Raw genomic sequence first — 55,255 nt, forward strand, 5'->3', positions numbered from 1 at the left:
GCGGCTCCAGCGCGATGCCGCCATACGCGGGCCAGCGCGGCGAGCAGCCCGCCGTGCCCGCGGCGAGGAACTCGCCCGTGTAGACCTGCACCGCCGGCAGCGAGGTGCTGAGGTCCATCGCCAGCAGGCCGTCCGCGGACTTCAGCGTCGCGGCATGCCGCGGCGCGTCCGCGCTGGCGTGGCCCTCGGGCAGCAGGAAGGCGTGATCGAGCGCCTCGCCAATCACCCGGCCCTCGCGGTAATCGAATCGCGTGCCCTCCACCGCCATCGGCGCGCCGGTGGGCAGTCCCGACGCATCCACCGGCAGCATGCGGTTCGCCGCGACGCGAAGACGCTGACGGCGCACATCCACGCAGCCATCGCCATCGAGCTGGAAATAGGCGTGATTGGTCAGCCCCACCGGGGACGGATCGTCGCCCTGCAGGACCGCGATGAGCTCGATGTCCACGGTCATCGCATCAGGCAGCGTGTACCGGACCTCGACATCGAGCGCGCCCGGGAAGCCCTGATCGCCGTCCGGCGAGTGCAGCGCCAGCCGCAGCCGATCGCGCGCCTGCGACACCAGCGTCCACTCGCGCTGATGGAAGCCGCCCGGTCCGCCGTGCAACTGGTGATTCAAGCCCGGCTCGCTGAGCAGCGGCCACACGCGATCCCCGCGCCGCAGCTGCGAGCTCGCGATGCGATTGGCCCATCGGCCGATCGTCGCGCCGACATACGCGCGGTTGCGGCGCTGGCTGTCGAGGTCATCGAAGCCGAGCAGCACCTCGCGGGTGGAGCCATCGCGCAGCGGCACGCGGCAGCCGACCCAGCTCGCGCCATGTCCGAGCACGCGGATCGACACGCCGCCCGGCCGGCTCAGCGTCCATGCGGCGTCGCTCACGACTTCACCCCGCCCGCTGTCAGGCCCGCGACCAGCCAGCGCTGCATCAGCAGGAACATCAGCGTCAGCGGCAGGCCGGCCAGCAGCGCGGTCGCGGCGAAGTCGCCCCAGAGATAGCGCTGGTTGAACAAGAACAGGCGCGAGCCGACGGCCAGTGTCAGCTGCTGCTCGTCGTGCAGCAGCACCGACGCGACCGGGTATTCGATCATCGCGCCGAGGAAGGCCAGCACGAACACCACGGCCAGCACCGGCTTGGCCAGCGGCAGCAGCACCAGCACGAAGGACTGCCAGCGACTGGCGCCGTCCACCGCGGCGGCCTCCTCGAGGTCGGGCGGGATGCTCTCGAAATAGCCCTTCACCAGCCAGATGTGCTGCGCCACCGCGCCCGTGTAGGCCAGCGCCAGGCTCCAGTGGCTGTTCAGTCCGAGCCACGGCACCCAGTCGCCCAGGCGATCGAAGATCGCGTAGATCGCCACCAGCGCGAGCACCGACGGGAACATCTGCAGCAGCAGCATCGCCGTCAGCGTGCCCTCGCGGCCGCGGAAGCGCAGCCGCGCGAACGCATAGGCGCTGGTCACCGACAGCGCCAGGCAGGCCGCCGCGCTCACCAGTGCGACCTTCAGCGAGTTCAGGATCCACTGCAGCACCGGGAACGGCGGCGGCGTCACGTTGCCCTGGGCATCGACGACGGGCAGGCCCACCGCCAGGCGCCAGTGCTCGAAGCTGATCTCCTTGGGAATGAGGCTGCCGCCGGCGAAGTTGCCGGGCCGCAGCGAGATCGACACGATCATCGCCAGCGGCAGCAGGCTCACCACGACGAACGCGATCAGCACCGCATGCAGCGCCCACACGCGCCAGCGCTGCGACGAGGTCATCACCATGGCCATGACGAGGCTCCCGCCCGGCTCAGCGCCGGGCTGCTTTCGCGCCGCCGAAGAAGCGCAGGTTGACGTAGGCCAGCAGCGCCACGATCACGAAGACGATCGAGGAGATGGCGCAGGCGAGCGCGTAGTTCTGACCGCCGTCGTTGAACGCGATGCGGTAGGTGTAGGACGCGAGCAGGTCGGTCGCGCCGACGGGGACCTGCGTGTCGAGGTAGTCCGGCGCGCCCTCGGTCAGCAGCGCGATCAGCGTCAGGTTGTTGAAGTTGGCCGCGAAGGACGCCACCAGCAGCGGCGCCATCGGCCGAGCGATCAGCGGCAGCGTGATCCGGAACAGATTCGTGACCGGTCCCGCGCCCGCGAGTGCCGAGGCCTCGTACAGGTCCTCGGGAATGGCCTTCAGCAGGCCCATCGCGAGGATCATCATGTACGGGTAGCCCAGCCAGGTGTTGACCGTCAGCACCATCGCGCGGGCCAGCGTCGCATCGCTGAACCAGCCCGGGCGCACGCCGAAGAGCAGGTCCAGCACCAGGTTGATCTCGCCCAGGTTCTCGTTGAACAGGCCGCGGAAGACCGGGATCGAGATGAACGCCGGCACCGCGTAGGGCAGGAACAGCGCGAGCCGATAGGCGCCACGGCCCTTGAGCGCCGGCCAGCTCAGCGCGACCGCGAAGAACAGCCCGAGCGAGAAGGTCAGCAGCGTGTTGAGCGACGCGAAGCTCACGGTCCAGATGAACACGCGGACGAAGGGCTCGAAGAAGCTGCTGTCGCCGAAGATGCGCGTGTAGTTGGCCAGGCCGACCGTCGTGCGGAATCCCGGCTCCAGGGCCTGACCGCGCGCGTCGCGCCACACGCCCGCGGCGTGGTCGGCGGTGACGACGCCGCCGTCGCGCAAATCGCTGAGCCGGTCTGCGTCGATGGCCGCGTAGCGCTGCGCCTGGTCGGTGATGCGATGCAGGCTGGACAGCCGCCACTGGCGATCGTCCGGCGTGCGCAGCACCAGCGCACGCAGCTGAGGCAGCAGCTCGACGAGCGCGCGGGGCGCAAGCGCCTCACCGGTGAGCGGCTGTCCGTCCTCGGCCGCGCCGAGGATGACGGCGTTCGCCGCACCGAGCGTGAACGGAACGCTCAGCCAGTCCTTGCCCTCATCGTCGCGCAGCCGGGCCTGGTAGCGCGCGGACGCGCCCTCGCCTTCGCGCACCAGCGTCAGGTCCATGCCCAGGCCGTCGCTCTCGGTGCGTTGCAGCAGCACGTCGGTGGCGCGCTCGAACGACAGCAGGTGCGCCGAGCTGTAGTTGGTGAAGGCGATTCCCAGCGTGAAGACCATCGGCAGCACGATGAACACGAGCACCGCGGACACGCCCGGCATCACGTAGCGCCAGGCCTGCAGCCGCTTGCTGAACTGCAGCAGCACGAGCAGCCCCGCCACGCCGAGCGCGGCCATCGCGGCGATCGGCTCATGCGCGCGCAGCAGTTGCTGGCACAGGAACAGCAGTCCCGCGACCGCGGCGAGGTTCAGGGCGTGCAGCCCGTAGGAGAGCGCGCGCATCACGAGCCCTCCCGCACCGCGGCGCTCGCGGGTTTGACTTCAGCGCCCTGCCCCGCCACGCGCCGCGACGCGCGCGCCAATCCGGCGTCCACGCTCTCGCGGCCTTGGGTGATGCCCTGCACCGCGGCGTTCATCGCGGTCCAGAAGCGCGCCATCTCGGGCACGTTGGGCATGGGCTCGCCGAGCGCCGCGGCCGCGGCCGTGCCCTCGACCAGCGCGTCGCCGCGCAACTCGGCCAGCAGCGCCGTGTTGGCCGGCACGCCCAGCGGCACATGCGCCTGGATCGCGCGCAGCCCCTCGATGCTGAGCAGGTAGCGCTCGATGAACTCCGTGGCCAGCAGCGGCTGCTTGCTGGACGCGCACAGCATCGCGCCAAGCACGCCGGTCATCGGCCGGCCGGCGCGCCCGCGCAAGGACGGCAGCGGCGCGGCCGCGACGCGCAGGCCGCTCTTCTTGAGGTTGTTCCAGCCCCAGGGCCCGTTGATGGTCATGGCCACGCGGCCCTCGTTGATCGCCGCCTCGCTCTCGGCATAGGTGGCGGTGCGCGGAACCAGCCCTTCGTCCACGAGGCGCTTGAGCAGCCCCATGCCCGCGCGCGTGCCGTCGGTGTCGATGCCGTTGTCGGCGGCGTCCCAGCTGCCGTCCTCGCGGCGACGGAAGGCGTAGCCGCCGCCGGCCGACATCAGCGCGTAGGTGTAATAGAACTCGTTGTAGGGCCACATGATCGCGCGCCGGCCCTGCGGGCGCAGGCGGCGGTCGAGCTCGAAGACCTCGTCCCAGGTGCGCGGCACGCGCGGCACCAGGTCGAGGTTGACGATGAGCGCGACCGACTCGATCGCGATCGGATAGCCCCAGGTGCGGCCGCCGATGCGCCACGGCGACCACGCCATCGGCGCGACCGACTCGCGCAGCGCGCGCGACGGCGCCACCGGCCGGATCAGCCCGGACGCGGCCCATCCGCCGGCGCGGTCATGCGGCCAGATCCAGACGTCGGGGCCCTTGCCGGCCGCGGCGGCCTGCTCGAACTTGGACACGCCGTTCTCGGGATGCTCCACGCGCAGCGCGATGCCGGTGTCGCGCGTGAAGCGCTCGCCGATCTTCACGACGCCCTCATAGCCCTTGTCGCCGTTGATCCAGACGCGCAGCGGCTCGTGCCGGTCCAGCAGCGCGGCGAACGCCGAGCCGCTCGCCAGCGACAGGCCACCGAGACCAGCGCCCGCGCGCAGCGCGCGACGGCGCGACGGATTCATCGGGCCGCGCATGTGTCGAGCTCCTCGTGCAGACGGGGCAGCGCCTCGCCGCGCGGGTCGAAGACATGGACCTCGTCGCGCAACGCGGCGACGGGGAAGGACTCGCCGATCGCGGGCGCCGCGTGGCCCTCGGGCAGGCGCGAGACCAGTGCTCCGCCGGGTCCGGCCAGGTAGGCCAGGCTCTGATCGCCGAGGTGCTCCAGCCACTGGACCTGCGTGCGCATCGGCTCGCTCAGGCGCGGGTCGTCGCTCCCGTCGCGGCGGGTCGCGGGTCGCAGGTGTTCCGCGCGCACGCCCAGCGTGACGGCGTCGCCGTCGTTGACGCCGTCGGCGCGCACCGGCAGCGTCAATCGGGTGCCGTCGGCGAGCGCGGCGACGAGGCCATCCTCGCGGCGCTCGATCAGCGTCGCGGGCAGGAAGTTCATTCGCGGCGAGCCCAGGAAGCCGGCGACGAAGAGGTTGCGCGGGCGCCGATACAGCGTCAGCGGGGCGCCGCACTGGGCGACGCTGGGCTGCGGCAGCAGCGCACCGGGCGGCGGCGGTTGCAGCAGCACCATGCGGTCCGCGAGCGTCATCGCCTCGACCTGATCGTGCGTGACGTAGATGGAGCTAGCGCGGCCCTGGCTGCGATGCAGGCGGGCGATCTCGAGCCGGGTCTGCTGGCGCAGCGCGGCATCGAGGTTGGACAGCGGCTCATCGAAGAGGAACACGCCGGGCCGGCGCACGAGCGCGCGTCCGATGGCCACGCGTTGTCGCTGACCGCCGGACAGCTCGCGGGGTTTGCGCCGCAGCAGGTGGTCGATCTGCAGCAGCCTGGCGACCTCGTCAATGCGGCGTTGCGCGTCGGCCTTGGGCACGCGCGCCAGGCGCAGGCCGAAGCCGAGGTTCTCGCCGACGTCCAGGTGCGGGTAGAGCGCGTAGCTCTGGAAGACCATGGCCACGTCGCGCTCGCCGGGCGCCTTCTCGTTGACGCGGCGTCCGCCGATGCGCATCTCGCCGCTGCTGATCGTCTCCAGCCCCGCGATCATGCGCAGCAGCGTGGACTTGCCGCAGCCCGAGGGGCCGACGAACACGCAGAACTCGCCCTCGGCGATGTCCAGCGTGACGTCGTGCACCGTGGGCACGCCGCCATCGACGTAGGTCTTGCCGATCCGGTCCAGTTCCACCGAGGCCATGGTTCAGTCCTTCGCGGTGGAGGTCGTCGACACGCGATGCGAGCGCTCGACAGTGAGCGCCGCGCGTCGCAGCACGGCACCGGAGCCCAACGCGCGGGCTTCAGGCTCGAGGAACACCGGCAGGTCTGCCGCGAGCGGCAGGACAGCGAGCTCGATGGCTGGCCAGGAGCCATCGGCGTTGCGGAAGCGATCGATGGCGATGGTCCAGGCGCTGCCATCGCAGAAGCGGTCATCGACGACGACGCCATCGACGGCCAGCCGCGCGACGTCGCCGACGAGGTCGAGCGTCAACCAGAGTCGACCGACCGGCAACGTGTCCGACAGGGTCAACGCCCAACGCGCGTCTGAGGCATGCGCGGCCTCATCGGGCACGAGCGGCACGGGCCCGTCACGCCAAGGCACATGCGGCCCCCAGCGCAAGGCAGGCGCGTCCCCCGCCTCCTTCACCTGCGTCGCAGTCAACCCAGTGTTGGAGGTCGGCTCGGTCATCCCCTCGCCCGCCCCCGCGGGAGAGGGCACGGGCCAAGAGAGGTGGAAGTACGGATCAGCCTTGGCGATATGCCAGACGGCCCATTCAACGGCGAGTTCTTCGCGCTGCCCGGCGAGTCCTTCGGCGGGGAAGACGCGAAGCCACACGGATGCGCCTTCGGGGGCATCGATTCGCACCTCGTCCCCCTCCCCGACCGTCGCCGGATGGCTCGACCACATGAGCCGATCGCGCCCGCCGAGCCGCACCTTCGCGCTGGCAGCCGCGCTGATCGCCGACATCACGATCACGCGATGCGCGCGCCCATCGGTGTCTCGCATCGAGACCAAGTGGGGCACATCCCGCGAATCCAGTTTGACGACCCACACATCGCCGTCGCGATCGGCGCGTCGATCGACATGACCGCCGCGGACCTCGATCGAGGCGATGCCCGCCGCGTCGAAGATCAACTCCGCCGCGATGCCTTCAATGCTGAAGCCGACCCAGACGACATCGCCGCTGGTCTCGGTCCACCGCGCCATCGGCTGCACCGTCGCCTGCCGCATCCGCGCCGCGCCGATCCGCTGCCCGACGGGCCAGATGAACGCGGCACCTGGCCGCAGCGTGAATCCCCCCTCGCTGGGCAGGCGCAGCGCCCCACCATCCTCGGTGTTCAACGCGATCGCCAGATCGCGCCGCTCCGGCAGCGGGTGATGCCGCACCTGATGGTTGACGAAGACGAAGCCCTCGACGTCCGCCACCGAGCCGCCCGCGGCGCGCAACGCGACGCGCGGCAGCGCCCGATCCGCCGGATCAAACGGCCCGTCCTCGGGCAGCACCGGCGCATGCGGCGCGAGCCTGGCGCCGAAGTCGCGCATGAACTGATGCAGCGCGCGCAGCCGCCCCCACGACGGCCGCACCTGCCCGTACTGCCCGAGCGGCGCGTGGAAGTCATACCCCCACTCCGGCACGTCATTCGGATAACCGCTGGCCTGGGTCTCATTGAGCGGCCCGGTCTCGCACACGGGGTTGGTACCGCCGTGATACATGTAATAGCCGTACAGGTTGGCGCCCGAGCCCAGCTGCACCAGCGTCGTCGCGACCACGTCATCGGCGCTGACCACAGGCCGCCGGTGATAGCTCTGGGCCATCCCGCCGCCCGCCTCGGCCAGGCAGAACGGGTAGTGCGCGGTGTCGATCAGGCCCGCGGCGGGCGTGCCGTCGACATTGCCCATCTCGCCGATCACACGGCGCGTGTTGAACAGGAACACGCCCGACGGCGGCAGCGCCTCGCGCGAGCCTTGCCAGAATCCATCGGCATAAGCGCCCGACACGGGCAGCACCTCACGCGGCGGGATGTCCAGCGTGGGCCACCCGGTGACGGTGTAGACCGGCACCGTGAGCCCGACCTCGATGGCCAGGCGCTTGAGCTCGGCGATGTGCTCGGCGCCACGGCCAGGACCGATGAGGCCGTACTCGTTCTCGAGCTGCAGCCCGATCACCGGGCCGCCATCGCACCAGAGCTGCCCCCTCGCCTGCGCCGCGATCTCCGCGTAGAGCCGCTGCACCAGCGCCAGATAGGCGGGGTCGTTGGTCCGCGGCTCACAGGCCGCGGCGAGCCAGTCCGGGAAGCCGCCCAGGCGCACCTCGGCATGCACCCACGGGCCGGGCCGCAGATAGACGAGCAATCCAGCTTCGGCCGCCAACGCGATGAATCGCGCCAGATCGCGCCGACCCTCCCAACGCCAGCGTCCCTGCACCGCCTCATGGTGGTTCCAGATGACGTAGCTGGCGACGATGTCCACGCCGCCGGCCTTGATCTTGGCCAGCTCCGCGGCCCATTCGGACTCGGGATAGCGGCTGTAGTGGAACTCGCCCATCACCGGCATCCAGGGCGCGCCGTCCAGCGCGAGGTAGCGGCTGTTGACGGTCAGCGTGCGGGTGGGATGCGGGTAATGGCCGAGGTTCAGGAAACCGGTCTCGGGCACCGGCACGGCGGGGGGCACTGGAAGCGCCACCGGCGCCGGTGGGGTTGTCTCGCTCACGTCGTTGTCCTGCCTGGAACGGCAGTTAATCGTTTAATCTCATTCAGTAGACCAAGGTCGACCGCAGGGGGCAATCCGGGTAAGTCCGCAGAAGGACCCCGCATTCTACGCGCAGCGCCCTTGAATCCAATGGATACAGCCCGTCAGCGATGGAATCGCGCCTGGCCGATTCGAGGCCATCGATGCCGATCCGATTGACATCGCCTCGCCGGGTTGCTCCAATTGGATTAATCGCTTAACCGCGTCAACGAGTTCCCGCTCCATGCCCCTGACCCCCTCCCCGTCCGACTCGCCGGCGCTGCTGCGCCTGGGCGTCTGCTACTACCCCGAGCAATGGCCGAAGTCGCGTTGGCGCGAGGACGCCCGCGCCATGCGGGCCCTGGGGCTGGACACGGTGCGCATCGCCGAGTTCGCGTGGTCGCGGATGGAGCCCGCGCCCGGTGAGTTCGACTGGGCCTGGCTGGACGAGGCCATCGAGGTGCTGGCGGCGGAGGGCCTGTCGGTCGTGCTGGGCACGCCGACGGCCGCGCCGCCGCAATGGCTCGTGGACGCGCATCCCGACGTGCTGCCCATCGGCGCCGACGGTCGCGTGAAGCCCTTCGGCGCGCGGCGCCATTACTGCTTCTCCAGCCCGTCGCTGGCCGAGGCCACGCGCCGCATCGTCACGGCGATGGCGCAGCGCTACGGCGGTCACCCCGCCGTCGTCGCCTGGCAGACCGACAACGAGTACGGCTGCCACGACACCACGCTGTCCTACACGCCGACCGCGCTGGCCGCGTTCCAGCGCTGGCTGCGCGCGCGCTACGAGACCGTCGAGCGCATGAACGAGGCCTGGGGCACAGCCTTCTGGGGCCTGCAGTTCCTGAGCTTCGCCCATGTCGGTTTCCCGATCGGCCAACCGACCGCGGCCCTGCCCGCCCACGCGCTGGACTTCCGCCGCTTCGCCTCGGACGAGGTGGTGCGCTTCAACCGGCTGCAGGTCGAGCTGATCCGCGCGCACGCGCCCGGCCGGCCGGTGCTGCACAACTTCATGGGCCTGTTCGCCGAGTTCGACCATCACGACTGCGCCGTCGATCTGGACATCGCCGCGTGGGACAGCTACCCGCTGGGCCACGTCGACACGGCCGCGAGCTTCCTCAGCGAGCCGGAGCGCCAGTTGTGGGGCCGCACCGGACATCCCGACATGACCGCCTTCCACCACGACCTGTACCGCGGCGTCGGCCACGGCCGCATGTGGGTGATGGAGCAGCAGGCCGGGCCGGTGAACTGGGCCGACTGGAACGCGCTGCCGCTGCCCGGCATGGTGCGCGCGTGGACCTGGGAAGCCTTCGCGCACGGCGCGGAACTGGTGTCCTACTTCCGCTGGCGCCAGTTGCCCTTCGGGCAGGAGCAGATGCACTCGGGGCTGAATCGGCCCGATGGCGCGCTGGATGACGGCGGCCTCGAGGCGGCGCAGGTCCGCGCGGAGATCGACCTGCTGCTCGAGCGCGCGAACGCCGAGTCGCTGACCACGCGCCAGGCGCCGGTCGCGCTGGTCGTGGACTACCCGTCGCTGTGGATGGCGCAGATCCAGCCGCAGGGCAAGGACATGGCGGGCTTCGGACCGATGCTCGCGTACTACGGCGCGCTGCGCCGGCTGGGACTGGACGTCGACGTGATCGCGCCGGATGCGCCGCTGGACGGCTACGCGATGGTGGTGCTGCCCGGCACGCTGCATCTGCGTGAGGCGCTCGTCGAGCGGCTTCGCGCGAGCACCGCCATCGTGGTCGCCGGACCGCGCACGGGCAGCAAGACCGAGCGGCTCTCGATCACCGAGCCGCTGCCGCCGGGCCCGCTGCGCGAGTGGCTGCCAGTGCGCGTGCGGGCCGTCGAATCGATGCGCCCGGGACGTACGGTCGCGATCGATGCGGGCGTTCATGGCCAGGGTCAGGGCATGCAATGGCGCGATCTGATCGAGCTGGACCCCGAGGCGGACGCGGTCAAGGAGACGCTGGTCCTCGCGCGTTACGAGGACGGCGCGCCCGCGTGGCTGACGCGCGGCCGCTTCCACCTGCACGCGGGCATCGTCGACGAGGCGCTGCTGCTGCGCTGGATCGGCGTCGCGGCGCGCGATGCGGGCCTGACGCCGCTGGATCCGCAGGCGCTCGCGCCCGGGCTGCGGCTGCGCCGTCGCGGCGAGTTCCTCTTCGCCATCCACCGCGGACCGGCGCCGGCCGTGGTGCCCGTGCCCGACCAGGCGATCCCGCTGCTCGGAAGCGCGACACTGGCGCCGGGCGCCGTCGGCATCTGGCATCTGAAGTCCGGCAGCTGAAGCCCTGCCGCTGAAGCCCCGCCCCTCAAGGATTCATTCAACGATGGACACGTCTTCCCCAGATCCCGCGGACTTCGACCGCAACCGTCACTCGCATCGCCGCTTCAATCCGCTGGCGGGCAAGTGGGTGCTGGTGTCGCCGCAGCGCAGCCTGCGCCCCTGGCAGGGCCAGACCGAGAGCCCCGACCTCGCGCTGCGCCCCGCGCATGACCCGAGCTGCTACCTGTGCGCCGGCAACACCCGCATCAACGGCGAGGTGAACCCGCCCTACCCCGGCACCTTCGTCTTCGAGAACGACTTCCCCGCGCTGATGGCCGAGGTGCCGGCGCCGCCGGCCGAAGCCGTCGCAGGCGCAGGTGACTCTGCAGCGCTGTTCCAGGCCGAACCCGCGCGCGGCACCAGCCGCGTGATCTGCTTCTCGCCGGATCACAGCCGCAGCCTGCCCGAGCTCGACGAGGCCGCGCTGCGCGAGGTCGTCGCGTGCTGGGCCGCGCAGACGCGCGAGCTGGGCGAGCGCTGGCGCTGGGTGCAGGTCTTCGAGAACAAGGGCGCGATGATGGGTTGCTCCAACCCGCATCCGCATGGCCAGGTCTGGGCCAGCGACTTCGTGCCGGACCTGCCCGCGCGCGAGGACCGGCTGCAGCGCGAGTGGCTCGCGTCCCGCGGCGAATCGATGCTGTTGGCCGTCGCCCGCGCCGAGGCCGATGGCGAGCGGGTCGTCGTGCAGAACGAGGACTGGATCGCGCTCGTGCCCTATTGGGCCGAGTGGCCCTTCGAGACGCTGCTGCTGCCGCGCTTCGCCGTGCAGCGGCTGGACCAGCTGAGCGCGTCGCAGCAGGCGAGCCTCGCGTCCATCGTGCAGGCGCTGACCATCCGCTACGACAACCTCTTCCAATGCAGCTTCCCGTACTCGATGGGCTGGCACGGCGCGCCGAGCGGCCCGCAAGCGGACGATGCACCGCACTGGCAGCTGCATGCGCACTTCCATCCGCCGCTGCTGCGCAGCGCGACGGTGCGCAAGTTCATGGTCGGCTTCGAGCTGCTGGCCGAGGCGCAGCGCGACCTCACGCCGGAGCAGGCCGCCGCACGGCTGCGCGAGCAGCCCGCCACCCATTACCGCGTTCGTTGATGAACGCCCGCGTTGAACTGACATGACCACTTCCTCGATCGACTTCCCGTCCTCCGCGCCCACGGCGCTGGCCGTTCAGCGCGCTTATCTGGAACGCCACGGCGTCGCGCCGACGGTGCTCGCGCGCGCGCCGGGCCGCGTCAACCTGATCGGCGAGCACACCGATTACAACGACGGCTTCGTGCTGCCGCTGGCCATCGACCGCGACACCTGGGTCGCCGCCGGACCGCGCGACGACGGCCAGGTCGATGCGCTCGCGCTCGACGAGCAGCAGGCGGAGGACCGGTTCGCGCTGAGCGCCACGCCGCCGCACTTCCCCGGCGGCGGCTGGCGCGATCACGTGCGCGGCACGCTGGCGCAGCTCGTGGAAGAGCTGCCGTCGTTGTCAGGTATGAACCTCGTCATCGCCGGCGATGTGCCGATGGGCGCGGGGCTGAGCAGTTCCGCCTCGCTCGCGCTGGCGCTGCTGCGCGCGGCGCAACGGCTGGGCGGCGACGCGACGCTCGATGGCAAGCGGCTCGCGCGACTGGCGCAGCAGGCCGAGAACCGCTTCGTCGGTTGCCAGTGCGGGATCATGGATCAGCTCGCCAGCGCCGAGGGCCGCGCGGGTCACGCGCTGCTGATCGACTGCCGCTCGCTGGACACCGAGCCGGTGCCGCTGCCCGCGGGCACGGCGCTGCTGATCGCGCATTCGCGGGTGCGTCGCGGCCTGGTCGACAGCGCCTACAACGAGCGCCGCCGCCAGTGCGAAGCCGCGGCCGCGGGTGCCGGTGCGAAGGCCCTGCGCGACGTGACGCTGGCGCAGCTGGAAGCCGCGGGGCTGGACGACAAGACCTTCCGACGCGGCCGTCACATCGTCACCGAGAACGAGCGCGTGATCGCCGCGACGCGCGCGCTGCGCGAGGGGGACGTGCGTCGGCTGGGCGAGTTGATGAAGGCTTCGCATGCGTCGATGCGCGATGACTTCGAGATCACCGTGCCCGCGGTGGATCAGCTCGCGGCGCTGCTGCAGGACGTGATCGGCGAGGCCGGCGGCGCGCGCATGACGGGCGGCGGTTTCGGTGGCTGCGTCGTCGCGCTGCTGCCGCAGGCGCTGGTGCCGGCAGCGGTGAAGGCGCTCGAGGACGGTTATCGCTCGCCCGAGGGCGAACCGGCGCTGGTCTACCTCTGCGAGGCCGGTCCGGGCGCGCGGGCCGAGGCCGCGGCTGCGGCTACAGTCGCGGGATGACCACTCTCGTCGAAGTGGCACGCGCCGCCGGAGTCACCGCGGCGACCGTGTCCAACGTGCTGCGCAACCGGGGCAAGGTCGGCGAGGAGACGCGCCGGCGCGTGCTCGCCGCCGTGGAGCAGCTCGGCTACCGGCCCAACCTGATGGCGCGCGCGCTGGTGGAGGGCAAGCCGCACACGATGGCGCTGGTGGTGAGCAGCATCGCCAACCCGTTCTATCCCGAGTTCGCGCTCGAGGTGGAACGCGCGGCGCGCAAGCTCGGCTACTTCCTGCTGGTGTGCAACACCAACGACGATCCCGCGCAGGAGCGAGCCTACCTGGATGCGATCGGCGGCGCGCTGGCGCAGGGCGTGATCGTCATGAACGCGGACTTCGTCCAGCTCGACGCGCTGCAGGACCTGCGCCGACGCGGCGTGCCGGTGGTGCTGTGCATGTGGGAGCGGCCGCAGGAGCCGCCGCCGTTGCCGTGCGTCGCGGTGGATCTCTATCAGGCGGGCGTGCTCGCAGCGGAACACCTGTTGCGACTGGGGCATCGGCGCATCGGCGCGGTGTGTGGCAGCGAACCCAGCGGCAATCACCGCTGGCGGCTGCGCGGGTTCCTGGACACGGTCGAGCAGGCGGGCGCGGGCGTGCCGGCGAGTTGCCTGCGCTACGGTCACGACACGATCGACGAGGGACGCAATGCCGCGCACAGCCTGCTGGCGAGCGAGCCGGGGCTGACGGCGGTCTTCGCGACGAACGACCTGCCCGCGCTGGGCGTGCTGCAGGCCGCGGCCGAGCTGAGCCTGGAAGTGCCGCGGGACCTGTCGGTGATCGGCGTGACGGACATCCAGCTGGCGCATCAGATGCGGCCGGCGCTGAGCACGGTGGCGATGCCGACGGCGGAGGCGGCGACGCTGGCCGTGCAGTTGCTGCAATCGGAGATCGATGCGTCGCCGGATCACGTGCCGCCGATGGTGGTCACCGATCCGCCGCGGCTGGTGGTGCGGGCGTCGACGGCGAAGCCTCGCGCGAGCTGAGCGCGCGTCGTCGCGCGAACGCGCCCAGCACGCCGATGCCGGCGAGCATCAACGCGTAGGTCGAGGGTTCGGGCACGGCCAGGGCGAGCCAGGTGCCGCCGCCCTGCGAGGTCCCGCCCCCAGCGGCGAATCCATCCATGTTGCCTGCGGAGAAACCTTCCGGCCCGTTGAACGAGGTGTAGATGCGGGTGCGGTCCTCGCGGCCGGTGGGCAGCAGGTAGTAGTTCTCGAGCCAGATGTTCCAGTTGGTCGGGAGACCATTGGCGTCGACGCTGCCGATGCTGAGCGAGCCGCTCAGTTCATGCCAGTAGCTGCAGCATTCGGTGTGGCCGGGGATGAGCGGGGTCTCGACGGAGAAGTGGTGCCCCGGGTCCATGGCGGCCTGGACCGAGAGCCGGAACCAGGTGACGTCGTTGAGGGTCGTGCCGGCGGTGAGCGGCGCGTCGTCGATGAGCTCGAGGACGATGCGGCCGGTGGTGTCGTAGTCGTAATAGGGCGAGTCGGGGGGCAGCCGGTAATGGCTGAAGTGCATGGGGATCTGGTTGCCGAGGTAGACGTAGCGGAACTCCTCGGCGCTGACTGGCGATGCGACGGCCAGCAGCAAGCCGCCGCCGGCCAACGCGCGGGCCAGCGGCCGCAGTAGCGGCGTGTTCATGGTGTTTTCTCCCTGTGCGATCTCATGGGCAGCGGCGCTGCCCGTCCAAGACTAGGCGAGGCCTCGGGACGCAACCATGCGTCCCATCGAGCTTCCGAGGGACGTGAACAAGGGATTCAGGTGACGTGAAGGGTGGGTGTCCGGCATGGAGGTTGCCGTGGCACGCGCTGAATCGGCGTCCGATCGCCATGTCGGCGACACCCAAAGCAAAACGCCCGCGAGACTTGCGTCTTGCGGGCGTTTCTTCTATTCGGTGGGGTGGCTGATGGGACTCGAACCCACGACGACCAGAATCACAATCTAAGCCCACAAGCGAGCATCGGCGCGGGCCGCAGGCCGGATCGCGGGAGGGCCAGCGCCACCATCGGACGCAGCAAGGTCGAGAGTTTGGACACCATCGGAAGCCTCTCATCAGGTTGATGCGTGAGGCCGCGCCCGCGACGCGCCGATCAGCACCTCCGAACCGAGCGGCTCAGACGCACGACGCGACCTCGGGGGAGAGGCTGCCATCCTTGGCACGCAATCAGTCGCAGATGTGGATACCGGTATGACGAAGCATCTGCAGTGAGGTCATGTTGTGCAGGCGGAATTGGCGGAGCCTGTGAGCTTCGCGTGCCAAACCCCGCGCCACTCTTAGGACTTCTGCCTGCGCCATTCCGTAAATCGTGGCAGCACAACAAACAGCATCCCCATGGAACTCATTCTCCAACCGACCGATCGCAGTCGGCAACTCTGGACTAAGTCGACGGACGTTGAGGTCGTCGAATGCAAAGCCCAACATCACCACGCGTTCCGCGTTTGCAATTAGTTCTTTAGCTCGTGAGAAGTGGTTTGGTTCAACGTCGTCCCGATGTTCTGGAATGACTCTGATTTCGCTCGCCGCCGAAGCAACCCATCGAAGATGCTGTCTGTAGCGTTCCCTCTCCGCATGCCCGTTGTCGTCGCCGAATACCCCCACATACGCCGACCGACTGGGAGTGCCGCCACCATACGGAACGAAATTCTTGCTTGACGGGTTCAGCGACCCAAGAGATCCATACACATGAATGATCGGGAATGACTCGACAACCTTTAATGCATCTCCCTCGGAATGATTGAAGTTATGTCGAACGAAATTGAGCAAAGTTAACTCAAGTGATCGGTCGTAGTTGAACGTCACGAAAGAAACTTGATTTTTGAGGAAGTCTTCAATCTTCGGACAACGCATTGAATTGAGGACTGCGCCCAACCAGTCATCGTTGCGTTCGTCTGCGTAGAGCGTTTTAACCCGTTCATAGCTAAGAAGCACTTTCGCGATAGCAATTCGGCCAATTTCCGAGAATTCAGTTCTGTTAGCCAAGAATGCATCGATGGATGGTGACTTTGAATGCTCAAATGCCTGCTTGAACTGCGATGTCAATTCCTCGATTTTTGGAACGATTCCAGCGTTGCTGAATTTAACCTGATGAAGATCTGCGGGCTTCACGTTCAGGATTTCGGTCCGAAGGCCGGCTCCAAGGGGAAAGCCGTAGGGGAAGCTTGCCCCTGCTCCAAGAATGTAGACAGTACGTCGGTCGATCATGGTTCCTCCCTTATTCGAGAGGATTGTGACGGATCGTTAGACCGCCATCGGCGACGTCCCCCGCCGCTTCGACGTAGCACGCCGGCCGGCAGCCGCGACCTGCATCGAGAACTTCTCCCCCGCCTCCAGCACCTGCCCGAACTGCCGGTACGCGTCGCTACCGTGGCTGTCGTCGTTGTGCATCGGCTCGCTTGTGAAGCGGCCGTTCCGTTGGTCCCACTTCTTGCGGTAGTTGGACAGCCGGGACAGCCCGACGCCGCACCCCTGCTCGCTGAACCAGCTGCTGGCGAACGCCGCGCGGGTCGCCTGGATGCCGTTGTCCAGGTTCGTCACCCGCGGCACGACTTCGAAGCGCTGGCCAGGCAGCAGCTCCTGCAGCATCTCCTCGATCGACTAGTTCGTGTCCGCCGTCTTGCCGATGCGCTTGTACGCGGCCTCGTGAGGCAGGAAGTGCTTCGCGCAGGCCAGGCCCTGATCCTGCAACCAGCCGCTGAAGTGGTTCAGCTCCTCGCCGCTGGCCTCGTCGTAGCGGATGAAGCGGTGCTCCGGCCCGATTTTCTGCATCAGCCAGATCGAGCTCATGTCGCCGCGGTCGATGTCCCAGAACACGGGCGCGGACTCGATGGGCAGCGTGCGCAAGATCCGGCCCTGGACGCGCGCCGTGGCCATCTGCTTGGCCTAGTAGCAGCCGTCCGTGCTGACGTGGAAGGCCTCCTCGGGGTAGCTCAGGTACTCCTGCCATCGACGGCGCATCGCCGCTGAAGTCGTTGTCGCGCGTGGTGACGTACCAGGTCCATTGCTCATCGGTGAGCTTCTTGCCTATCCGCGCCTCGACCTGCTTGAAGTAGACCTCGTCCGCCTCGGTGAAGGGGACCGTCGAGTCGTCGAGCACGTAGTTGGGCTCTTCCCACCAGGCGAAGAAGTGGAAGCGGCAGTGCTTCTCCGTGAGCCGCTCCATGGTCCGCGCGCGCAGCTTCTGGGCGTTCTCAATGGCCTTGGTGGTGAGCTTGTAGAACTCGCCCTCCTGGCCCTCGGCCGTCGACTCGATGATCAGCATGCCGCTCTTGGGCATGGCCGGGATCGAGCCCTTGACCACCTCGTCGGCCTTGTACGGGTATTTGGCGCAGATCTTCCCGAACTCGGACACGTGCAGCCGGTGGATGGTGCCGGACCGCACCGAGGTCGCGACGCGGATGCTGGCGCCGTTGTGGCCGAAGAGGATCTCGGCCGTCGTGCACTTCTTGAGCGTGAACTGCTCCCGCAGCGACTCGGGCAGGTTGCCGTACGCGAAGCTCACCTTGTCGCGGAAGATCACCTCGGCGGCGTCCTTGTCCTGGGCCACGATGCCGCAGCGGATCGGGTTCTTGCTGAACAGCGCGGTGTCCAGCCAGAGGAGGCAGACCAACGTCGTGAAGCCGAGCTAGTGGGCCTTCAGGATGATGTTGCGATGCCAGAGCTTGGACATCAGCCGTCGTTGGGCGCGGTTCGGCTTGAACTGCAGTACCGGGCCGTCGTCGTCGTCATCGCCCTTGACGATGATCTTGTAGAGGTTGCACAGCCTCCACATCGGACCATCGAGGTTGCGCGCCAGGGTGGCGGCGTCGAGCTCTTCAGCCATGGATCAGAGGCCCGGCTCTTCCGGCCAGCGTTCCAGGCCGAGTTCCCGCATCAGCGCGGGCGCGAGCTGTCGCGCGATCTCCGTCGCGAGGCGATCGGCGAGATCAGAGCCGCGCATGGACGAGATCGCGGCCGGGCTGATGGCGTAATACAAGTCGGCGCTGGCGAACTGGACGCGCGCGTGGAGGCGCTGCTTCAGGTAGTCGCGGTCGACATCCGTGAGGAGGACGTCGAGCGGCACGCGCTCGAAGGACACCGGCTGCGCGAGCATCGCCGCGTCGAGCTGGTGGTCGGTGTCGGGCGACTCGTCGAAGAACGGGTCGAGGTGGACCTGCGGCACGGGCTCGCCGCCGAACTTCCAGCCCTCAGGCCGCATCAGCGCGGAGCGCCGCGCGAGCATCGCCTTGGCGGCCGCGATCTCGCAGGTCAGCTCGTGCACCGTGTGACCGCGCTCGATCGCCGTCGTCGCGGCAAAAGCCAGCGTGTCGCTGACCTTCTGCAGCTTGGCCGCCAACTGCGCCTGATCCTCGCGCGCCCGCCGGCGCTGGTTGCGCCCGAACCGGCGGCCCATCGCGGGCCCCAGTTGAGCGGCGGGGCCAGCAGGAGCAGCGCGGCGAAGGCGGTGGGCGTCAGCTTGAAGCCAACGCGGGCGGGATCGTGCAGCAGGATGTCGGGCATGGTGCCTCCGGAGGGTGGAGGCGACACCGTGCCATCTTTGGCACGCCCCGGAAGACCCGACTATTTGCCGACCTTGGGTGAACCAAGGGTCGCCGAGACGGAAATGGTCATACCGGTGATATCAAAGTCGCACTCGGCCAAGCGCTTCTTCCGGGCGATCTCCCAACCGAAGAAGAATGTCGTGTACTCGACGATGAACGTTCTGAGCGTGGTCTCTCCGAGGTCGGCCCCCTTCAACAGGATCTTCACGCTCTGCCCAGTCACAAGGCGGCGCCCCTTGAAGAACGGCCTGTCGGAGATCAGCCAGCCATTGGCTTCGCTTGGGAAGCCATCGGGCACAACCTGCAGTCTGTCGATCTTGACCCGGTGCTGGGATCGATTGATGAGGACGATCTCGTAGGGCTGAGCTGCGAACAGCTTCAGGTCCACGTAGACCTCCAGCTGGCTGCGGAAAAGGTCTAAGAGAAACGCGATCACCTTCGCGCACACGCCCAGCACGCCACCTATTGCCACTTCCGCCATCTTTCAGGGCTCACTCCAGCCTTGACGCCTGAACCCAAAGCGGGTCGTTTGAGGTCGTCAACTGACTCATGATTGCGTGAACGCGCCCGGTCATCGAACGGTCAGGTATATAGAGCGAATCCGACCCACCCTTGAACTTGCTGCAAATCTTTTCTCGACAGAGCAGGTGCATAACTTTCTCTGAGATTCGCTTCGAAGTTGAATCCCCATACCCCTTGTACATACTTGCTTCTTTACGCCCGCCCCCTGGTTGAAGGAACAGCTTTCGAAGGCTTGACAGCAGGAAGGTCTGAGCAAAGGTTAGGCCAGCATCCTTAATCGCCGCCAGGGTATTCACCGACTGATAATCATCGACAATGCAATCCTCCAACCAAGCAGGCGAGTGAGCCGCAGACGACACCCCCGCGATCCTTTCTATCACGCAGTCCTTCAAAGAAATCTTCTGCGCATCTGAACAATCGGTGACGTCCAAAAAATCGAACTGGCAATCGACGAACTGAAGATTCGAAATAATGCCTTCACCGATTGCGAGCGCGGTAAATTTACCCTTTTCGATCTGTGCAAACTGGAAATCCAGCCCCCTCACATCTGTACGCAACAATCCGGAGAGGAGATCGGCCAGCAATACCTTATTTGCAGAGTGCATATGCCGCTTCACAAACGCCTGCACACCGAAGGCCTGACCCGTACTCTCCAAATGCGCGCCGATGAAGTACGCGCCTAGCTCTCCCACAGGATTCTTCCACTCCTCCTTCAAGACCTTCGGAGCGCCCTGCGAATACGTATCCAGCACGTCCTCCGCCTTCAATCCATCCAGGATAAATAGATCAGCGAATTGCCGATCCATGCTCTCCGCGCCAATTCTGCTTAGCCCGGGCAGACGCTGCAGGACGATAGCCGATTCGTCAGTAGGAGGTTGCCCGGTCGTTTCTTCAAACGCCTCATTGATATGTTTGATTGAGATCGGACCTAGTGCCGTCGCGGTATTCCGGGTCAGCCTACCGATCCTTGTATACAACGAGCGAATGATATGCGGCTCAAGGATGGAATTAATCCTTGCCTCGCGTTCGCAGAAACTATTAATCAACAGATCCCAGAAATCAGCCTCCCCCGTACTCGATGAGAACATCAAATCCAACATCTCGGGATCGATATCCCTAGCGATGGTTGCAATCAAGGGCTTTTTTGGCATCCAGGCAGGGAACTCAGCACCACGCCTGCCCAACATCTCAGCAAATTGATCATTGTTAAGTTGCTCATTACAGCGCAATACTAATGGGTTCTTGTTAAGCAAACCCAGACAGGTCATGAGCTCTACATCATTATTGAAGTAGTGCTCGCGTCCCGTGATCAACAAGCCGCCCGTCGCGCTGGTCACCAACTCCTTAACACCGACCAGTGATTGCTTACGGATATCCACAAGACGAGCGGGATCATTACTCCACGCTTGAGCGCCAATCTCATCAAATCCGTCTAGAAGATAGATCGAGGCGGGGGAGTAGGCAGACGCAAGGGTTTGATCCAGAACCTCACTGAGGCCCAAATCGGTAAAGTGTCGGGTTAGTATTTCCTTAGCCCTCTTCAAGCCCCAATTTTCCCTCAAGTTGATAGCAAAGGGATATTGAAACTTGACAGAGGTCTTATTGGAGAGTTTGTCAAAAACCTCTTTGATGCACCGACTTTTGCCGGAACCATAATCACCAATCAGCACGACGGTCCGGCGATTAAGTAGCTCTTCTGCAATATCATCAACGCTGAAGTTCTTACCATCCAAGCCGACGTAGGTGACGGGAACAAAGCTATTCATATCGGGTTGCCCCGAATATAAATCAACCGCCGAACCAAATGGCTTATCCTTGCGGGCCGCCTTATATTTTCCGTAGCCAAGAATGAATTCAAAGAACTGACTGACGGAATACACACCAATGTGCTGAGACTTTCCTGCCTCAATCATTGCCGGAGTCGGTCGATCCAGCGTAATAAAGAAACACTTCGGGAAAATATTCTGCGCGAAGAAATGAGGTCGCAGCGTATTAAATTTAGCAATATCGGTACGCACCTTGTCGATGGAGTGCTCTTTACTAATCTCAATGAGCACCACGCTCCCATCGTCAAGGCGAACAACGCAATCGCATTTAACTCCAGCGATATCCTCAGCTCGGGCAAGCTGCCCATACTTTACGCTGGCAACCCCACGAATCAAGTTCTCGAGATCCTGCCAAGTGATTTCCATGGTCTCTTCGGACATCTTTCCTCCCAGTTACGCGCCGCAGTGAAGTTCGACGCTCGACCGACTGTAACGGGAAGTACGCTTAGGCTGCTGTCTCGTCCGTGCATTTATGCCGGGCCGATGACATTGCCCTTCAGCGTGCCCAACAGGTCGGCCAGCGGGTCGGTCTTCTGCTTGTTGTCGAGCTCGTAGAGACCGAGGTGCTTCATCGTCATGTCCAGCGACGCCCGCTTGTCCCAGAACTGGTATTCGATCTTCCCGTACTCGTCGATCTTGAAGCTCTTCACCGCGGCGCGCGTGGCCGGGTCCAGCTCGTTGGGCAGCAGCACGCGGCCGCCCTCCCCGATGATCCCGGCGATATCGCTGTGGGCCAGCATGGCGACCTCGCGCAGCACCTTGGCCTTGTCCAGCACGGCGACCACTGCGGCCTGACCCTGGAGTTCCTTCACCCTTGCCGAGACGTTGGCGAGGGCGGCCATCTTCGCGCCGGCCCGGTGCACCGCCTCCGGCTTCCAGCCCTTGCTGCGCGGGTAGGCGCGCCGGTAAGCCTCAGCCTGGGACAGGCCGGAGGCGACACCACGGGCGAAGGCCTCCTGCGAGGCGGTGAGCTTCTTGGTCACCCTGCCCAACATCCACAAGAACAAGGCCAAGACGGCCCGCGTCTATGACCGCAACACCGAGGTGCCGCGCTCATCGAATAACTGACCTGAGCAGCTCCCGGGGTCGATCATCTGACCTACCCAAGGCCCCATCCCGGGGCCTTTTTCATGCGCCGACGAATGGCGCACTGGGTGCCGATACTCCCAAATTGGGAATATGGCGGAGTCTTGAAGATCCTTCGGACCCGCAATGGAAAACGCCCGCGAGACTTGCGTCTTGCGGGCGTTTCTTCTATTCGGTGGGGTGGCTGATGGGACTCGAACCCACGACAACCAGAATCACAATCTGGGACTCTACCAACTGAGCTACAGCCACCGGCGAAGAAAGAAATTATGGCCTAGATTTCACTCTCGTGGGAGAACTTTCTGCGATTCTCTTCAAAAACTTTTGAACCGCGCGAAAGCCGCCCACTCGGCCTCGATCAGTTCGTCGGCGCCGACGCCGCCGCAGCCTGCAGCGCGGACGGCTTGATCGTCGCCTTGTACTCGGACTTCAGCGCGTTGTAGAAGCTCTGCAGCTCGGCACCGCCCCACTCCCGCGCATAGCGGTCAGCCAGCTGCTTGGCATCGATCAGCGCCGGATCACGCGGCAGGACCTTCTCGATCTTGACCGCCAGATACACGCCATCGCCCGCATCGATGCCGACATACGCCGGCAGCTTCGTCGCGTCCGCGCGCATCACCGCCTGCATCACCTTCGGCGGCACCATGCCCTGCTTGGCACGCGACAGCACGACCGGCTCGCCCAGACCCTTCGCGTCGCCGCCCTTCTGCAGCTCAGCCACGCGCGCCTCGCCCGCCTTCTTGGCAGCCGACGCGGCATGTTCCTGCACCCAGGCCGCGGCCACGGCCGGCTTCACTTCCGACAGCGGCGGCACGCGCGCCGGCTTGTAGTCGACGACCCGCGCCGACACCAGCTGGTTGCCACCGACCTCGATCGCGGCCGTGTTGCGCTTGTTCTTCAGCGTGTCCGACGAGAACACCGCCTCCAGCAGCTTGGCCGACGCCAGCGGACCCGTCGCGTCCGGCGCGGCCTTGCGCTGCACCGTGGCCTTCTGGATCGTCAGCTTGAACTTGTCAGCCGCCGGCTTCAGCGAATCCAGCTGCTCGAACACCGTGTTGCCGAAATCGTCAGCCACCTCGGTGTAGCGCTTCTGCGCGAGCTGCTTGCGCAGGTCCGCCTCGATGCTGGCCTTGACCTCGTCGAACGGACGCACCACGCCGCCGCGCACGTCGGTCAGCATGATCACGTGGTAGCCGAAGTCGGACTGCAGCACGTTGCCGATCTCGCCCTTCTTCAGCGCGTAGACGACTTCCTCGAATGGCTTGCTGATGAAGCCGCCGCGGCCGCTGAACTCCAGGTCGCCGCCCTTGGGCGCCGAGAACTCGTCCTGCGATTCCTTCTTCGCCAGCTCGGCGAAGCCCGCCGGGTTCTTGCGCGCCTCGGCCAGCAGCTCCTCGGCCTTGGCCTTCGCCTTGGCCTTCTCGGCCGCGGGCATGTCCGCCGGCGCCTTGATCAGGATGTGGCTCGCGCGGCGCTCCTCGTCCGAGGTGAACCGGGCCTTGTTGTTCTTGTAGAACTCCTGCACTTCATCGGGATTGACCGTCACGCCGGCCTGCAGCGTGGCGGCGTCCAGCACGACGTACTCGATGTCGGCACGCTCGGCGAGCTGGAACTTCGCCGACACCTTCGGGTCCTTGAAGTAGGTCTCGAGCTCGGCGTCGGTCGGCGTCAGCGTCGCGGCGTAGTCCTTGGCGGCGAAGATCTGGAACTGCACTTCACGCTGCTGCAGCATCGCGTTGTACGCGATGTCCGCGTTGGTCTGCGTGCCCAGCGAGCTCTGCGCGAGCGGTGCCAGCACCGAGCTCGACTGCAGGTCCTGGCGCAGCTTCTGCAGCAGGCCATCGACCGACAGACCCTGCTGCGCCGCGATGCGGCGAGCCAGTTCCTTGTCGCGCAGCGGCGCGAGCTGCGGGTCCGTGCGGATCAGCTCGACGAGCTGGTCATTGCTGATGCTGCGATGTTCATTGGCGGCGACCGCGGCGAGCACGCGCTCGCGCAGCAGGTTCTCCAGCACGCCCTTGCGCATCTCGGGCGAATCGAACAGCTTGGGATCCATCGTCGGCGCCTGCTGGCGCATCTGGTCGACCTGCTGACGTTGCGCCTGGTCCCATTCCGACTGCGTGATCTTGTGGCCGTCGACCGACGCCACCGACGCGTTGCTGCCGTCCATGAAGCGGCTATAGCCCTCCACGCCCAACAACACGAAGGACGGCAGGATGAGGATCAGCAGAATGAACTGGAACAGCCGTGTGTGCTTGCGAACGAAATCGAACATCAACAACCTCGGGTCATCTCGGAAGAGGCGGCGCTGTCTCGCCGGCACCGGGCCGGTCGACGCGCCGCATCACATACGACAAAGGCGAACCGGGGTTCGCCTTTGCGCCGCGGCATTCTAGCCTCGGGAATGGTGGGCGCTGACGGTCTCGAACCGCCGACCTACTCCGTGTAAAGGAGCCGCTCTACCAACTGAGCTAAGCGCCCGAAAACTTTTCGGGGAGGGCAACGCGTCTCGCGTCACCAGGGCCCGTCCTGCCGGCGATGCCGACCCGGCGGGCTGCGGTCTCAGTTCACCGCGTCCTTCAGGGCCTTGCCCGGACGGAATTTCGGCACCTTCGCCGACTTGATCTTGATCGCCTCGTTCGTGCGCGGGTTGCGGCCGGTGCGCGCCGCACGCTTCGTGACGCTGAAGGTGCCGAAGCCCACCAGCGACACCGTCCCGTTCTTCTTCAGCGTCGTCTTCACACCACCGATGACAGCCTCCAGCGCGCGCCCCGCGGCCGCCTTGGAGATGTCCGCCTGCTTGGCGATGTGCTCGATCAATTCGGACTTGTTCACGAAGGTACCCCCTCATTGGTTTGCCAGGCCGCCCGAACGGCGCGGGAAGCGGATTCTAGACGCTTTGCCCTCTCGGCCCGACAAGGGGGAAGTCCCGATACAAGCAGCCCACACGCCAGTCGCCCAGGGGACAGCGCGCCGCGATTCAACGCACTTTCGCGCGGATCTCCGGCAAGGCCTTCTGCAGGTAATAGACCATCGACCAGATGGTCAGCACCGCCGCCAGGTAGATCAGCCACGTGCCCCACAAATGGGTGTCGATGATCCCGAACAATCTGCCGTCGAACAGGAGGAAGGGAATCGCCACCATCTGCACCGTCGTCTTGAGCTTGCCCAGCATGTGCACCGCCACCGATCTCGACGCGCCGATCTGCGCCATCCACTCGCGCAGCGCGGAGATCGCGATCTCGCGCCCCACGATCACCAGCGCCACCAGCGCGTCCACGCGCTGCTGCTCCAGCAGCACCAGCAGCGCCGCGCACACGAGGAACTTGTCGGCCACCGGATCCAGGAACGCGCCGAACGACGAGGTCTGGTTGAGCTTGCGCGCCAGGTAGCCGTCCGCCCAGTCGGTCAGGGCCACCGTGATGAACAGGACCGTGGCCAGCAGGTTTTGATGGGCAGGCGTCATCTGCAGGTGGAACACCCCGACGATCAGCGGGATGGCCACGATGCGGGCCCAGGTCAGCAAGGTTGGCAGCGTCCAGAACATGGGCGGCATTGTGCCCGTTTCGAGCCCCCTCGCCCCTCGGTCTTCGCTTAATCGTCGAGCGTGCGCGGCTTGAAGCGCCGGTCATCGTCGAACAGGAACACCTCGACGAACTTCCACGGCTTGGGCAGCTTGCTCACATCGCCGAACGGCGCGGCCCGGCGCACCGCCGCGATCGCCGTCTCGATCGTGTCCTCGGCCTGTGTCGGCTTGCGCAGCACGCGGATGTGCTTGATCGTGCCGTCCCGGTTGAGCTCGATCTCCAGCACCGGGATCGCCAGCAACTCGGGTGGCACCTCGCCCATGTAGGTGCCATCCGGATTGGCCGCCACCATGCGCTGCGCGGCCTGCAGCCGCAGCGCCTCGTGCGTGCTCACCGGATGCGGCGCGGGCAGCGGCAGGCCGCGGCGCACGGCCGGCGAGGTCGGCACCGGACCGGACGGAGAGCCCGGCGCCGTCGGCGTCATCTGACCCGCAGGCGCGCGCGTGGCGTCCTGCGCCGGTGCACGGTCCGCAGGAGGATTCGCCGGCTGCGGCGACTGCGGCGTTGAAGCACCGCAACCCACGAGCACCACCGCCACCATCACTGCGGCCACCCGCGCGGCGAGATCGCCGCGCCGTGCCGCGACTCGAGAAAGTCTGAAGCTCGACATCATCTGTTTTCCCAACCGAAGCGCGCCGTTCAATGCAGCGCGCGATAGATCTCTTCAGCCAGCTCGCGCGAGATGCCCTTGACGCTGCACAGCTCCTCGACGCTTGCCCCGGCCACCCCGCGCACGCCGCCGAATCGCTGCAGCAGCTGCGCGCGCTTCTTCGGACCGACGCCGGGCACATCCTCCAGCCGTGATCCACCGGTGCGGATCGACGCGCGCTTGGCCCGCATGCCGGTGATGGCGAAGCGGTGCGCCTCGTCCCGGATCTGCGCGACGAGCATCAGCGCCGCCGAATCACGCCCGAGGTACACCTTCTCGCGCCCGTCGGCGAAGACCAGCTCCTCGAGCCCGACCTTGCGGCCCTCGCCCTTCTCGACGCCGGCGATCAGGCTCAGGTCGATGCCGAGCTCGCCGAACACCTCGCGCGCCATCGACACCTGCCCCTTGCCGCCGTCCACCAGCACCAGGTCCGGCAGCCGTCCGGTGCCATTCTGGGCCGCCTCGGCCATCTTGCTGTAACGGCGTGTCAGCACCTGGCGCATCGCCGCGTAGTCGTCCCCGCCGGTGATGCCTTCGATGTTGAAGCGCCGGTACTGGCTGCTCTGCATCTGATGGCCCTCGAAGACCACGCACGAGGCCTGCGTGGCCTCGCCCGCGGTGTGGCTGATGTCGAAGCACTCGATGCGGAACTTGTCGAGCTCGGTGACGCTCAGGTCCAGCGCCTCGATCAGCGCGCGCGTGCGCGCCTGCTGCGAACCCTCCTCCGACAGCAGCCGCGCCAGCGCGATCTCCGCGCCCTTGACGCACATCTCCTGCCAGATGCGGCGCTGGCCGCGCGGCTGCGCCTGCGTGGTCACGCGATATCCGGCCTGCGCGCTGAGCGCCTCGGCCAGCGCCGGATCCACCGCATCGGACAGCACCAGCAGCGACGGCACGGCCATCTCCAGGTAGTGCTGCGCGATGAAGGCCTCCAGGACCTGGCGCTCGGGGCTGGGCGGCTCCACGCGCTTCACGCCTCCAGCGCCACCTTCGCCACCCTCGCCACCGCCCTCCCCGTCCAGCTCGACCAGATCCTCCTCGTCGACCAGCCGCATCGCGGTCGCGTCGTCCACGTGTTTGGGGAAATAGGCGCGGTCGCCCAGGTGGCGGCCGCCGCGCACCATCGCCAGGTTCACGCAGGCGCGACCGCCCTGGAGCTTCACCGCGAGGATGTCCACGTCGCGGTCGCGGCCGGTGGCGCTGTTCTCGTCCACCGCCTGCTGCTGCAGCACCTTGGACAAGGCCGTGATCTGGTTGCGCACGCCCGCCGCCTGCTCGTACTCGAAGCGCTCCGCGTGGCCCATCATCGATGCCTGCAGCGCATCCATGACCTCCTGCGTCTCGCCCAGCAGGAAGCGCTCGGCGTTGCTGACGTTGCGCCGGTAGTCCTCGGTCTGGCCCTCGGGCACGCACGGCCCGGTGCAGCGATGGATCTGGTGCAGCAGGCAGGGCCGGCTGCGGTTGTTGAAGACCGTGTCCTCGCAGGTCCGCAGCTGGAAGACCTTCTGGATCAGCTGGATCGATTCCTTCACCGCCCACGCGCTGGGGAACGGACCGAAGTAGCGATGGCGTCGATCGACCGCGCCGCGGTAGTAGCTGATGCGCGGCCACGCGTGGCCCGACAGTCGCAGGTAGGGATAGCTCTTGTCGTCGCGGAACAGGATGTTGAACCGCGGATTGAGCGCCTTGATGAGGTTGTTCTCGAGCAGCAGCGCCTCGGCCTCGGTGCGCACGACCGTGGTCTCCAGCCGCGCGATGCGCGCCACCATCATCCCGATGCGCGTGCCGCCGTGGTCCTTCTGGAAGTAGCTCGACACGCGCCGCTTCAGGTTCTTGGCCTTGCCCACGTAGAGCACGTGGTCCTGGGCGTCGAAATAGCGGTAGACACCGGGGAGCGCCGGCAGCGCCAGCACCTCGGCCAGCAGACGGTCGCGGACCTCGCGCGCGGCGCGCTCCATGTCGGCGACACGGCCGGACTCGGCGGCCTCGATCGCGTCGGACTGGTCGTTCCAGGTGTCCTCGGGACGGGCGTCAGGGATCGGTTCCGGCACTTCGCTGGCGCCGGCGGGGGGCTTGCTCATGGGGCGCGATTGTGCCGCCGGATAATCCCGCGATGCCGATCTGGGACATCTTCTGCCGCGTCATCGACAACCATGGGGACCTCGGCGTCTGCCTGCGCCTGGCGCGTGACCTCGCCGCGCGCGGCCAGCAGGCGCGGCTCTGGTGCGACGACCTGAGCGCGCTGAACTGGATGCAGCCCGAGGCCGTGCCGGGCCTGAGCTGTCATCACTGGGATCAGGCGATCGAGGCCGCGCCGGGCGACGTCGTCCTCGAGACCTTCGGCTGCGAGCTCCCGTCCGCCTTCGTCGTCGCGATGGCGACCCGGCCGACGCGGTCGGCGTGGATCAATCTCGAGTACCTCAGCGCCGAAAGCTACGTCGAGCGCAGCCATGGGCTGAAGTCGCCGCAGTTCTCCGGACCCGGCGCGGGGCTGGACAAGTGGTTCTTCTATCCCGGCTTCACGGCGCGCACCGGCGGCCTGCTGCGCGAGCCGGGGCTGATCGACGCCGCGATCTCGCATCACGGCGACGCGTGGCTCGCCGCGCGCGGATGGCAACGCCAGCCCGGCGAGCGCGTGCTGAGCCTCTTCGCCTATCCGCAGGCGCCGCTCGATGAATTCCTCGAGGCGCTCGGCCCGGGCTGGCTGCTGCTGCTGTGCCCCGGCGCGCCGCAGACCGCGCTGCCGCCGCTGCTGCGCCCCGGGCAACGCGCCCTCGCCCTGCCCTACCTGAGCCAGCAGGACTACGACCGGCTGCTCTGGTCCTGCGACCTGAACCTGGTGCGCGGCGAGGATTCCTTCGTTCGCGCGCAATGGGCCGGGCAACCGATGCTCTGGCAGATCTACTTCCAGGACGACGGCGCGCACGCGGCCAAGCTCGACGCTTTCCTCGATCTGTCGCTGGACCTGTCGCTGGACGGCGCGGACCCGGCCTGGGCGTCGCGCTGGCGCGCACTGTCGCGCGCCTGGAATGGGCTCTCGGACTGGACGCCGGCCTGCGCCGAGGCCCTGCGCGAGCGCTCCGCCGCCGTGGGCCAGGCCCGGTCCTGGCGTGCCAGATTGGGCATGCAGGAGGACTTGACTTCGCAGCTCATGGCCTTTGCCCGGCACGCGAGTGGCGGCTGAGGGGCCTTTCGGGCTAGAATGCGCGGCTTTTCGCGTTCAGAACGCGCCACGGTTGTGAACAGCCGGTTCGGCACGGAACGCCTCACACCGCCGGAACAGTTCGGATCTCAAGCATCCTGGTGACTGTGCCCGGACCCAATCTCCCGGAATCATCATGAAGATCGCTCAAGAAATTCGCGCCGGCAACGTGATCATGCACGGCAAGGACCCCATGGTCGTGCTGAAGACCGAGTACAGCCGCGGTGGCCGCAATGCCGCCACCGTGCGCATGAAGCTGAAGAGCCTGCTGAACAACTCGGGCACCGAAGTCGTCTTCAAGGCCGACGACAAGATGGACCAGATCATCCTGGACAAGAAGGAGTGCACCTACACGTACTTCGCTGATCCGATGTACGTGTTCATGGACACCGAGTACAACCAGTTCGAGGTGGAAGCCGAGAACATGGGCGACGCGATCAACTACCTGCAAGACAGCATGGAAGTTGAAGTGGTGTTCTACGACGGCAAGGCCATCTCCGTCGAAATGCCCACCAGCGTCGTGCGCGAAGTGACCTGGACCGAGCCGGCCGTCAAGGGCGACACCTCGGGCAAGGTCCTGAAGCCCGCCAAGATCGCCACCGGTTTCGAGATCCCCGTGCCCATCTTCGTGGCGCAAGGCGACAACATCGAAATCGACACGCGTACCCACGAGTACCGCAAGCGCGTCTGAACCCCACCCGGTTCAGCACCCAATGAAAAAGCAGCCCTCGGGCTGCTTTTTTGTTGCCCGGCGGATCCAGGGCTCGATGGACCGGGCGCGAGGAACCGGGCGAGAGGATCCGCGCCCTGCCCCGCGAATCAGGCCGTCGCGCGGTGCGACTTGGCCTTCTTGGGCTTGGCCGAAGCCACCTTCTTCGCGCCCGACTTCTTGGCGCCCGACTTCGCCGCGCCCGCCTTCTTGGCGCCGGACTTCTTGGCCGCGGCGTGCTGGCCCGACTTCTTGGAGGTCTTGCCGGCGGCCTTGTGCTTGGCGCCGGACTTGGCAGGCTTGGCGGCCGGGGCGGCCATGTCCGACTGCGTTGCCGCGATCGGCGCCGTGGCCGGGGGCACCGGCTGACCTTGGGCCTGCACGAGGGTGGCCAGCAACGCGGTGCTCAGGGCAACGATCAACGACTTCATGTGAGCTTCCTTCTTCGGGGATCAACGATGGGCGCCGAGTCTAACGACCCGGCAGTGAAGCCCGCGTCAAACGAACTCGCCCTGACGTAACCATTTGGTGGCGACCCACTTCTCGCCCTCGACGACGGGCGCCCCGCCGTGCAAGGTGAGCGTCGAGGGATCAGGCCGGTCGTAGCTGAAGAAGACCGCGTTGCCCTTCTGCGCCATCACGTCGAGCTTGATGTCCGGGAACACCGTCGCCCCGCCACGCGCGGGCGTGTTCAGGTACATGACCAGCGTGGCCACGCGCTGCCCGCCGCGCTCCAGGATGGCCTTGGAGCTGGCATGACGCGGATCGAAGTAGTCGTAATGCGGCTGGTACTCGGCGCCGACGCGGTAGCGCAGCACCTGCAGGCCCTCGCCGTTGCGCAGCGGCCAGTTGAGCAACGAGGCGATGCGGCGTTCCACACGCGCCACGACCTCGTTCTCGCCGCGCTCAAAGAACATGCCCTCGCTGGTGCGGGCGGAGTTCACCTCACTGCCTTCGCGCTTGGCGGCGACGGTCTCGGACCGCGCCAGCCGCGCGCCGGCGGCGACCATGACGGCGTCGCACTCGGCCTCCGACAGCAGGCCGCCGAACACGATCACCCGCGGGCGTTGCAGCGCCATCAGGATCTCGACACGATGCCCATCGGGCAGCAGCACGCTGCGCTGATCGGACAGATCGGGCTCGGGCAGGCTGCCCGGTTCGACGACGGGTTCGGGGATCTCGGGCAGCGTCAGCGGCGGCTCCACCGCCTGATGCTCGGCCAGGGCCTCCTGGGCCATGTCCGGCACCCAGCCGCTGCTCAACATCGCCTGATACAGCGCCTCGCGCGTGATGCCGTTGCGCAATTGAGCGGCCACCCAGTCGCGCAATTCCGGCGTGAGGTATTGCGAATTGCTCATGGTCGTGACGGTATCACTCCAGATTTGCTCCAGGTATTACTCCGCGATCCGGCGGCGGAACACCAGCCGGTCCGGCTCGCTCGCCTCGGGCGCGTAGGCATAGCCGTCGACGGCGAACGCCTGCAGCCCCGCCGGCGTGCTGATCCGGTGCTGGATCGCATGACGCGCCATCAGCCCGCGCGCGCGCTTGGCGAAGAAGCTGATGATCTTGTAGCGGCCACCCTTCCAGTCCTCGAACTGGCACTCGATGACCCGCGGCTTGAGCGCCTTCCGGGCCGCCGCCTTGAAATACTCCTGCGACGCCAGGTTGACGATCACCGGCGCGGGCAGCTGCGCCGTCTGCGCGTTCAGGTGCTCGGCGATCGTGTCGCCCCAGTAGGCGTAGAGGTTGCCGCCCTTGGCGTTCTTCAGCGCGGTGCCCATCTCCAGCCGATACGGCTGCAGCCGGTCCAGCGGCCGCAGCACGCCATACAGCCCGGACAGGATCGCCAGGTGGCGCTGGGCCCATTGCAGGTCGTCCAGCGACAGCGTCGAGGCCTGCAGCCCGTCGTACACATCGCCGTTGAAGGCGAGCACCGCGGGCTTGCTGTTCTTGTCGGTGAAACGCGTCGACCAGGCGTGGAAACGCGCCACGTTCAGCGACGCCAGCGCGTCGGAGATGTCCATCAGGCCGCCGATGTCGGCGCTGGACTTGGTCTTGAGGAGCTCGATCAGCTCGGCCGCCTGCGGCACGAATTGCGGCCGCCCCGCCAGCGCGTTCACGGCATCGGGGGTCGGGGTCTCGTAGTCGAGGGACTTCGCGGGAGAAATCACATACAGCATAGGGGCGGATTGTCGCGCGAACTGGCGGCAAGACCTGTCACCAGCCGCGCAGACGAACGAAAGCCGCCCGCAGGCGGCTTTCGATCAGGTCCTTGCGAACCCGCGGGTTCAGCAGGCTCAGCGCGACAGCAGCGCGTTGATCGCCGTGACGTCCTCGGGGCGCAGCTGACCGGAGGCCTGGCGCAGCTTGAGGCTGTTGACCAGCACGTCGTAGCGGGCCTTGGCCAGGTCGCGTTGCGTCGTGTACAGCTGGGTCTGCGCGTTCAGCACGTCCAGGTTGACGCGCACGCCGACCTTGTAGCCCAGCTGCGTCGCTTCCAGCGCCAGCTTGGACGACGCTTCCGCCGCCTCGTACGCCTTCACCTGCGCCTGCAGCGACTGCACGCCGAAGAAGGCGCGCTTGGTGCCCTCCTCCACGCTGCGACGCGCGAAGTCGAGGTCATTGCGCGACTTCTCTTCCAGCGCCACCGTTTCCTTGATGCGGTTGGTGATCGCGCCGCCGCTGTAGACCGGCAGATTCACCGACACGCCCAGCGAGCCCTGCTTGGTGTTGCCCGTGTAGCTCAGGCCCTCGCCGGTCTGGCGCTGCACGCCCAGCGACGCATTCAGGTCCACCGTCGGCCAGCGCGCGCCCTGGGCGCGTTCGATCTCGATCTTGGCGATGTCCAGACCCAACTGCGCCTTGCGGATGGCCGGGTGGCCACCTTCGGCCTGGCTGACCCAGGGCTCGACCGTCGACGGCGCCACCGGCGGCAGCGCCACCGGCACGGCCAGCGGACGCGGCTCGACACCGACGCGGCCGACCAGCTGGTCCAGCGTCACGCGCTTGACGCGCAGGTCGTTGTCCGCGGCCAGTTCCTGCGCGGTCGCCAGGTCGTAGCGGGCCTGCGCTTCACGCGTGTCGGTGATGGTGGCCGTGCCGACCTCGAAGTTGCGCTTGGCCGAGGCCAGTTGCTCCGCGATCGCCGCCTTGTTGGCGCTGGACGTCGACAGCGTGTCCTTGGCCGCCAGCACATCGAAATAGGCCTGCGCGACGCGCACGATCAGGTCCTGCTCCGCGGTCTGCAGGTCCTGCTGCGCGACATCCACGCCCAGGCGGGCCTGTTCAATGCTGCCCGCATTGGGACGGTTGAAGACGGCGTACTTGGCGCTCAGGCCGGCGTTGCTGACCGTGTTGCCCTGCCGGCCGGGATTGGTCCCGCCGATGTTGGGCAGGTCGACCTCGTTGCGCGTCGCGCCGACACCCAGCCCGACGCTGGGACGGGCCAGCGCCTGCGTCTGGCCGTAGCGGTACTGGGCCGAATCGGCCACCGCGCGCGCCGCCAGGTAGGTGGCGTCGTAGGCGCGGGCCGCGTCGTACAGCTCTTGCAGGCTCTGCGCCTGGGCCGCGCCGGCCAGCAACGCGAGCGCCGCGGCCATGAGCGTGACCCGCGGCAGGCGGGAGATCGGAGACGTACGGCGTTCAGCGGCCATGAGGCTTCCTCGTATCGATGTCATGTTCTTCGGATCGATCCAACTGCGGACCCGCCGCGGACAGCCCGCGACAGGCGTTCAGTACCTCGGCACCGGCGGGGAGAGCTCCTCCGACCCCGATCGGTGCCGCGGGCGAGGTTATAGATCACCTCGACCCGCTGTCTCGAAAGAAATGCGACGACCTGCAGACTTCGCACCCCGTGACGGCAATTACGCGCGACGGGCTGCCAGGATCAGAACGTGAAATGCGAGCCGGTGTCGAAGCCGTCCAGGCGCCCGACCACGGTCTCGAACAGGTTCTTCGTCGTGAATTCGCGTTCGCCGGTCCGCGTGATGATGCGCGCGGTCATCGCCGGCTCGTCGCCGACGATCACGCCCATGCGGCCGCCGACCTTGAGCTGGTCCAGCAGCGCCTGCGGCGCCTGCGGCACCGAGCCCGACAGCAGGATGACGTCGAACGGCGCCTCGCCGGGCAGGCCCTTCACGCCATCGCCCTCGACCACCGTCACGTTCAGCACGCCGTTGCGGCGCAGCGCGTCGCGGGCGGCGCCGGCCAGCGCGGCATCCTTCTCCACGCTGAACACCTGCTGCGCCTTGTGGCCCAGCAGCGCGGCCATGTAGCCGCTGCCGGTGCCGATCTCCAGCACCTTCTCGTGGCGCTCGATCTGCAGCTCCTGCATCCAGCGGGCTTCCACGCGCGGGGGCAGCATCTTCTGGCCATTGGCCAGCGGCAGCTCGACGTCGGTGAAGGCCACGTTGCGGTAGGCGGCGGGCACGAAGTCCTCGCGCTTGACCACGGCCAGCAGCGCCAGCACCGAGGGATCCAGCACATCCCAGGGACGGATCTGCTGTTCGATCATGTTGAAGCGGGCTTGTTCGAAGTTCATGTTCAATCCTCTGGCCGCCCCATGGCGCGCCGAATGCGGGCGGTATTCTAGGCGGGCGACCGGGTCATGGCGCCGTCGCGCGGGCGGTTGAGAAGTCCCTCGAACATGAGTTCGAGCTGAAGCTCCAACACCTGCTCGGGCGTGCACTTGTGTTCATGGGTGATGCCGGCCGCGCCGATCGAGTGCTGATGCAGCACCAGGTGCAGCACCGGCCCGATCATCACCATCACCGCGGCATCGGGATCGACGTCGCGGAATTCCCCCGAGGCGATGCCCCGGCGCATCACCTCGGCCAGCAGCTCGCAGCTGGGCTCGATGACCTCGTCGTTGTAGAACGCGGCCAGCTCGGGGAAGTTGCGGGCCTCGCTCATCATGATCTTGTGGATGCCGCCGGCCGGCGTGAGGCCCATGCGCTCCCACCAGCTCCACAGCATCCAGGTCAGCAGCGCCGCCATCGAGCCCTGGTGCTTGCCCAGTTCCGACACCCCTTCCGCGATCTTCGTGCCGATGGACTCGCGCACCACCGCCTTGAAGAGCTCCTCCTTGGAGGGGTAATACAGGTACAGCGTCCCCTTGGACACCCCCGCCTGGGCGGCGACCTCCTCCATGCGGGTGGCGGCGAACCCCTTCTCGACGAACAGCGCCAGCGCCGCCTCGAGCAGCTCCTGCGGCCGCGCCTCCTTGCGCCGCTGTCGGGCGGAGGACGGCGCCGGGCTGGCGGACTTGGACGGGGCGCGGGGCATGACGGGTGGGATGGGAACTAACTGACTAACCGGTCAGTAATGTAGCGGCGGGCTTTCCGCGCGGTCAAGGGCAGCGCCCGCCGTCTTCACGGGACCCTGACGCCAGGGGCGCCCCTCACCGCCCACCTGGGTGCTGCACTGCGGCAAACCCTGTGCGCGACGCGGCTATCATGCCCGCCGACCCGCCTCCATCCCCGAGCGAGGCGGCATTTCCGGAGTCGATGTTGGACACTGTGCTGCTGATCAAGGCCGCGATCATGGGGATCGTGGAAGGCCTGACCGAATTCCTGCCGATCTCGTCGACAGGCCACCTGATCCTCACCGGCGCGCTGCTGGGCGGCTTCGAGGATGCCCGGGGCAAGGTCTTCGACATCGCCATCCAGACCGGCGCGATCCTGGCCGTGATCATCGTGTACTGGCAGCGCCTGCGCGAGACCGCCGCCGGACTGGGCAGCGACGTCCGCGCCCGCCGCTTCGTGCTCAATGTCGCCATCGGCTTCCTGCCGGCGGTGATCCTGGGCCTGCTCTTCGGCAAGGTCATCAAGGAACACCTGTTCACCCCCATCGTGGTGGCCAGCACCTTCATCCTCGGCGGCTTCATCATCCTGTGGGCCGAACGGCGCCAGCAGACCGCGGTGCGCATCCAGGACGTCGACCAGATGACGCCGATGGACGCGCTGAAGGTCGGCCTCGTGCAATGCCTGGCCATGGTGCCCGGCACCAGCCGGTCCGGCGCGACCATCATCGGCGGCATGCTGCTGGGCCTGTCGCGCAAGGCGGCGACCGATTTCAGCTTCTTCCTCGCGATCCCGACGCTGATCGGCGCCGGCCTGTACAGCCTGTACAAGGAGCGCTCGGTGCTGTCGACCGGCGACATCCCGCTGTTCGCCGTGGGGCTGTTCTTCTCCTTCGTCAGCGCCTGGATCTGCGTGCGCTGGCTGCTGAAGTACATCGCCAGCCACAGCTTCACGCCCTTCGCCTGGTACCGCATCGCCTTCGGCATCGTGGTGCTGGTGACGGCCTACACCGGGCTGATCGTCTGGGCCGAGTGAGCACCTGACGTGCGGATGACGTGCTGCAGGGGGATGGGCGAACGCCTAAAATGCCGGCCTTATGACCATCACGATCAAGACCGGCGCCGACATCGACGCCATGCGCATCGCCGGACGTCTGGCGTCCGAGGTGCTGGACATGCTGACCCCGCACGTCAAGCCGGGCGTCACCACCGAGCACCTCGACAAGCTGGCCCACGACTACATCGTGAACGTCCAGCAAGGCATCCCCGCCCCGCTGAACTACCAGCCGCCGGGCTACACGCCGTATCCGAAGTCGATCTGCACCTCGATCAACCACCAGGTCTGCCACGGCATTCCCAATGACCGTCCGCTGAAGAACGGCGACATCGTCAACATCGACGTCACCGTGATCAAGGACGGCTGGCACGGTGACACGAGCCGCATGTTCGTCGTGGGCGGCGGCTCCATCCTGGCCACCCGCCTGTGCTCGTTCACCTACGAGGCGATGTGGAAGGGCATCCAGAAGGTCAAGCCCGGCGCGCGCGTCGGCGACATCGGCCATGCCATCCAGACCTTCGCCGAGAACGAGGGTTTCAGCGTCGTGCGCGAGTACTGCGGCCACGGCATCGGCCAGAAGTTCCACGAGGAGCCGCAGATCCTGCACTACGGCCGCCCCAATACGCTCGAGGAGCTGGTGCCGGGCATGATCTTCACGATCGAGCCGATGATCAACGCCGGCCGCCGCGAGACACGCAGCCTCAACGACGGCTGGACCGTGGTGACCAAGGACCGCTCGCTGTCGGCGCAGTGGGAGCACACGGTGCTCGTCACCGACACCGGCTACGAGATCCTCACGCAGTCGGCCGGCTCCCCGCCGCCGCCGGCCTTCATCCAGCCCCAGGCCGCCTCGGCCTGATCGCGGCGGACCGCGCATGAACGCCAGGACGCCCGGCGAGGTCGGCGCCGCCGCGCCCGCGGTGCCGGTCGCCGAACTGCGCCAGCACTTCAAGACCGGCAAGCAGCAGCTGCTGGACGACTTCGCCGCCGCCAAGGCGAGCGTGTCGGCCGCCGCGCGGCTGATGCGGCTGCTGGCGCGTCACGTGGACGGCACGCTGCAGCTCCTCTGGACGCAGTCCGGCCTGGCCGCCGCCGCGCCGCAGGCCGCGCTGGTGGCCGTGGGCGGCTACGGACGCGGCGAGCTCTTCCCGCACTCCGACGTCGATGTGCTGGTGCTGCTGCCCGACACCCGGCCCGGCGATCCGATGCCGGACCAGCCCGGTCCGCTGAAGCAGGCGATCGAGGCCTTCATCACTGCGTGCTGGGACATCGGGCTGGAGATCGGCTCGTCGGTGCGCACGGTGCGCGAGTGCCTGGACGAGGCCGCCGGCGACGTCACCATCCAGACCGCGCTGCTGGAGTCGCGTTGGCTGGCCGGCAGCAAGACGCTGGTGCGAAGCTTCGACAAGTCGTTCCGCGCGGCCGTCGATCCGCGCGCGTTCATGCGCGCCAAGACGCTGGAGATGCGCCAGCGCCACAACAAGTACGAAGAGACGCCGTACGCGCTGGAGCCCAACTGCAAGGAGAGCCCCGGCGGACTGCGCGACCTGCAGGTGCTGATCTGGATCGCGCGCGGCGCGGCGCTGGGCAAGACCTGGTCGCAGCTCGCGGCCAAGGGCCTGATCACGCCCTTCGAGGCCCGCCAGCTGCAGCGCAACGAGGGCGTGCTCAAGAGCATCCGCTGCCAGTTGCACCTGGCCGCGCGGCGCCGCGAGGACCGGCTGGTCTTCGACCTGCAGACCGCGGTGGCCGAGCGATTCGGCTACGCGTCGACCAAGTCGCTGCGGGCCTCCGAGAAGCTGATGCGCCGCTACTACTGGGCGGCCAAGGCGGTGACGCAGCTCAACCAGATCACGCTGCTCAACCTCGAGGAGCAGATCAACGCCACCCGCGACAACGAGCTGCGCCCGGTCAACGAGCGCTTCCTGGAGCGCAGCGGCATGCTGGAGATCGCCGGCGACGACCTCTACGAGCGCGAGCCGCACGCGATCCTCGAGACCTTCCTGATCTACCAGCAGACGCCCGGCATCAAGGGGCTGTCGGCGAAGACGCTGCGCGCGCTGTACAACGCGCGCGGCCTGATGAACAGCGCGTTCCGGCGCGATCCGGCCAACCGCGCGATGTTCATGCGCATCCTGGAGGAGCCGCAGGGCCAGACGCACGCGTTCCGGTTGATGAACCAGACCTCGGTGCTGGGGCGTTACCTGTGGGTGTTCCGGCGCATCGTCGGGCAGATGCAGCACGACCTGTTCCACGTCTACACGGTGGACCAGCACATCCTGATGGTGCTGCGCAACATCCGGCGCTTCTTCATCCCGGAGCACACGCACGAGTACCCGTTCTGCTCGCAGCTCGCGGCGCAGTTCGACCGGCCGTCCGCGCTGTACGTGGCGGCGCTGTTCCATGACATCGCCAAGGGCCGCGGCGGCGATCACTCCGATCTCGGCGCGGTCGAGGCCAAGCGCTTCTGCCGCGCGCACGGCCTGCCCAAGGCGGACGCCGCGCTGGTGGTGTTCCTGGTGGAGCACCACCTGACGATGTCGCGCGTGGCGCAGAAGGAAGACCTGTCCGATCCGGAGGTCATCCAGCATTTCGCGCAGCTGGTGAAGGACGAGCGCACGCTGACCGCGCTGTACCTGCTCACCGTGGCCGACATCCGCGGCACCGGCCCCAAGGTCTGGAACGCGTGGAAGGGCAAGCTGCTCGAGGACCTGTACCGGCTGACGCTGCGCGCGCTGGGCGGGACCAGGCTGAACATGGCCGCGGAGATCGAGGCGCGCAAGCAGGAGGCGCGGCAGGAACTGGCGCTCAAGGCGCAGCTGCCCGGCACCGAGGACGCCTTGTGGAAGACGCTGGACCTGAGCTACTTCGCGCGGCATGACGCGCCGGACCTGGCCTGGCACGCGCGCGCGCTGTGGCGGCATGTGGACAGCCTCGAGCCGGTGGTGCGGGCGCGTCCGTCGCCGGTCGGCGAGGGTCTGCAGGTGCTGGTCTACGCGAAGGATCAGCAGGATCTGTTCGCGCGCATCTGCGGCTACTTCGACGGCGCGGGCTTCAACATCCTGGACGCCAAGGTGCACACCACGCGCAGCGGTTACGCGCTGGACACCTTCCAGGTCATCGCGCCCGAGCTCGACCTGCATCACCGCGACCTGACCGCGCTGGTCGAGTCCAAGCTCAGCCTGGCGCTGGTCGCGCCCGGCCCGCTGCCCGAGCCGCGCAAGGGCCGGCTGTCGCGGCGGGTGAAGAGTTTCCCGTTCACGCCGCGCATCTCGCTGCGGCCCGATGAACGCGCGCAGCGCTGGCTGCTGTCGGTCAGCGCGACCGACCGCGCGGGCCTGCTGTACGCGATCGCGCGGGTGCTGGCGCGGCATGGCATCAACCTGCAGCTCGCCAAGGTGTCCACGCTGGGCGAGCGCGTGGAGGACACGTTCCTGCTCGACGGCGCGGCGCTGCAGCAGAGCCGGCTGCAGTTGCAGATCGAGGGCGAGCTGCTGGACGCGCTCTCCGTGCAATGAGGCCGCGAGGCCCGCAGTCATGAGCCAGTACCACGTGATCGCCTCGGCCGAGGCCTTTCAGCGCCTGGACGCGTTCAGCACGGTGATCGATGTGCGCTCGCCGGCGGAATTCGCCGAGGACCACCTGCCCGGCGCGGTCAACTGGCCGGTGCTGGACAACGACGAGCGCCGCGTCGTGGGCACGCTCTACAAGCAGGATCCGCTGGAAGCGCGCAAGCTCGGCGCGGCGATCGTCGCGCGCAACATCGCCAACCACCTCGACGCGCAGCGCGCGGTGATGGTCAAGCACTGGCGACCGCTGGTCTATTGCTGGCGCGGCGGACAGCGCTCGGGCGCGATGAACTGGTTCCTGAACCAGATCGGATTCAAGTCGCTGCAACTGGTCGGCGGCTACAAGGCCTTCCGCGGCGAGGTCATCAAGACGCTGGGCGAGCTGCCCGGGCGATTCGATTTCATCGTGCTGTGTGGCCGGACGGGCTCGGGCAAGACGCGCCTGCTGCAGGCGCTGGCGCAGGCGGGCGCGCAGGTGCTGGACCTGGAGGCGCTGGCCCGGCATCGCGGGTCGGTGCTGGGCGCCCTGCCCGATTCGCCGCAACCCAGTCAGAAGGCCTTCGACACGGCACTGTGGCAGGCGCTCGTCGGGCTGGATCCGTCACGCCCGGTGTTCGTCGAGAGCGAGAGCCGCAAGATCGGCGGCGTGCAGATGCCCGAGTCGCTGCAGCAGCGGCTGCGCGGGCAGGGGCGTTGCGTGTGGATCGAGATGGCCGAGGCGGGCCGGGTCGAGCTGCTGCTGGAGGATTACGCGCACTTCCTGGCCGCGCCGGAGGCGTTCAACGCGCTGATCGGCGGACTGGTCGCGCTGCGCGGCCGGGAGCGCGTGCAGCGCTGGCAGGCGATGGCGCGCGAGGGCCACTGGGCGGCCGTCTTCGGCGAGCTCATGCGGGATCACTACGACCCGGGGTATGAGCGCTCGTTGACGAATCACTTCCCCGGGCTGGCGAAAGCGCCGCGCATCGCGTTGCGCGATGGCAGTGACATGGAGACACGTCGGGCCGCTGAAGAACTGCTCGCCTTGAGCCCCCTCGCCCGCGAAGCGGGAGAGAGCGGGGGGTGAGGGCTCTTCGAAGGACATCGAGGTCCGCGACAAGCCCTCACCCCCACCCTCTCCCGCTTCGCAGGAGAGGGGGTCAGAAAGAGGCGGTCCCAGCAAGCGGCTGGGAGCCAGCCTTGGATCAGACCGCCAGCAGTTCCACTTCGAACAGCAGCGTGGCGTGCGGCGGGATCACGCCGCCGGCGCCGTAGGCGCCGTAGCCGAGTTCCGACGGGATCACCAGGAAGCGGGTGCCGCCGACCTGCATGCCCTGCACGCCTTCGTCCCAGCCCTTGATGACCTCGCCCGCGCCCAGGTGGAAGCGGAACGGATCACGGCGGTCCTTGGACGAGTCGAACTTGCGGCCGCGCTGGCCGTCCTTGTACAGCCAGCCCGTGTAATGCACGGTCACGCGCTTGCCGGCCTCGGCCACCGCGCCCTCACCCGTCTTGACGTCCTCGAACTGCAGGCCGCTCTCGGTCTTCTGCAGGTTGCCCAGCGTCAGCGGCTCGGTGCCGCCGGACACGCCCAGCAGCTCGACCTCGAACATCAGCGTCGCGTTCGGGGGAATCACGCCGCCCGCGCCGCGCGCGCCGTAACCCAGTTGCGGCGGGATCACCAGCACGCGCGTACCGCCCACCTGCATGCCCTGCACGCCTTCGTCCCAGCCCTTGATGACCATGCCGCCATCGAGTTCGAACTCGAACGGCTCGCCGCGGTCCTTGCTGGAGTCGAACTTGGCGCCCTTCTCGCCGTCCTTGTACAGCCAGCCGGTGTAATGCACCTTCACGTCCTGGCCGGCACGGGCGGTGGCGCCACTGCCTGCGGTGGTGTCGTCGTATTGCAGGCCGCTGTCGGTCGTCTTCATCGAGGATTCCTTGAAAGGGGGATGTCGACAGACATCCCGAAACGCAAAGGCGTGATCATGCCAGCCGCCGGGCGCTCCTGCGCTCAGCCCTGCCGTACAGCCCACGCCGACACGGCGTGCTCGAGCCACTCGGGCATCGTGCGCGCCTCCAGTGCCGGCAGGCCCAGTCGGGCGCCGGCGCGTCGCAATGCGGCAAGCGGGTCTCCCAGGTCCAGCGCCCGCGCGCCATTCTGCTTGGACAGCTTCTCGCCGTTGTCGCCCAGCACCAGCGGCGTGTGCAGGTAGCGCGGCGTGGGCAGGTCCAGCAAGACTTGCAGACGGATCTGGCGCGGGGTGTTGTCGGCCAGGTCCTCGCCGCGCACGACATCGGTCACGCCCTGCCAGCCGTCATCGACGACCACCGCCAGCTGATAGGCCCACAGCCCGTCCGCGCGCCGCAACACGAAGTCGCCGACCTCGTCGGTCAGGTCCTGCGACTGCGCGCCGAGCCGGCGATCGAGCCAGTCGATGCGCAGCGGATCGTCGCCGTCCACCGTCGCGGTACTGCGCAGCCGCCAGGCCCGCGCCGGCTTGCCGTGCAACCCGTGGCGGCAGGTGCCCGGATAGACGAGCTCCCCATGCCGCTCACGCTGCTCACCCCGGGCCGCGATCGCCTCGGCGATGTCCTTGCGCGAGCAGCCGCAGGGATAGGCCCATCCCGCGGCGACCAGACGATCCAGCGCCGCCTGGTAGGCCGCGCCGCGTCGCGATTGCCACACCGGCGGCGCGTCCGGCAGCAGACGCACTTGCGCGAGCTGGGACAGCACCACCGCGTCGGCGCCCGGCGGGCAGCGCGGGCCGTCGACGTCCTCGATGCGGATCAGCCAGCGCCCGCCGTGCGCGCGCGCGTCGAGCCAGCTGGCCAGCGCGGCCACCAGCGAGCCCTCGTGCAGCGGCCCGGTCGGCGACGGCGCGAAGCGGCCGACGTAGGGCCGTCTCGCGGTCGGGCGCTCGGGCTCGCTCACAGCAGCAGGCCTTCATGCTGCTCCAGCAGCGAGCGCCGGGTGGCCTCGCTCTTGAGCCGCTCCAGCCACCACGCCAGCGCCTTGGCCGGCCGATGGCCGGTGTTGCGCCACGCGTAATGCATCGGCGAGATGCGCTTGCCCTGGAAGGTCTCCTTCATCACGAGCCGCCCGGCCTCGACATGGCGCCGCACCATCGGCGTGGGCAGCGACCCCACGCCCAGCCCGCGCAGCATCGCCTCGAGCTTGATGGCCATCGACGGCACCGTCAGCACCTCCTGGCCGGGCACGACGCCGACGGTCATCGGCGCGAGCTGGCGGGCCGTGTCAGCGACCGCGACGATGCGGTGACGCGCGATATCGGCCGAGGTCAGCACGCCCTCGAAGCTCGCCAGCGGGTGGTGCGGCGCGACGCAGAACACCATCTCCATCGGTCCGAGCACCTCGCACACCACCGAACTTCCCGGCGGTTGCGCGCTGGTGCCGATCGCCAGGTCGGCCTGGCCCGAGATCAGGGCCTCCCAGGTCCCCGAGAGCACCTCGGTTCGAAGCTTCAGCCGCGTGGGCGGCGGCTTGCCGTCCTCGGCCTGCCGATAGAACGCGTCCATCAGGTCGAAGATCGCCCGGCGCGCGATCGCGTCGTCGAAGGCGATGGTGAGCTCGCTCTCCCAGCCGGTGGCCACGCGCTTGACGCGATTGGCCACGGCGTCCATCTCCTGCAGCAGCCGGCGGCCCTCGGTCAGCAGCTCGTGACCGGCGGCGGTCAGCACCGCCTGGCGCGAGCTGCGGTCGAACAGCAGCACGTCCAGCGCGTCCTCGAGCTGGCGCACGGAGTAGGTCAGCGCCGAGGGCACCTTGCCCATCTCCCGCGCCGCCGCCGCGAAGCTGCCGCTGCGGGCGATGCTGTCCATCATGGCCAGCGCCTCGGGCGTGAGCACCCGTCGTTTGTCTTGTTGTGACATCCCTTCATCTTATTTGAACGCTGGCTTCAAGGCCCCTCCCCCTCGGGAGAGCCCGCGATCTTCAGAATTGAACCCATCGCCAACACAGGGCCCGCCACCAGGGCCAGCAAAGGAGCATTCAAATGCGTGAAGTCATCAAGTCCTCGGACCGCGGTCATGCCGATCACGGCTGGCTCAAGAGCTTCCACAGCTTCTCCTTCGCGGATTACTACAACCCGCGCCGCATGGGCTTCGGCCCGCTGCGGGTGATCAACGAGGACCGCATCGCCGGCGGCACCGGCTTCGGCACGCACGGCCACCGCGACATGGAGATCATCAGCTACGTGCTCAGCGGCGAGCTCGCCCACCAGGACAGCATGGGCAACGGCAAGCCGGGCGGCGCCAACGCCGGCGTGATCCGCCCGGGGGACGTGCAGCGCATGAGCGCCGGCACCGGCGTGATGCACAGCGAGTTCAACCATTCCAAGGACGGCGAGACCCACTTCCTGCAGATCTGGGTCATGCCGGACCGTCAGGGCGTGACGCCGGGCTACGAGCAGAAGCATTTCCCCGAGGCCGACAAGCGCGGCCGGCTGCGCCTGGTCGCGTCGCCGGACGGCGCGCAGGACTCGGTGAGCATCCATCAGGATGCGCGTCTGTACGCCGGACTGTTCAATGGCGATGAACGCGCCGAGCTGCCGCTGTCGGCCGACCGCCTGGCCTACGTGCATGTCGTGCGCGGTCAGGTGACGGTCAACGGCGAGGCGCTCACCGCCGGCGATGCGATGCAGATGGCCAAGGAAACCGCCCTGAGCATCGAGGCCGGCCAGGACGCCGAGGTGCTGGTCTTCGACCTGCCGGTCTGATCGTCTCGCCCGGGCAAGCGCCCGGCAAGCGCCCGGGCGACCGCCTGGGCGCGCGCCCTACACTCGCGCGATGCAATCGCTGAGACAACTGCTGGGCGCGCTGCCCCTGCTCGACTGGGGCGCACTCGCGCTGTTCTTCCTGGGCTGGGTCGGTTACGCGCAATTCTCCAAGCGCCACGCCGAGGCGCGCGGCTCGCTGCTGGCGATCACCAACCGCGTGCGCCGGCAGTGGATGCTGCAGTTGACCTTCCGCGACATGCGCGTGCTGGATGGCGCGGTCAGCCAGGCGCTGCTGTCGAGCCCATCCTTCTTCGCCTCCACCACCATCCTGATCATCGGCGGCCTGCTGGCCGCGCTGGGCGCCAGCGAGCAGACCAGCGCGCTGGTGCTGGAGCTGCCGTTCACCGTCAAGACCAGCACGCTGGTGTTCGACATCAAGCTGGCGCTGCTGACCGGCATCTTCGTCTACGCGTTCTTCCGCTTCACCTGGAGCATGCGCCAGTACACCTTCGGCGCGCTGCTGGTCGCGTCCGCGCCGGAAGCCACGCAGTTCGCGCTGCAGGGGCCGGAGGCCCGCGAGCAGTTCGCCGACCGCGCCGGCGCGGTGGTCGGCATGGCGGCCGAGGCCTTCAACGACGGCTTGCGCGGCTACTACTTCGCGTTCCCGGTGGTGGCCTGGTTCTTCTCGCCGTGGGCGCTGATGCTGGCCACCGCGGGCGTGGTCTACGTCCTGTACCAGCGCGAGTTCCGCTCCGAGGTGCTGGAGAAGCTACGCGCCTGACCGGCTGGACCACGGGACACGGCACGACGGAACACGCGCCCCGTCATCGCGACTGATCGGCCCTTTCCAAGGAGCGCCGATGCTGGCCGTAGACCGTTTGATCCATGCCGCACGATTGCGTGACGCGTTCGCCGCCACGCCTGATCTCGCGTCGCGAAAACCCCTGGAGTCGCAGGACCGGCTTTCCCTGAAAGCCACCGTCGCGGCGCTCACCGGGTCAGGCCCGCTGTCGCGCGACATGGCCGACATCCAGCTCAGCCTCCTGCCGCTGCTGCCGGGATGGCCCACCGGCCTGCGCATCGTTCGCGCGAGGGCGCCCGAGACGGGCGGCGCTCCCGATTCGATCTCGACCAGCGAATTGAGACAGTTCGGCGCCCAGACCTCGCAACTCGCGTCCGGTGACCCCTTGTTGATCTTCCGGACGGCCGACGGGTCGTGGTTCCACGCTCGCAACCTGAAGCCTCCCCATGATTGGAGCCCCGCCGCGGATGTCACGCGGCCACTGTTGAGCGTCTGCGTCGCGGCCCTGGTGGACCGCTTCAAGGACGACGGATGGCGCATCGTCGCGCAGCTCGCAGGGGACAGCCGACAGCGGCCGGGTAGCACCAACGAATCGCTGCTGTTGGCCAAACTCGGATTACGCATGGCCGAGTGGCTGGAGCAGGCCTCCGAATTCGATCAGAACCATCCGCTGAAGCTGGTCGCCGCGCCCGCTCGACAGCGCGACCCGCTCCCCGCCACGGAGCCGTCCCCGATCGCATCAACGCCCTACCCGCCAGCGGCCACCGTCGCTGAAGCCGGCTCGCAGGCGCCGTCGCCTGCCGACACCTGGGCCGAACTCGAAGCGTTCCTCTCCGGTGCCGCCCCTGACGCCCCCCCGCCATGCAAACGGCTCCGGACGGAAGACAGAGCCACACGCTCCCCCGCATCGGGCGTACAGGCGGCCTCCCGTGTCGAGCCTGCGAGGCCCGCTGTTTTCTCGGACCAGTACATCCGAGACTTGCTCAGCATGCCTGGGACGCCGTCGCCGTGCGCGGTGCCGCTTCTCCTCTCCGGCCGGCAGACGCCTGTGATCGATCTGACCGGCACGACATCGCCTGATCGGTTCTGAAAGGCCCGCGCATGCTCCCCCTGCACCGCTTCCATTCCCGACGTCACGAACTGACGATGCCGGGGGAGGTCGAGACCCCTCCTCCAATCAGCAGCCACGCGGAGGCTCCGGCGCTGGCTCAGACGCTGGCACCGGCGGTGGTTCAGACCCTGGCGCGCCCCAGCCACGATCCCTCGCGGGCCACCCTCCAGCTCGCGGCCCTGACCGCGCTGCCTGGCTGGCCGCCCTCGCTGCGCATCCATGTCTGGCACGCCGGGCTGACCCGGCCGGTGCTGCACGGCAGGATGCCGAACGGCCCCTGGGTCACGGACCACGATCTGCACCTGCAGCGCTACCCGGACGGCAGCTGGCGGGCGCGCGGACCGCTCCCTGCGAAAGATTGGTTCGGCATCCCCCGGACGCTCCCCGAGCCCGCCCTGGCCGCCGTCGTCGCGGCGCTGATCCGGAACGGGCATGAAGCGCTCGGGCTGCTCGCCACGCTGCTCGGTCATCCCGGTCGGCAGGCGCTCTTGATCGACCGGACCTTCGAGGTCCTGCAGGCCCGGATCGTCCAGGCCTACGAGACCGGACGGGTGCCGCCCGATCGATGGCACCTGCCGCGACCGGCGGTCAGTGCACCACCCGACCGAAGCTGAACTCGCCCGGCTCCCCGTCGGGCGCGGACGACACCTCGACGGGGATGACGTCCTTGGGCCCGAAACGGCCCTGGAGGATCAGCTTGGACAGCGGGTTCTCGATCCGCTGCTGGATCGCGCGCTTGAGCGGCCGCGCTCCGAAGACCGGATCGAAACCGACCTTGGCCAGCTCGTCCAGCGCCTGCTCGCTGACGTCGAGCTTCATCTCGAGCTTGTCCAGCCGCTGCTCCAGCTGGCGCAGCTGGATGCGGGCGATGGACTTGATGTGCGTCGCGCCCAGCGCATGGAAGATCACCGTCTCGTCGATGCGGTTGAGGAACTCGGGCCGGAAATGCGCCTTCACCTCGCCCCACACTGCGTCGCGGATCACCTCGTCGGACTCGCCCTGCAGCGCCATGATGTGCTGCGAGCCCAGGTTGGACGTCATCACGATCACGCAGTTCTTGAAGTCCACCGTGCGGCCCTGGCCGTCGGTCAGGCGGCCATCGTCCAGCACCTGCAGCAGCACGTTGAACACGTCCGGATGGGCCTTCTCGACCTCGTCCAGCAACAGCACGCTGTAGGGCTTGCGGCGCACGGCCTCGGTCAGGTAGCCGCCCTCGTCGTAACCGACGTAGCCCGGAGGCGCTCCGATCAGCCGGCTCACCGAGTGCTTCTCCATGAACTCGCTCATGTCGATGCGCACGAGGTGATCCTCGCTGTCGAACAGGAAGCCGGCCAGCGCCTTGCAGAGTTCAGTCTTGCCCACGCCGGTCGGTCCCAGGAACAGGAAGCTGCCCAGCGGCTTGTCCGGATCGGACAGCCCCGCGCGCGAGCGCCGGATCGCATCCGCCACTGCGACGATGGCCTCGTCCTGGCCGACCACGCGCTCATGGAGCTTCTCCTCCATGTGCAGCAGCTTGTCGCGCTCGCCCTGCATCAGCTTGGACACCGGGATGCCGGTCGCGCGGGCGACCACCTCGGCGATCTCCTCGGCGCCGACCATCGTGCGCAGCAGCTGCGGCTGGGTCTTGTCCTTGGCCTTGCCCATCTCCTTGGCCTGCGCCTCGTTGAGGCGCTTCTCCAGATCGGGCAGCTTGCCGTACTGCAGCTCGGCGACCTTGTTGAAGTCGCCCTTGCGCTTGAGCTCCTCGATCTGGAACTTGATCCGGTCGATCTCTTCCTTCACATGCGCGGAGCCTTGCGCCTGCGCCTTCTCGGTGGTCCAGATCTCCTCGAGGTCGTTGTACTCGCGCTGCAGCTTGAGCAGCTCTTCCTCGATCAGCGCGAAGCGGCGCTGGGAACCCTCGTCGGTTTCCTTGCGCACGGCCTCGCGCTCGATCTTGAGCTGGATCATGCGGCGGTCGAGCTTGTCCATCGCCTCGGGCTTGGAGTCGATCTCGATCTTGATCTTGGCGGCGGCCTCGTCGATGAGGTCGATCGCCTTGTCGGGCAGGAAGCGGTCGGTGATGTAGCGATGCGAGAGCTCGGCCGCGGCGACGATGGCCGGGTCGGTGATCTCCACGCCGTGGTGGACCTCGTACTTCTCCTGCAGGCCGCGCAGGATCGCGATCGTGGCCTCGACGCTGGGCTCGTCGACCAGCACCTTCTGGAAGCGGCGCTCCAGCGCGGCGTCCTTCTCGACGTACTTGCGGTACTCGTCCAGCGTGGTCGCGCCGATGCAATGCAGCTCGCCGCGCGCCAGGGCGGGCTTGAGCATGTTGCCGGCATCGATGGCGCCCTCGGCCTTGCCGGCGCCGACCATCGTGTGGATCTCGTCGATGAACAGGATGATCCGGCCCTCGTCGGCCGCGACTTCCTTGAGCACGGACTTCAGGCGTTCCTCGAATTCACCGCGGAACTTGGCACCCGCGAGCAGGCCGGCCATGTCCAGCACCAGGACGCGCTTGTCCTTGAGCGACTCGGGCACCTCGCCGTTGACGATGCGCTGCGCCAGGCCTTCGACGATGGCCGTCTTGCCCACGCCAGGCTCGCCGATCAGCACCGGGTTGTTCTTGCTGCGCCGTTGCAGCACCTGGATCGCGCGGCGGATCTCGTCGTCGCGGCCGATGACCGGGTCGAGCTTGCCCGCGCGGGCACGCTCGGTCAGGTCCAGCGTGTACTTCCGGAGCGCCTCGCGGTTGCCCTCGGCCTCCTGGCTGTCGACCTTCTGGCCGCCGCGCACCGCCTCGATGGCGGTCTCCAGCGCCTTGCGCGTGAGGCCGTGGCCGCGCACGACACCGGCGAAGTCGGACTTCGCGTCGGCCAGCGTGAGCAGGAACATCTCGCTGGCGATGAAGTGGTCGCCGCGCTTGGACGCCTCCTTCTCGGCCGCCTGCAGCAGGCTGATCAGATCGCGGCTGGGCTGGACCTGCTGGCCCTCGCCCTGCACCTGCGGCAGGCCGGTGAGGAGCGTGTCCACGGCGGCCTTGAGCGCCGGCACCTTCACGCCGGCGCGCTCGAGCAGCGCTTTGGGGCCCTCGTCCTGCGCCAGCATCGCGCTGAGCACATGGACGGGTTCGATGTAGGGGTTGTCTCGCGTCACCGCCAGGCTCTGGGCCTCGGCCAACGCTTCCTGAAATCGGGTGGTGAGCTTGTCGACTCGCATGGGTGAATAACCTCCGTTGCGACACCAACTGGGACTGTGTCCCCATATTTCAAGAGACCCCCTCCCACGGCAAGTCTCGCGCCCAATCAGCCACGAACCCGGTCCAGCGGATGGGGACCCTCTTTTCACGTGAGCTCCCACCCCTTCCCCGCCCTCCAAGCGGGCGGGGTCGATGTCACCCCACCCCATCCCGCCCCCAAGGGGCGGGTGAGCGGCGGCGAGCAAGCATCACGCCAAGGTCTGCGACACCACCGATCGTCCGTCCGACCATTCCAGTCTCGCCAGCGCGCCCTGTACCAGCGACCACTGCGGCGCGACGTGGCCGATGTCCAGATCCAGCAGCACCGGACACGGCAGGTCGCCGAGCGCGCGTTGCAGCGCATGGTCCTGCGTGAACTCGCCGCCGCTGGCGATCGCGTCCGGGACCGCGCTGCGGCCGAAGACCACGCCGGCCGCCTCGTCGAACCAGCCGGCCTGCCGCAGGCCGTGCAGGGTCCGGGCGAGCTCGAACGGCGGCAGCTCGGCCACCTCGAAGAACCACAAGGGGCGCTCGCCTTCGCCCAGCGATTCGCGCCAGGCGCGCACGTCCGCCCAGGGTGTGCCCGCCAGCCGCGCCACCGAATCCAGGCAGCCGCCGATGAGGCATCCCTCGATGTCGACCGGTTCCGTGCCGCCATCCAGGCGCCGCGCCACCGAGCCCAGCGCCGACAGCTGCTCCAGCGGCTCGCGCTCGGTCGTGGTCCAGACATCGAAGATCCGACGCGACACCGGATCCAACGCGGGATCGCCGAGTTGCATCAGATTGGGCCCGTGCAGCGACGCCCAGCCCGCGCGTAGCAGCAGCGGGACCTGGATCGTCGACAGGTCCGAGAACCCGCTGAACCACTTCGGCGGCGCATCGCGCAGGCGCTCGAAGTCCAGGTGCGGCAGCAGCTCGATCGCCAGTTCGCCGCCCCAGGGCGGGATCACCGCGGCGATCTCCGGATCGAGCAGCGCGTCCATCAGCTCCGAGGCGCGCTCGATGGCGGATCCACTCGCACCCTGCACCTGCTGACGCAGCGTGCGGCCCTCGCGGACGATGAAACCTTGGCGGCGCAGCGCGGCCAGCGCGCCGTCCAGCCGCTCGTGCATCGCGGGTTTGACGCCGGACGATGGGGCGACGACGGCGACCACATCGCCGCCGCGCAGCGGCTGGGGAAAACGGATCGGCGCGTCCATGTCGGCGCTCATGCCCACCTTCATGCGGACGCTCAGGCCGCGGTCAGCATCTGCATGACCTTGAGCCCCGCGGCCGCCGCGACCAGCGAGCCGAGGACGTGCGCCGCCGAGTGCGTCAGCGCCATCAGGAATTCGCCGCGTTGCAGCAGCGAGAGCGATTCGCCGGAGAACGAGGAAAAGGTCGTCAACCCGCCAAGGAAGCCGGTGACGAGCAGCAGCTTGAGCAGGTCATCGGGATAACGGCCGAACCATTCCAGGGCCATGCCGATGAGGAAGCCGCCGACCAGGTTGACCAGCAGCGTCCCGAGCGGGAACCCCTGCCACTTCGTGTTCAGCCACATGCCCGCGCCCCAACGCGCGAGCGCGCCGCCCGACGCCCCGACGGACACCGCCGCCACTTGCACCCAGCTCATCGTCCGTTGCCCTCCACGTTGATGCCCCATCGCGCCAGCGCCTCGTCGTCGGCGACGCGCGCGTCCACCCACCGGGCGCCGTCCGGTCCGTGTTCCTTCTTCCAGAACGGCGCCTGCGTCTTCAAGTAATCCATCAGGAACTCGCAGGCCTGGAAGGCCTGGCCGCGATGCCGCGAGGACACGAGCACCAGCACGATCTGCGCACGCGGCGCGAGCGCGCCGACGCGGTGGATGACGCGGGCGCCGCGGATGTCGAAGCGGCGATGGGCCTCGTCGATCATGGCCTCGATGGCGGCCTCGGTCATGCCGGGGTAATGCTCGAGCTCCATGAGCGTGACGGGCGAGCCGTCGGCGCCGTCGCGCACGGTGCCCACGAAGCTGACGACGGCCCCGATGCCGCCGTCCGACGCCCTGAGCGCGAGCGTCTCGGCGCTGAGGTCGAAGTCTTCGATCTGGACAGAAACGCGAGGCGTCACGGCGGGCGAGTTCATCGCGACATTCTGGCACCCGTCATCACCACCTCCGATCCTTGATACCTTCTTGACACCCCCGTGCCATGTCTTGCCCCCGCCTTGAGACCGGCCTGCCTACGCTGCGTCCATCGCAACCACGGCGCTTGTCCGCGCCCCTGTGCATGAGACCGGTGTTGATCCTCCAGCACGAAGCCGCCCAAGGTCCGGGCTACCTGCTCCAGTGCCTGCGTGACCGCGACGTCCCCGTCCACCTGCTGCGGCCCGATCTCGGCGACACGCTGCCGCGCAACGCCTCCGCGTTCTCCGGCCTCGTCATCCTGGGCAGCGACCACAGCGTCCACGACGGACTGCCCTGGATCCGCGCCGAGCAGGCGCTGCTGATCGATGCCCTGCGCCTGAGCCGCCCCGTGCTCGGCCACTGCTTCGGCGCTCAGCAGCTCGCACGCGCGATGGGCGCCGGCGTGGCGCGCAACCCGCGCCCCGACATCGGCTGGCGCGAGCTCTGGATCACCCCCGCCGCGCGCGCCTGCTTCGGCGGGCGCGACCGGCTGCTCAGCTTCAACTGGCATTACGACAGCTTCCAGATCCCCGCCGGCGCGAGCCGCACGCTGTTCGGCGCGAACTGCCTGAACAAGGGCTTCGCGCTCGGGCCGCACCTCGGCCTGCAGAGCCACCTGGAGGTCACCGAGCACAGCCTGCGCGACTGGTGCGTCCATGGCCGCGAGGAACTGCGCCAGGCACGCGGTCTCACCGTGCAGACCGAGGCGGAGATCCTCGCCGCCCTCCCCGAGCGCCTGGCCCAGCTGCGCGTGGCCGCCGCCAGCCTGTATCACCACTGGATCGGCCAGCTCGATCGGCCCCCAGCCTTTGGCGGCGTCCGGGCAGCCTGACGCCTGGGCCTGACGCCTTGGCCTGACGCTCTGGCCTGATGTTTGGGCCCGACACCGAGGCCGGACGCCCGGCGCGCGGCTTGCCGTGACGATTGACGCGCCGCGGATCCCCATGCGACGCTGCGTCGCCCATGAGCCGCCCCGACATGCCTCTTCGTCAAGCACCGACCACCCGCCCCGCAAATCCTGGCCCCCGCCGCGAGCGCTCGACCAGTCGGTCCGTCGCAGCCCTCGCCCTCGTGAGCGGGGTCGCGCTGGCGCTGCTCGCCGGCTGCCAGTCGCCGCCGCCCGCGCGCGCGCCCAAGGGCGGTGAGGCCTTCATCGCGCCGCTGGCCGCCTGGGACCAGGACAGCGACAAGACCCTGCAAGGCGTGGTCGTCCTGCGGGACGGGCACCTGGTGGCCGAGCGCTACTACAACGGCGCCACCGCCCGCTCGCTCAACGACATCCGCTCCGCCGGCAAGAGCGTGACCGGGCTGCTCGCGACCTTCGCGATGGACCGCGGCTTCATCGCCAGCGCCTCCGATCCGGTGCGCCGCTACTGGCCCGAGTCCGCCACGTCCGCGCTGGGCGACGCCTCGGTCGACGATCTGCTCACCATGCGCTCCGGCCTGGCCGCCGACGACGAGGATCCCGCCTCGCCCGGCAACGAGGACCGCATGGACGCCGCGCCCGATCCGCTCGCCTTCACGCTCGCCGTGCCGCGCCAGGAAGCGCCGGGCCGCGTCTATCGCTACAACTCGGTGACCGCGTACGCGGCGGGCGTCGTCGTGGCCAAGGCCACCGGTGGCCCGGACGGCGACCTCGGCCGATTCGCCGGCACGGTGCTCTTCGAGCCGCTGGGCATCACCGACTGGCGCTGGGACCGTGACCGCGCCGGCCAGACCAAGGGTCAGGGCAACCTGTGGTTGAGCACGCGCTCGATGGCCGCCATCGGCGAGCTGGTGCGCAGCGGCGGCGAGTACCACGGCCGCCGCCTGCTCAGCGCCGGCGGCGTGGAGGCGATGCTGCGCCCGCGCGTGGCCACCGGCCCTCAGGACCCCTACGCGGACCAGTACAGCCGGCTCTGGTACTCGAAGTCGCTCCGCGTGGGCGACAGCCGCGTGCCGGTCTGGTTCGCCTCGGGCAACGGCGGCAACAAGATCTACGTCGTCCCCCACCTGCGCCTGGTCGTCGCCATCACCTCGCAGGCCTACGGCCGCGGCTACGGTCAGAAGCGCTCGCAGGACATCCTGATCGGCGTGCTCCGGGCCGCGCTCCCCACCCCGGGCAAACCCTCTCCGGGCTCTATCTCCTCCGACTGATGCGCCGGGGCGGTCGCTCGCCTAAGGTATCCGCAGGAGCGCGCCGCGTTCCGGCCCGCCGCGCCGACGCGGCGTCCCAGGAGCATCCATGTTCGGTCTGACCCTTCTAGGCGCCGTGCACACGGCTTTCGCGGTGGTGGCGCTGATCGCCGGCTACGCGATGATCCTGCGTCACGGGCGCATCGACGGCGCATCGACGCTGGGCCGCACCTACCTGTGGTGCACCGTGATCACCTGCCTGACCGCCTTCGGCATCTTCCGCCACGGCGGGTTCAACATCGCCCACGTCCTGTCCATCGTCACGCTGGTCACGCTTGCGCTCGTGATCGTGGCCGGTCGCACGCGGGTCTTCGGCGGTCTGTCGCCGTACGTGCAGACGCTGGGCTACACCGCCACGCTGTTCTTCCACATGATCCCGGGCCTCAACGAGACCTTCACCCGCGTACCCGTCGGCGCGCCGCTGTTCACGGGCCCGGACGATCCGGCGCTGCAGAAGGCCATCAGCGTGGTGCTGCTGCTGTTCGTGATCCTGATGGCGGTGCAGGCCTGGCGCATCCGCAAGGGCGGCGCCGGCGGCCGTCAACCGCATCTGGCCTGAAGGCTCGCGCCTGCGGCCGCCCGCCAATACGAACGGATAACTCGCCTGGACGAATGGATGCGTCGAGCTTCGTTCGACGCGGCGAGACGCGCCGATACTCGACGCTCCCGCGTCCCATGCGCCACGCCGACATGCCCACCGTCTCGAACACCTCGACTGGATCGACTGGATCGACTGAATCGACCGGCCCGACTGTCTCTGGCCGCACCGTGCTGGCCATTCGCCACCTCGCCTTCGAGGACCTCGGCCTGCTGGCGCCCGCGCTGCGCGCCCGTGGCTTCGATCGATGCATCACGCTGGATGCCGGCGTCGATGCGCTCGATGAGGCGAGCATCGGCGCGCGGGTCGACGCGGCGGATCTGGTCATCGTGCTCGGCGGCCCGATCGGCGCGTATGACGACGCGCTCTACCCCTTCCTGCGCGACGAGATCGCGCTGATCCGACGTCGCCTCGACTTCGGACGTCCCTTGCTGGGCGTCTGCCTGGGCGCCCAGCTGATGGCGCGCGCGCTGGGCGCCGAGGTCCGGCCGATGCCCCAT

At 68.0% G+C, this 55,255-nt stretch carries 53 protein-coding genes, 2 tRNA genes and 1 pseudogene (2 of these 56 running past the window's edge); 19 read left to right on the forward strand and 37 right to left on the reverse strand.

What is annotated here, in order from left to right; all coding sequences use genetic code 11:
* The 6 genes in view from ACNI65_RS11310 to ACNI65_RS11335 are tightly spaced (at most 19 nt apart) and all read right to left on the reverse strand, a layout consistent with a single transcriptional unit that may run on beyond the window.
* A protein-coding gene (locus ACNI65_RS11310; RefSeq protein ID WP_416763093.1) for a galactose-1-epimerase crosses the window boundary here: on the reverse strand, window positions 1-880 show its 5' portion. 107 nt of this gene lie to the left of the window's left edge; 880 of the gene's 987 nt are visible here — the first part of the coding sequence; its start codon is at window positions 878-880; its stop codon lies off the left edge, out of view.
* Entirely contained in the window at window positions 877-1,767 is an 891-nt protein-coding gene (gene malG, locus ACNI65_RS11315; protein ID WP_416763094.1) for a maltose ABC transporter permease MalG, read from the reverse strand. The genes ACNI65_RS11310 and malG overlap by 4 nt, the downstream gene beginning before the upstream one ends.
* 19 nt (window positions 1,768-1,786) lie before the next feature.
* Window positions 1,787-3,310: a maltose ABC transporter permease MalF gene (gene malF / locus ACNI65_RS11320; protein ID WP_416763095.1), complete on the reverse strand. Its 1,524-nt coding sequence runs from the start codon at window positions 3,308-3,310 to the stop codon at window positions 1,787-1,789.
* Window positions 3,310-4,572: a maltose/maltodextrin ABC transporter substrate-binding protein MalE gene (malE, locus tag ACNI65_RS11325; RefSeq protein ID WP_416763096.1), complete on the reverse strand. Its 1,263-nt coding sequence runs from the start codon at window positions 4,570-4,572 to the stop codon at window positions 3,310-3,312. Before malE ends, malF begins: the two co-directional genes overlap by 1 nt.
* A complete protein-coding gene (locus ACNI65_RS11330) occupies window positions 4,557-5,735 on the reverse strand; it encodes an ABC transporter ATP-binding protein (protein WP_416763097.1) in 1,179 nt (392 codons plus the stop codon). Before ACNI65_RS11330 ends, malE begins: the two co-directional genes overlap by 16 nt.
* A 3-nt stretch (window positions 5,736-5,738) precedes the next feature.
* Window positions 5,739-8,246 carry a beta-galactosidase gene (locus ACNI65_RS11335; protein ID WP_416763098.1) on the reverse strand — a complete coding sequence of 836 codons (2,508 nt, stop codon included), beginning with the start codon at window positions 8,244-8,246 and terminating at the stop codon, window positions 5,739-5,741.
* A gap of 301 nt (window positions 8,247-8,547) precedes the next feature.
* On the opposite strand from ACNI65_RS11335, the gene ACNI65_RS11340 reads away from it, so the two are divergent.
* From ACNI65_RS11340 to ACNI65_RS11355, 4 genes are read left to right on the forward strand one after another with little or no spacing between them, the layout of a single operon-like run.
* Window positions 8,548-10,557: a beta-galactosidase gene (locus tag ACNI65_RS11340; RefSeq protein ID WP_416763609.1), complete on the forward strand. Its 2,010-nt coding sequence runs from the start codon at window positions 8,548-8,550 to the stop codon at window positions 10,555-10,557.
* A gap of 43 nt (window positions 10,558-10,600) precedes the next feature.
* On the forward strand, window positions 10,601-11,686 hold the full coding sequence (locus tag ACNI65_RS11345) for a UDP-glucose--hexose-1-phosphate uridylyltransferase (protein WP_416763099.1): 1,086 nt from the start codon (window positions 10,601-10,603) through the stop codon (window positions 11,684-11,686).
* Window positions 11,687-11,708: 22 nt separating this feature from the next.
* Window positions 11,709-12,914, forward strand: a complete 1,206-nt coding sequence (galK, locus tag ACNI65_RS11350; protein WP_416763100.1) for a galactokinase — start codon at window positions 11,709-11,711, stop codon at window positions 12,912-12,914.
* Window positions 12,911-13,933, forward strand: a complete 1,023-nt coding sequence (locus tag ACNI65_RS11355; RefSeq protein WP_416763101.1) for a LacI family DNA-binding transcriptional regulator — start codon at window positions 12,911-12,913, stop codon at window positions 13,931-13,933. Before galK ends, ACNI65_RS11355 begins: the two co-directional genes overlap by 4 nt.
* Here ACNI65_RS11355 and ACNI65_RS11360 read toward each other — a convergent pair.
* From ACNI65_RS11360 to ACNI65_RS11380, 5 genes are all read right to left on the reverse strand, one after another.
* Entirely contained in the window at window positions 13,875-14,588 is a 714-nt protein-coding gene (locus ACNI65_RS11360) for a PEP-CTERM sorting domain-containing protein (protein ID WP_416763102.1), read from the reverse strand. The genes ACNI65_RS11355 and ACNI65_RS11360 overlap by 59 nt on opposite strands.
* 523 nt (window positions 14,589-15,111) lie before the next feature.
* Complete coding sequence (locus ACNI65_RS11365; protein WP_416763103.1) at window positions 15,112-16,149, reverse strand: hypothetical protein; 1,038 nt, start codon at window positions 16,147-16,149, stop codon at window positions 15,112-15,114.
* Between the two features lie 36 nt (window positions 16,150-16,185).
* The gene (locus ACNI65_RS11370; protein ID WP_416763104.1) at window positions 16,186-16,530 is read right to left on the reverse strand and encodes a hypothetical protein; all 345 of its coding nucleotides are present in this window, start codon (window positions 16,528-16,530) and stop codon (window positions 16,186-16,188) included.
* Window positions 16,531-16,542: 12 nt separating this feature from the next.
* The gene (locus ACNI65_RS11375) at window positions 16,543-16,818 is read right to left on the reverse strand and encodes a hypothetical protein (RefSeq protein ID WP_416763105.1); all 276 of its coding nucleotides are present in this window, start codon (window positions 16,816-16,818) and stop codon (window positions 16,543-16,545) included.
* A 9-nt stretch (window positions 16,819-16,827) separates the two neighbouring features.
* Window positions 16,828-16,953 carry a hypothetical protein gene (locus ACNI65_RS11380; RefSeq protein ID WP_416763106.1) on the reverse strand — a complete coding sequence of 42 codons (126 nt, stop codon included), beginning with the start codon at window positions 16,951-16,953 and terminating at the stop codon, window positions 16,828-16,830.
* 242 nt (window positions 16,954-17,195) lie between these two features.
* Here ACNI65_RS11380 and ACNI65_RS11385 point away from each other — a divergent pair, with 242 nt between their 5' ends.
* Complete coding sequence (locus ACNI65_RS11385; protein ID WP_416763108.1) at window positions 17,196-17,573, forward strand: hypothetical protein; 378 nt, start codon at window positions 17,196-17,198, stop codon at window positions 17,571-17,573.
* Here ACNI65_RS11385 and ACNI65_RS11390 read toward each other — a convergent pair.
* The 12 genes from ACNI65_RS11390 to uvrC all read right to left on the reverse strand — a co-directional run bounded on the left by ACNI65_RS11390 (window position 17,570) and on the right by uvrC (window position 28,113).
* Window positions 17,570-17,767, reverse strand: coding sequence for a hypothetical protein (locus tag ACNI65_RS11390; protein WP_416763110.1), 198 nt, complete (start codon window positions 17,765-17,767; stop codon window positions 17,570-17,572). The genes ACNI65_RS11385 and ACNI65_RS11390 overlap by 4 nt on opposite strands.
* A 3-nt stretch (window positions 17,768-17,770) precedes the next feature.
* Window positions 17,771-18,337, reverse strand: coding sequence for a hypothetical protein (locus tag ACNI65_RS11395; RefSeq protein ID WP_416763112.1), 567 nt, complete (start codon window positions 18,335-18,337; stop codon window positions 17,771-17,773).
* Between the two features lie 167 nt (window positions 18,338-18,504).
* Complete coding sequence (locus tag ACNI65_RS11400; RefSeq protein ID WP_416763114.1) at window positions 18,505-18,966, reverse strand: hypothetical protein; 462 nt, start codon at window positions 18,964-18,966, stop codon at window positions 18,505-18,507.
* A 10-nt stretch (window positions 18,967-18,976) separates the two neighbouring features.
* Entirely contained in the window at window positions 18,977-21,214 is a 2,238-nt protein-coding gene (locus ACNI65_RS11405; protein WP_416763116.1) for an NACHT domain-containing protein, read from the reverse strand.
* A gap of 89 nt (window positions 21,215-21,303) precedes the next feature.
* Entirely contained in the window at window positions 21,304-21,816 is a 513-nt protein-coding gene (locus ACNI65_RS11410) for a terminase small subunit (RefSeq protein WP_416763118.1), read from the reverse strand.
* 279 nt (window positions 21,817-22,095) lie between these two features.
* Window positions 22,096-22,171: transfer RNA gene (locus ACNI65_RS11415), tRNA-His, on the reverse strand.
* A 106-nt stretch (window positions 22,172-22,277) separates the two neighbouring features.
* Window positions 22,278-24,194, reverse strand: a complete 1,917-nt coding sequence (locus tag ACNI65_RS11420) for a SurA N-terminal domain-containing protein (protein ID WP_416763120.1) — start codon at window positions 24,192-24,194, stop codon at window positions 22,278-22,280.
* Between the two features lie 130 nt (window positions 24,195-24,324).
* A tRNA-Val gene (locus ACNI65_RS11425) sits at window positions 24,325-24,400 on the reverse strand.
* 81 nt (window positions 24,401-24,481) lie between these two features.
* Complete coding sequence (locus ACNI65_RS11430) at window positions 24,482-24,754, reverse strand: HU family DNA-binding protein (protein WP_067270581.1); 273 nt, start codon at window positions 24,752-24,754, stop codon at window positions 24,482-24,484.
* 145 nt (window positions 24,755-24,899) lie between these two features.
* The gene (pgsA, locus tag ACNI65_RS11435) at window positions 24,900-25,466 is read right to left on the reverse strand and encodes a CDP-diacylglycerol--glycerol-3-phosphate 3-phosphatidyltransferase (RefSeq protein ID WP_416763122.1); all 567 of its coding nucleotides are present in this window, start codon (window positions 25,464-25,466) and stop codon (window positions 24,900-24,902) included.
* Between the two features lie 47 nt (window positions 25,467-25,513).
* Window positions 25,514-26,119 (reverse strand): hypothetical protein, encoded by a 606-nt coding sequence (locus tag ACNI65_RS11440; protein WP_416763123.1) that lies wholly within the window; start codon window positions 26,117-26,119, stop codon window positions 25,514-25,516.
* 26 nt (window positions 26,120-26,145) lie between these two features.
* A complete protein-coding gene (uvrC, locus tag ACNI65_RS11445; RefSeq protein ID WP_416763610.1) occupies window positions 26,146-28,113 on the reverse strand; it encodes an excinuclease ABC subunit UvrC in 1,968 nt (655 codons plus the stop codon).
* A gap of 155 nt (window positions 28,114-28,268) precedes the next feature.
* On the opposite strand from uvrC, the gene earP reads away from it, so the two are divergent.
* Together earP and efp are read left to right on the forward strand one after the other, a co-directional pair.
* Window positions 28,269-29,339 (forward strand): elongation factor P maturation arginine rhamnosyltransferase EarP, encoded by a 1,071-nt coding sequence (gene earP / locus ACNI65_RS11450; RefSeq protein ID WP_416763125.1) that lies wholly within the window; start codon window positions 28,269-28,271, stop codon window positions 29,337-29,339.
* A gap of 154 nt (window positions 29,340-29,493) precedes the next feature.
* On the forward strand, window positions 29,494-30,048 hold the full coding sequence (gene efp, locus ACNI65_RS11455; protein WP_416763127.1) for an elongation factor P: 555 nt from the start codon (window positions 29,494-29,496) through the stop codon (window positions 30,046-30,048).
* Window positions 30,049-30,176: 128 nt separating this feature from the next.
* Here efp and ACNI65_RS11460 read toward each other — a convergent pair whose 3' ends face one another.
* From ACNI65_RS11460 to ACNI65_RS11485, 6 genes are all read right to left on the reverse strand, one after another.
* Window positions 30,177-30,497: a hypothetical protein gene (locus ACNI65_RS11460; RefSeq protein ID WP_416763129.1), complete on the reverse strand. Its 321-nt coding sequence runs from the start codon at window positions 30,495-30,497 to the stop codon at window positions 30,177-30,179.
* A 66-nt stretch (window positions 30,498-30,563) separates the two neighbouring features.
* Complete coding sequence (locus tag ACNI65_RS11465) at window positions 30,564-31,424, reverse strand: 2OG-Fe(II) oxygenase (protein ID WP_416763131.1); 861 nt, start codon at window positions 31,422-31,424, stop codon at window positions 30,564-30,566.
* Between the two features lie 36 nt (window positions 31,425-31,460).
* Window positions 31,461-32,246: a peroxide stress protein YaaA gene (yaaA, locus tag ACNI65_RS11470; protein WP_416763133.1), complete on the reverse strand. Its 786-nt coding sequence runs from the start codon at window positions 32,244-32,246 to the stop codon at window positions 31,461-31,463.
* Window positions 32,247-32,363: 117 nt separating this feature from the next.
* Window positions 32,364-33,719, reverse strand: coding sequence for a TolC family outer membrane protein (locus ACNI65_RS11475; protein ID WP_416763134.1), 1,356 nt, complete (start codon window positions 33,717-33,719; stop codon window positions 32,364-32,366).
* Between the two features lie 233 nt (window positions 33,720-33,952).
* Window positions 33,953-34,606 carry a protein-L-isoaspartate O-methyltransferase family protein gene (locus ACNI65_RS11480; RefSeq protein WP_416763136.1) on the reverse strand — a complete coding sequence of 218 codons (654 nt, stop codon included), beginning with the start codon at window positions 34,604-34,606 and terminating at the stop codon, window positions 33,953-33,955.
* A 47-nt stretch (window positions 34,607-34,653) separates the two neighbouring features.
* The gene (locus ACNI65_RS11485) at window positions 34,654-35,349 is read right to left on the reverse strand and encodes a TetR/AcrR family transcriptional regulator (protein ID WP_416763137.1); all 696 of its coding nucleotides are present in this window, start codon (window positions 35,347-35,349) and stop codon (window positions 34,654-34,656) included.
* Window positions 35,350-35,573: 224 nt separating this feature from the next.
* On the opposite strand from ACNI65_RS11485, the gene ACNI65_RS11490 reads away from it, so the two are divergent.
* The 4 genes from ACNI65_RS11490 to mnmH all read left to right on the forward strand — a co-directional run bounded on the left by ACNI65_RS11490 (window position 35,574) and on the right by mnmH (window position 41,054).
* Window positions 35,574-36,401 carry an undecaprenyl-diphosphate phosphatase gene (locus ACNI65_RS11490; protein WP_416763611.1) on the forward strand — a complete coding sequence of 276 codons (828 nt, stop codon included), beginning with the start codon at window positions 35,574-35,576 and terminating at the stop codon, window positions 36,399-36,401.
* Between the two features lie 61 nt (window positions 36,402-36,462).
* Window positions 36,463-37,281 carry a type I methionyl aminopeptidase gene (gene map, locus ACNI65_RS11495; protein WP_416763139.1) on the forward strand — a complete coding sequence of 273 codons (819 nt, stop codon included), beginning with the start codon at window positions 36,463-36,465 and terminating at the stop codon, window positions 37,279-37,281.
* A gap of 16 nt (window positions 37,282-37,297) precedes the next feature.
* The gene (locus ACNI65_RS11500; RefSeq protein ID WP_416763141.1) at window positions 37,298-39,940 is read left to right on the forward strand and encodes a [protein-PII] uridylyltransferase; all 2,643 of its coding nucleotides are present in this window, start codon (window positions 37,298-37,300) and stop codon (window positions 39,938-39,940) included.
* Between the two features lie 19 nt (window positions 39,941-39,959).
* Window positions 39,960-41,054, forward strand: a complete 1,095-nt coding sequence (gene mnmH / locus ACNI65_RS11505; protein WP_416763143.1) for a tRNA 2-selenouridine(34) synthase MnmH — start codon at window positions 39,960-39,962, stop codon at window positions 41,052-41,054.
* Between the two features lie 118 nt (window positions 41,055-41,172).
* On the opposite strand, the gene ACNI65_RS11510 is transcribed toward mnmH, so the two are convergent.
* The 4 genes and pseudogenes from ACNI65_RS11510 to ACNI65_RS11525 all read right to left on the reverse strand — a co-directional run bounded on the left by ACNI65_RS11510 (window position 41,173) and on the right by ACNI65_RS11525 (window position 43,861).
* On the reverse strand, window positions 41,173-41,520 hold the full coding sequence (locus ACNI65_RS11510) for an FKBP-type peptidyl-prolyl cis-trans isomerase (protein ID WP_416763612.1): 348 nt from the start codon (window positions 41,518-41,520) through the stop codon (window positions 41,173-41,175).
* Between the two features lie 33 nt (window positions 41,521-41,553).
* Window positions 41,554-41,898 (reverse strand): annotated as a pseudogene (locus ACNI65_RS11515) (FKBP-type peptidyl-prolyl cis-trans isomerase); the annotation flags it as partial.
* 83 nt (window positions 41,899-41,981) lie between these two features.
* Window positions 41,982-42,902, reverse strand: coding sequence for a tRNA glutamyl-Q(34) synthetase GluQRS (gluQRS, locus tag ACNI65_RS11520; RefSeq protein ID WP_416763145.1), 921 nt, complete (start codon window positions 42,900-42,902; stop codon window positions 41,982-41,984).
* The gene (locus tag ACNI65_RS11525; protein WP_416763146.1) at window positions 42,899-43,861 is read right to left on the reverse strand and encodes a LysR substrate-binding domain-containing protein; all 963 of its coding nucleotides are present in this window, start codon (window positions 43,859-43,861) and stop codon (window positions 42,899-42,901) included. The genes gluQRS and ACNI65_RS11525 overlap by 4 nt, the downstream gene beginning before the upstream one ends.
* A 122-nt stretch (window positions 43,862-43,983) precedes the next feature.
* Here ACNI65_RS11525 and ACNI65_RS11530 point away from each other — a divergent pair, with 122 nt between their 5' ends.
* From ACNI65_RS11530 to ACNI65_RS11545, 4 genes are all read left to right on the forward strand, one after another.
* Complete coding sequence (locus ACNI65_RS11530; protein WP_416763148.1) at window positions 43,984-44,706, forward strand: pirin family protein; 723 nt, start codon at window positions 43,984-43,986, stop codon at window positions 44,704-44,706.
* A gap of 70 nt (window positions 44,707-44,776) precedes the next feature.
* Entirely contained in the window at window positions 44,777-45,487 is a 711-nt protein-coding gene (locus ACNI65_RS11535) for a DUF599 domain-containing protein (RefSeq protein WP_416763150.1), read from the forward strand.
* A 79-nt stretch (window positions 45,488-45,566) separates the two neighbouring features.
* On the forward strand, window positions 45,567-46,598 hold the full coding sequence (locus tag ACNI65_RS11540) for a hypothetical protein (protein ID WP_416763152.1): 1,032 nt from the start codon (window positions 45,567-45,569) through the stop codon (window positions 46,596-46,598).
* A gap of 11 nt (window positions 46,599-46,609) precedes the next feature.
* On the forward strand, window positions 46,610-47,233 hold the full coding sequence (locus tag ACNI65_RS11545) for a hypothetical protein (RefSeq protein ID WP_416763153.1): 624 nt from the start codon (window positions 46,610-46,612) through the stop codon (window positions 47,231-47,233).
* Here the strand turns inward: ACNI65_RS11545 and clpB are convergent.
* From clpB to ACNI65_RS11565, 4 genes are all read right to left on the reverse strand, one after another.
* Window positions 47,208-49,820 (reverse strand): ATP-dependent chaperone ClpB, encoded by a 2,613-nt coding sequence (gene clpB / locus ACNI65_RS11550; protein WP_416763154.1) that lies wholly within the window; start codon window positions 49,818-49,820, stop codon window positions 47,208-47,210. The two genes, ACNI65_RS11545 and clpB, sit on opposite strands and share 26 nt — an antisense overlap.
* A 228-nt stretch (window positions 49,821-50,048) precedes the next feature.
* Complete coding sequence (locus ACNI65_RS11555; protein WP_416763156.1) at window positions 50,049-51,050, reverse strand: S66 family peptidase; 1,002 nt, start codon at window positions 51,048-51,050, stop codon at window positions 50,049-50,051.
* A gap of 20 nt (window positions 51,051-51,070) precedes the next feature.
* Window positions 51,071-51,451, reverse strand: coding sequence for a fluoride efflux transporter CrcB (gene crcB / locus ACNI65_RS11560; RefSeq protein ID WP_416763158.1), 381 nt, complete (start codon window positions 51,449-51,451; stop codon window positions 51,071-51,073).
* On the reverse strand, window positions 51,448-51,942 hold the full coding sequence (locus ACNI65_RS11565) for a molybdenum cofactor biosynthesis protein MoaE (RefSeq protein ID WP_416763159.1): 495 nt from the start codon (window positions 51,940-51,942) through the stop codon (window positions 51,448-51,450). The genes crcB and ACNI65_RS11565 overlap by 4 nt, the downstream gene beginning before the upstream one ends.
* A gap of 152 nt (window positions 51,943-52,094) precedes the next feature.
* On the opposite strand from ACNI65_RS11565, the gene ACNI65_RS11570 reads away from it, so the two are divergent.
* The 4 genes from ACNI65_RS11570 to ACNI65_RS11585 form a co-directional block, all read left to right on the forward strand.
* Entirely contained in the window at window positions 52,095-52,814 is a 720-nt protein-coding gene (locus ACNI65_RS11570; protein ID WP_416763161.1) for a type 1 glutamine amidotransferase, read from the forward strand.
* A gap of 239 nt (window positions 52,815-53,053) precedes the next feature.
* The gene (locus ACNI65_RS11575) at window positions 53,054-54,118 is read left to right on the forward strand and encodes a serine hydrolase domain-containing protein (protein ID WP_416763162.1); all 1,065 of its coding nucleotides are present in this window, start codon (window positions 53,054-53,056) and stop codon (window positions 54,116-54,118) included.
* Window positions 54,119-54,206: 88 nt separating this feature from the next.
* Complete coding sequence (locus ACNI65_RS11580; RefSeq protein ID WP_416763164.1) at window positions 54,207-54,716, forward strand: hypothetical protein; 510 nt, start codon at window positions 54,207-54,209, stop codon at window positions 54,714-54,716.
* 131 nt (window positions 54,717-54,847) lie between these two features.
* Window positions 54,848-55,255, forward strand: the beginning of a protein-coding gene (locus ACNI65_RS11585) for a glutamine amidotransferase (protein ID WP_416763165.1). Its footprint extends 426 nt past the window's final position; only the first 408 of its 834 coding nucleotides appear in the window; the start codon lies at window positions 54,848-54,850; its stop codon lies beyond the right edge, outside the window.

The sequence above is a fragment of the Roseateles sp. So40a genome, from assembly GCF_048081605.1.
In the GTDB taxonomy this organism is placed as follows: domain Bacteria; phylum Pseudomonadota; class Gammaproteobacteria; order Burkholderiales; family Burkholderiaceae_C; genus Roseateles.

What these genes read in the sequence shown, in the direction of transcription:
- pgsA (WP_416763122.1), bottom strand. Translation starts at nt 25,466, where the DNA reads ATGTTCTGGACGCTGCCAACCTTGCTGACCTGGGCCCGCATCGTGGCC.
- earP (WP_416763125.1), top strand. Translation starts at nt 28,269, where the DNA reads ATGCCGATCTGGGACATCTTCTGCCGCGTCATCGACAACCATGGGGAC.
- ACNI65_RS11480 (WP_416763136.1), bottom strand. Translation starts at nt 34,606, where the DNA reads ATGAACTTCGAACAAGCCCGCTTCAACATGATCGAACAGCAGATCCGT.
- ACNI65_RS11385 (WP_416763108.1), top strand. Translation starts at nt 17,196, where the DNA reads ATGATCAGCATGCCGCTCTTGGGCATGGCCGGGATCGAGCCCTTGACC.
- mnmH (WP_416763143.1), top strand. Translation starts at nt 39,960, where the DNA reads ATGAGCCAGTACCACGTGATCGCCTCGGCCGAGGCCTTTCAGCGCCTG.
- ACNI65_RS11380 (WP_416763106.1), bottom strand. Translation starts at nt 16,953, where the DNA reads ATGAGCAATGGACCTGGTACGTCACCACGCGCGACAACGACTTCAGCG.
- ACNI65_RS11545 (WP_416763153.1), top strand. Translation starts at nt 46,610, where the DNA reads ATGCTCCCCCTGCACCGCTTCCATTCCCGACGTCACGAACTGACGATG.
- ACNI65_RS11460 (WP_416763129.1), bottom strand. Translation starts at nt 30,497, where the DNA reads ATGAAGTCGTTGATCGTTGCCCTGAGCACCGCGTTGCTGGCCACCCTC.
- ACNI65_RS11400 (WP_416763114.1), bottom strand. Translation starts at nt 18,966, where the DNA reads ATGGCGGAAGTGGCAATAGGTGGCGTGCTGGGCGTGTGCGCGAAGGTG.
- ACNI65_RS11555 (WP_416763156.1), bottom strand. Translation starts at nt 51,050, where the DNA reads ATGAGCGCCGACATGGACGCGCCGATCCGTTTTCCCCAGCCGCTGCGC.
- crcB (WP_416763158.1), bottom strand. Translation starts at nt 51,451, where the DNA reads ATGAGCTGGGTGCAAGTGGCGGCGGTGTCCGTCGGGGCGTCGGGCGGC.
- ACNI65_RS11485 (WP_416763137.1), bottom strand. Translation starts at nt 35,349, where the DNA reads ATGCCCCGCGCCCCGTCCAAGTCCGCCAGCCCGGCGCCGTCCTCCGCC.
- ACNI65_RS11500 (WP_416763141.1), top strand. Translation starts at nt 37,298, where the DNA reads ATGAACGCCAGGACGCCCGGCGAGGTCGGCGCCGCCGCGCCCGCGGTG.
- ACNI65_RS11330 (WP_416763097.1), bottom strand. Translation starts at nt 5,735, where the DNA reads ATGGCCTCGGTGGAACTGGACCGGATCGGCAAGACCTACGTCGATGGC.
- ACNI65_RS11390 (WP_416763110.1), bottom strand. Translation starts at nt 17,767, where the DNA reads ATGGCTGAAGAGCTCGACGCCGCCACCCTGGCGCGCAACCTCGATGGT.
- ACNI65_RS11530 (WP_416763148.1), top strand. Translation starts at nt 43,984, where the DNA reads ATGCGTGAAGTCATCAAGTCCTCGGACCGCGGTCATGCCGATCACGGC.
- ACNI65_RS11580 (WP_416763164.1), top strand. Translation starts at nt 54,207, where the DNA reads ATGTTCGGTCTGACCCTTCTAGGCGCCGTGCACACGGCTTTCGCGGTG.
- ACNI65_RS11440 (WP_416763123.1), bottom strand. Translation starts at nt 26,119, where the DNA reads ATGATGTCGAGCTTCAGACTTTCTCGAGTCGCGGCACGGCGCGGCGAT.
- yaaA (WP_416763133.1), bottom strand. Translation starts at nt 32,246, where the DNA reads ATGCTGTATGTGATTTCTCCCGCGAAGTCCCTCGACTACGAGACCCCG.
- ACNI65_RS11365 (WP_416763103.1), bottom strand. Translation starts at nt 16,149, where the DNA reads ATGATCGACCGACGTACTGTCTACATTCTTGGAGCAGGGGCAAGCTTC.
- ACNI65_RS11535 (WP_416763150.1), top strand. Translation starts at nt 44,777, where the DNA reads ATGCAATCGCTGAGACAACTGCTGGGCGCGCTGCCCCTGCTCGACTGG.
- ACNI65_RS11525 (WP_416763146.1), bottom strand. Translation starts at nt 43,861, where the DNA reads ATGTCACAACAAGACAAACGACGGGTGCTCACGCCCGAGGCGCTGGCC.
- ACNI65_RS11395 (WP_416763112.1), bottom strand. Translation starts at nt 18,337, where the DNA reads ATGGGCCGCCGGTTCGGGCGCAACCAGCGCCGGCGGGCGCGCGAGGAT.
- malF (WP_416763095.1), bottom strand. Translation starts at nt 3,310, where the DNA reads ATGCGCGCGCTCTCCTACGGGCTGCACGCCCTGAACCTCGCCGCGGTC.
- ACNI65_RS11420 (WP_416763120.1), bottom strand. Translation starts at nt 24,194, where the DNA reads ATGTTCGATTTCGTTCGCAAGCACACACGGCTGTTCCAGTTCATTCTG.
- ACNI65_RS11375 (WP_416763105.1), bottom strand. Translation starts at nt 16,818, where the DNA reads ATGGCCACGGCGCGCGTCCAGGGCCGGATCTTGCGCACGCTGCCCATC.
- malE (WP_416763096.1), bottom strand. Translation starts at nt 4,572, where the DNA reads ATGCGCGGCCCGATGAATCCGTCGCGCCGTCGCGCGCTGCGCGCGGGC.
- map (WP_416763139.1), top strand. Translation starts at nt 36,463, where the DNA reads ATGACCATCACGATCAAGACCGGCGCCGACATCGACGCCATGCGCATC.
- malG (WP_416763094.1), bottom strand. Translation starts at nt 1,767, where the DNA reads ATGGCCATGGTGATGACCTCGTCGCAGCGCTGGCGCGTGTGGGCGCTG.
- ACNI65_RS11565 (WP_416763159.1), bottom strand. Translation starts at nt 51,942, where the DNA reads ATGAACTCGCCCGCCGTGACGCCTCGCGTTTCTGTCCAGATCGAAGAC.
- ACNI65_RS11540 (WP_416763152.1), top strand. Translation starts at nt 45,567, where the DNA reads ATGCTGGCCGTAGACCGTTTGATCCATGCCGCACGATTGCGTGACGCG.
- efp (WP_416763127.1), top strand. Translation starts at nt 29,494, where the DNA reads ATGAAGATCGCTCAAGAAATTCGCGCCGGCAACGTGATCATGCACGGC.
- uvrC (WP_416763610.1), bottom strand. Translation starts at nt 28,113, where the DNA reads ATGGAGCGCGCCGCGCGCGAGGTCCGCGACCGTCTGCTGGCCGAGGTG.
- ACNI65_RS11405 (WP_416763116.1), bottom strand. Translation starts at nt 21,214, where the DNA reads ATGTCCGAAGAGACCATGGAAATCACTTGGCAGGATCTCGAGAACTTG.
- clpB (WP_416763154.1), bottom strand. Translation starts at nt 49,820, where the DNA reads ATGCGAGTCGACAAGCTCACCACCCGATTTCAGGAAGCGTTGGCCGAG.
- ACNI65_RS11345 (WP_416763099.1), top strand. Translation starts at nt 10,601, where the DNA reads ATGGACACGTCTTCCCCAGATCCCGCGGACTTCGACCGCAACCGTCAC.
- ACNI65_RS11370 (WP_416763104.1), bottom strand. Translation starts at nt 16,530, where the DNA reads ATGCTGCAGGAGCTGCTGCCTGGCCAGCGCTTCGAAGTCGTGCCGCGG.
- ACNI65_RS11360 (WP_416763102.1), bottom strand. Translation starts at nt 14,588, where the DNA reads ATGAACACGCCGCTACTGCGGCCGCTGGCCCGCGCGTTGGCCGGCGGC.
- ACNI65_RS11465 (WP_416763131.1), bottom strand. Translation starts at nt 31,424, where the DNA reads ATGAGCAATTCGCAATACCTCACGCCGGAATTGCGCGACTGGGTGGCC.
- galK (WP_416763100.1), top strand. Translation starts at nt 11,709, where the DNA reads ATGACCACTTCCTCGATCGACTTCCCGTCCTCCGCGCCCACGGCGCTG.
- ACNI65_RS11355 (WP_416763101.1), top strand. Translation starts at nt 12,911, where the DNA reads ATGACCACTCTCGTCGAAGTGGCACGCGCCGCCGGAGTCACCGCGGCG.
- ACNI65_RS11475 (WP_416763134.1), bottom strand. Translation starts at nt 33,719, where the DNA reads ATGGCCGCTGAACGCCGTACGTCTCCGATCTCCCGCCTGCCGCGGGTC.